This is a genomic window from Martelella endophytica, from assembly GCF_000960975.1.
In the GTDB taxonomy this organism is placed as follows: domain Bacteria; phylum Pseudomonadota; class Alphaproteobacteria; order Rhizobiales; family Rhizobiaceae; genus Martelella; species Martelella endophytica.
Map to the genome: position 1 here is coordinate 3,417,745 of NZ_CP010803.1, position 55,947 is coordinate 3,473,691.

General features: G+C 61.6%; 58 protein-coding genes and 1 tRNA gene (2 of these 59 cut by a window edge). 36 read left to right on the forward strand and 23 right to left on the reverse strand.

The window, feature by feature from the left end; genetic code table 11:
• Window positions 1-1,364, reverse strand: partial view of a nitrogen fixation negative regulator NifL gene (nifL, locus tag TM49_RS15680; protein ID WP_045682635.1) — the 5' portion only. It extends 277 nt beyond the left edge of the window; the window shows 1,364 of its 1,641 coding nt (coding positions 1-1,364); it begins with the start codon at window positions 1,362-1,364; its stop codon lies off the left edge, out of view.
• A gap of 377 nt (window positions 1,365-1,741) precedes the next feature.
• On the opposite strand from nifL, the gene rsxA reads away from it, so the two are divergent.
• From rsxA to TM49_RS15715, 7 genes are read left to right on the forward strand one after another with little or no spacing between them, the layout of a single operon-like run.
• Entirely contained in the window at window positions 1,742-2,335 is a 594-nt protein-coding gene (gene rsxA, locus TM49_RS15685; RefSeq protein WP_201777009.1) for an electron transport complex subunit RsxA, read from the forward strand.
• Between the two features lie 28 nt (window positions 2,336-2,363).
• Window positions 2,364-2,900, forward strand: coding sequence for an RnfABCDGE type electron transport complex subunit B (locus TM49_RS15690; protein ID WP_045682639.1), 537 nt, complete (start codon window positions 2,364-2,366; stop codon window positions 2,898-2,900).
• A 10-nt stretch (window positions 2,901-2,910) separates the two neighbouring features.
• Window positions 2,911-4,404 carry an electron transport complex subunit RsxC gene (rsxC, locus tag TM49_RS15695; protein ID WP_045682641.1) on the forward strand — a complete coding sequence of 498 codons (1,494 nt, stop codon included), beginning with the start codon at window positions 2,911-2,913 and terminating at the stop codon, window positions 4,402-4,404.
• Window positions 4,401-5,474 (forward strand): RnfABCDGE type electron transport complex subunit D, encoded by a 1,074-nt coding sequence (locus TM49_RS15700; RefSeq protein WP_045682643.1) that lies wholly within the window; start codon window positions 4,401-4,403, stop codon window positions 5,472-5,474. The genes rsxC and TM49_RS15700 overlap by 4 nt, the downstream gene beginning before the upstream one ends.
• 7 nt (window positions 5,475-5,481) lie before the next feature.
• Window positions 5,482-6,189: an electron transport complex subunit RsxG gene (gene rsxG / locus TM49_RS15705; RefSeq protein ID WP_045682646.1), complete on the forward strand. Its 708-nt coding sequence runs from the start codon at window positions 5,482-5,484 to the stop codon at window positions 6,187-6,189.
• A complete protein-coding gene (locus tag TM49_RS15710; protein WP_045682648.1) occupies window positions 6,186-6,881 on the forward strand; it encodes an electron transport complex subunit E in 696 nt (231 codons plus the stop codon). Before rsxG ends, TM49_RS15710 begins: the two co-directional genes overlap by 4 nt.
• A gap of 34 nt (window positions 6,882-6,915) precedes the next feature.
• Window positions 6,916-7,191 (forward strand): RnfH family protein, encoded by a 276-nt coding sequence (locus TM49_RS15715; protein WP_045685344.1) that lies wholly within the window; start codon window positions 6,916-6,918, stop codon window positions 7,189-7,191.
• A gap of 14 nt (window positions 7,192-7,205) precedes the next feature.
• Here TM49_RS15715 and TM49_RS15720 read toward each other — a convergent pair whose 3' ends face one another.
• From TM49_RS15720 to TM49_RS15755, 8 genes are all read right to left on the reverse strand, one after another.
• Window positions 7,206-7,976 (reverse strand): ABC transporter permease, encoded by a 771-nt coding sequence (locus tag TM49_RS15720; protein ID WP_045682650.1) that lies wholly within the window; start codon window positions 7,974-7,976, stop codon window positions 7,206-7,208.
• Window positions 7,973-8,761 (reverse strand): ABC transporter ATP-binding protein, encoded by a 789-nt coding sequence (locus tag TM49_RS15725; RefSeq protein WP_045682651.1) that lies wholly within the window; start codon window positions 8,759-8,761, stop codon window positions 7,973-7,975. Before TM49_RS15725 ends, TM49_RS15720 begins: the two co-directional genes overlap by 4 nt.
• A 7-nt stretch (window positions 8,762-8,768) precedes the next feature.
• Complete coding sequence (locus TM49_RS15730; RefSeq protein ID WP_045682653.1) at window positions 8,769-9,812, reverse strand: ABC transporter substrate-binding protein; 1,044 nt, start codon at window positions 9,810-9,812, stop codon at window positions 8,769-8,771.
• A gap of 44 nt (window positions 9,813-9,856) precedes the next feature.
• Window positions 9,857-10,288 (reverse strand): VOC family protein, encoded by a 432-nt coding sequence (locus TM49_RS15735; protein ID WP_045682655.1) that lies wholly within the window; start codon window positions 10,286-10,288, stop codon window positions 9,857-9,859.
• Between the two features lie 109 nt (window positions 10,289-10,397).
• Entirely contained in the window at window positions 10,398-11,450 is a 1,053-nt protein-coding gene (locus TM49_RS15740) for an AraC family transcriptional regulator (RefSeq protein ID WP_425283253.1), read from the reverse strand.
• A gap of 17 nt (window positions 11,451-11,467) precedes the next feature.
• Window positions 11,468-12,169, reverse strand: coding sequence for a pirin family protein (locus tag TM49_RS15745; protein WP_045682659.1), 702 nt, complete (start codon window positions 12,167-12,169; stop codon window positions 11,468-11,470).
• A 75-nt stretch (window positions 12,170-12,244) separates the two neighbouring features.
• Entirely contained in the window at window positions 12,245-12,850 is a 606-nt protein-coding gene (locus tag TM49_RS15750; RefSeq protein ID WP_045682661.1) for an alpha/beta hydrolase, read from the reverse strand.
• 53 nt (window positions 12,851-12,903) lie between these two features.
• Window positions 12,904-13,836 (reverse strand): ring-cleaving dioxygenase, encoded by a 933-nt coding sequence (locus TM49_RS15755; RefSeq protein ID WP_045685345.1) that lies wholly within the window; start codon window positions 13,834-13,836, stop codon window positions 12,904-12,906.
• Window positions 13,837-13,964: 128 nt separating this feature from the next.
• Between TM49_RS15755 and TM49_RS15760 the strand changes: the two genes are divergently transcribed.
• The gene (locus TM49_RS15760) at window positions 13,965-14,864 is read left to right on the forward strand and encodes a LysR family transcriptional regulator (RefSeq protein ID WP_045682663.1); all 900 of its coding nucleotides are present in this window, start codon (window positions 13,965-13,967) and stop codon (window positions 14,862-14,864) included.
• A 97-nt stretch (window positions 14,865-14,961) separates the two neighbouring features.
• Here TM49_RS15760 and TM49_RS15765 read toward each other — a convergent pair whose 3' ends face one another.
• The 5 genes from TM49_RS15765 to TM49_RS15785 all read right to left on the reverse strand — a co-directional run bounded on the left by TM49_RS15765 (window position 14,962) and on the right by TM49_RS15785 (window position 20,796).
• Complete coding sequence (locus TM49_RS15765) at window positions 14,962-16,065, reverse strand: ABC transporter ATP-binding protein (protein WP_045682665.1); 1,104 nt, start codon at window positions 16,063-16,065, stop codon at window positions 14,962-14,964.
• A gap of 10 nt (window positions 16,066-16,075) precedes the next feature.
• Complete coding sequence (locus TM49_RS15770) at window positions 16,076-17,563, reverse strand: sulfatase family protein (RefSeq protein WP_045682667.1); 1,488 nt, start codon at window positions 17,561-17,563, stop codon at window positions 16,076-16,078.
• A complete protein-coding gene (locus tag TM49_RS15775; protein WP_045682669.1) occupies window positions 17,560-18,396 on the reverse strand; it encodes a carbohydrate ABC transporter permease in 837 nt (278 codons plus the stop codon). The genes TM49_RS15770 and TM49_RS15775 overlap by 4 nt, the downstream gene beginning before the upstream one ends.
• Window positions 18,393-19,307 carry a carbohydrate ABC transporter permease gene (locus tag TM49_RS15780; protein WP_045682670.1) on the reverse strand — a complete coding sequence of 305 codons (915 nt, stop codon included), beginning with the start codon at window positions 19,305-19,307 and terminating at the stop codon, window positions 18,393-18,395. Before TM49_RS15780 ends, TM49_RS15775 begins: the two co-directional genes overlap by 4 nt.
• A gap of 70 nt (window positions 19,308-19,377) precedes the next feature.
• A complete protein-coding gene (locus TM49_RS15785) occupies window positions 19,378-20,796 on the reverse strand; it encodes an ABC transporter substrate-binding protein (protein ID WP_082074770.1) in 1,419 nt (472 codons plus the stop codon).
• 136 nt (window positions 20,797-20,932) lie between these two features.
• Between TM49_RS15785 and TM49_RS15790 the strand changes: the two genes are divergently transcribed.
• Together TM49_RS15790 and TM49_RS15795 are read left to right on the forward strand one after the other, a co-directional pair.
• A complete protein-coding gene (locus tag TM49_RS15790; protein WP_052699883.1) occupies window positions 20,933-21,979 on the forward strand; it encodes a LacI family DNA-binding transcriptional regulator in 1,047 nt (348 codons plus the stop codon).
• 18 nt (window positions 21,980-21,997) lie between these two features.
• Window positions 21,998-23,440, forward strand: a complete 1,443-nt coding sequence (locus TM49_RS15795; RefSeq protein WP_045682674.1) for a sulfatase family protein — start codon at window positions 21,998-22,000, stop codon at window positions 23,438-23,440.
• Window positions 23,441-23,601: 161 nt separating this feature from the next.
• On the opposite strand, the gene TM49_RS15800 is transcribed toward TM49_RS15795, so the two are convergent.
• The 8 genes from TM49_RS15800 to TM49_RS15835 form a co-directional block, all read right to left on the reverse strand.
• Window positions 23,602-24,210 (reverse strand): thiamine pyrophosphate-dependent enzyme, encoded by a 609-nt coding sequence (locus TM49_RS15800; RefSeq protein ID WP_045682676.1) that lies wholly within the window; start codon window positions 24,208-24,210, stop codon window positions 23,602-23,604.
• Complete coding sequence (locus tag TM49_RS15805) at window positions 24,207-24,707, reverse strand: thiamine pyrophosphate-binding protein (RefSeq protein WP_045682678.1); 501 nt, start codon at window positions 24,705-24,707, stop codon at window positions 24,207-24,209. Before TM49_RS15805 ends, TM49_RS15800 begins: the two co-directional genes overlap by 4 nt.
• An 81-nt stretch (window positions 24,708-24,788) precedes the next feature.
• Window positions 24,789-25,265, reverse strand: coding sequence for a nucleoside deaminase (locus TM49_RS15810; protein WP_158498649.1), 477 nt, complete (start codon window positions 25,263-25,265; stop codon window positions 24,789-24,791).
• 58 nt (window positions 25,266-25,323) lie between these two features.
• The gene (locus TM49_RS15815) at window positions 25,324-26,352 is read right to left on the reverse strand and encodes an ABC transporter substrate-binding protein (RefSeq protein WP_052699884.1); all 1,029 of its coding nucleotides are present in this window, start codon (window positions 26,350-26,352) and stop codon (window positions 25,324-25,326) included.
• A gap of 38 nt (window positions 26,353-26,390) precedes the next feature.
• Window positions 26,391-27,164 (reverse strand): ABC transporter permease, encoded by a 774-nt coding sequence (locus tag TM49_RS15820; protein WP_045682682.1) that lies wholly within the window; start codon window positions 27,162-27,164, stop codon window positions 26,391-26,393.
• A complete protein-coding gene (locus TM49_RS15825; RefSeq protein ID WP_045682684.1) occupies window positions 27,161-27,982 on the reverse strand; it encodes an ABC transporter ATP-binding protein in 822 nt (273 codons plus the stop codon). Before TM49_RS15825 ends, TM49_RS15820 begins: the two co-directional genes overlap by 4 nt.
• Before the next feature lie 132 nt (window positions 27,983-28,114).
• On the reverse strand, window positions 28,115-29,044 hold the full coding sequence (locus tag TM49_RS15830) for a LysR family transcriptional regulator (protein ID WP_045682686.1): 930 nt from the start codon (window positions 29,042-29,044) through the stop codon (window positions 28,115-28,117).
• A gap of 192 nt (window positions 29,045-29,236) precedes the next feature.
• Entirely contained in the window at window positions 29,237-30,151 is a 915-nt protein-coding gene (locus TM49_RS15835; RefSeq protein ID WP_045682688.1) for a LysR substrate-binding domain-containing protein, read from the reverse strand.
• Window positions 30,152-30,312: 161 nt separating this feature from the next.
• On the opposite strand from TM49_RS15835, the gene TM49_RS15840 reads away from it, so the two are divergent.
• The 9 genes from TM49_RS15840 (at window position 30,313) to TM49_RS15880 (ending at window position 39,279) form a co-directional block, all read left to right on the forward strand.
• Complete coding sequence (locus TM49_RS15840) at window positions 30,313-31,920, forward strand: ABC transporter substrate-binding protein (RefSeq protein WP_045682689.1); 1,608 nt, start codon at window positions 30,313-30,315, stop codon at window positions 31,918-31,920.
• Entirely contained in the window at window positions 31,917-33,020 is a 1,104-nt protein-coding gene (locus tag TM49_RS15845; RefSeq protein ID WP_045682691.1) for an NAD(P)/FAD-dependent oxidoreductase, read from the forward strand. The genes TM49_RS15840 and TM49_RS15845 overlap by 4 nt, the downstream gene beginning before the upstream one ends.
• A 31-nt stretch (window positions 33,021-33,051) precedes the next feature.
• Window positions 33,052-33,402, forward strand: a complete 351-nt coding sequence (locus TM49_RS15850) for a RidA family protein (RefSeq protein WP_045682693.1) — start codon at window positions 33,052-33,054, stop codon at window positions 33,400-33,402.
• A gap of 64 nt (window positions 33,403-33,466) precedes the next feature.
• A complete protein-coding gene (locus tag TM49_RS15855; RefSeq protein ID WP_045682695.1) occupies window positions 33,467-34,474 on the forward strand; it encodes an ABC transporter permease subunit in 1,008 nt (335 codons plus the stop codon).
• Entirely contained in the window at window positions 34,467-35,381 is a 915-nt protein-coding gene (locus TM49_RS15860) for an ABC transporter permease subunit (protein ID WP_045682697.1), read from the forward strand. Before TM49_RS15855 ends, TM49_RS15860 begins: the two co-directional genes overlap by 8 nt.
• A gap of 2 nt (window positions 35,382-35,383) precedes the next feature.
• Window positions 35,384-36,202, forward strand: coding sequence for an ATP-binding cassette domain-containing protein (locus TM49_RS15865; RefSeq protein WP_052699885.1), 819 nt, complete (start codon window positions 35,384-35,386; stop codon window positions 36,200-36,202).
• Window positions 36,202-37,086 carry an ATP-binding cassette domain-containing protein gene (locus TM49_RS15870; RefSeq protein WP_045682699.1) on the forward strand — a complete coding sequence of 295 codons (885 nt, stop codon included), beginning with the start codon at window positions 36,202-36,204 and terminating at the stop codon, window positions 37,084-37,086. The genes TM49_RS15865 and TM49_RS15870 overlap by 1 nt, the downstream gene beginning before the upstream one ends.
• Window positions 37,079-38,197: an alpha-hydroxy acid oxidase gene (locus tag TM49_RS15875; RefSeq protein ID WP_244464737.1), complete on the forward strand. Its 1,119-nt coding sequence runs from the start codon at window positions 37,079-37,081 to the stop codon at window positions 38,195-38,197. The genes TM49_RS15870 and TM49_RS15875 overlap by 8 nt, the downstream gene beginning before the upstream one ends.
• Window positions 38,194-39,279, forward strand: a complete 1,086-nt coding sequence (locus TM49_RS15880) for an NAD(P)/FAD-dependent oxidoreductase (RefSeq protein WP_045682702.1) — start codon at window positions 38,194-38,196, stop codon at window positions 39,277-39,279. Before TM49_RS15875 ends, TM49_RS15880 begins: the two co-directional genes overlap by 4 nt.
• A gap of 350 nt (window positions 39,280-39,629) precedes the next feature.
• On the opposite strand, the gene TM49_RS15885 is transcribed toward TM49_RS15880, so the two are convergent.
• Window positions 39,630-39,719, reverse strand: a tRNA-Ser gene (locus tag TM49_RS15885).
• 283 nt (window positions 39,720-40,002) lie between these two features.
• On the opposite strand from TM49_RS15885, the gene TM49_RS23995 reads away from it, so the two are divergent.
• From TM49_RS23995 to TM49_RS15970, 17 genes are all read left to right on the forward strand, one after another.
• Complete coding sequence (locus tag TM49_RS23995; protein ID WP_045682704.1) at window positions 40,003-40,935, forward strand: septal ring lytic transglycosylase RlpA family protein; 933 nt, start codon at window positions 40,003-40,005, stop codon at window positions 40,933-40,935.
• A gap of 58 nt (window positions 40,936-40,993) precedes the next feature.
• Window positions 40,994-41,677, forward strand: a complete 684-nt coding sequence (tmk, locus tag TM49_RS15895; protein ID WP_045682706.1) for a dTMP kinase — start codon at window positions 40,994-40,996, stop codon at window positions 41,675-41,677.
• Window positions 41,670-42,698 carry a DNA polymerase III subunit delta' gene (locus tag TM49_RS15900; protein ID WP_045682708.1) on the forward strand — a complete coding sequence of 343 codons (1,029 nt, stop codon included), beginning with the start codon at window positions 41,670-41,672 and terminating at the stop codon, window positions 42,696-42,698. The genes tmk and TM49_RS15900 overlap by 8 nt, the downstream gene beginning before the upstream one ends.
• Window positions 42,699-42,862: 164 nt before the next feature.
• Window positions 42,863-44,410: a methionine--tRNA ligase gene (gene metG, locus TM49_RS15905; RefSeq protein WP_045682709.1), complete on the forward strand. Its 1,548-nt coding sequence runs from the start codon at window positions 42,863-42,865 to the stop codon at window positions 44,408-44,410.
• A 6-nt stretch (window positions 44,411-44,416) separates the two neighbouring features.
• Window positions 44,417-45,196: a TatD family hydrolase gene (locus TM49_RS15910; RefSeq protein WP_045682711.1), complete on the forward strand. Its 780-nt coding sequence runs from the start codon at window positions 44,417-44,419 to the stop codon at window positions 45,194-45,196.
• Between the two features lie 4 nt (window positions 45,197-45,200).
• On the forward strand, window positions 45,201-46,022 hold the full coding sequence (locus tag TM49_RS15915) for an MBL fold metallo-hydrolase (protein ID WP_045682713.1): 822 nt from the start codon (window positions 45,201-45,203) through the stop codon (window positions 46,020-46,022).
• A gap of 340 nt (window positions 46,023-46,362) precedes the next feature.
• Window positions 46,363-47,457, forward strand: a complete 1,095-nt coding sequence (locus TM49_RS15920; protein WP_045682715.1) for an ABC transporter ATP-binding protein — start codon at window positions 46,363-46,365, stop codon at window positions 47,455-47,457.
• Between the two features lie 77 nt (window positions 47,458-47,534).
• Window positions 47,535-48,635 (forward strand): extracellular solute-binding protein, encoded by a 1,101-nt coding sequence (locus TM49_RS15925; RefSeq protein ID WP_045682717.1) that lies wholly within the window; start codon window positions 47,535-47,537, stop codon window positions 48,633-48,635.
• A 163-nt stretch (window positions 48,636-48,798) separates the two neighbouring features.
• Window positions 48,799-50,055, forward strand: coding sequence for an ABC transporter permease (locus TM49_RS15930; RefSeq protein ID WP_045682718.1), 1,257 nt, complete (start codon window positions 48,799-48,801; stop codon window positions 50,053-50,055).
• 11 nt (window positions 50,056-50,066) lie between these two features.
• Window positions 50,067-50,918: an ABC transporter permease gene (locus tag TM49_RS15935; RefSeq protein WP_045682720.1), complete on the forward strand. Its 852-nt coding sequence runs from the start codon at window positions 50,067-50,069 to the stop codon at window positions 50,916-50,918.
• 55 nt (window positions 50,919-50,973) lie between these two features.
• On the forward strand, window positions 50,974-51,579 hold the full coding sequence (locus TM49_RS15940; protein ID WP_045682722.1) for an IMPACT family protein: 606 nt from the start codon (window positions 50,974-50,976) through the stop codon (window positions 51,577-51,579).
• A gap of 73 nt (window positions 51,580-51,652) precedes the next feature.
• Window positions 51,653-51,997 carry a hypothetical protein gene (locus tag TM49_RS15945; RefSeq protein ID WP_144409581.1) on the forward strand — a complete coding sequence of 115 codons (345 nt, stop codon included), beginning with the start codon at window positions 51,653-51,655 and terminating at the stop codon, window positions 51,995-51,997.
• A gap of 256 nt (window positions 51,998-52,253) precedes the next feature.
• Window positions 52,254-53,315, forward strand: a complete 1,062-nt coding sequence (locus TM49_RS15950; RefSeq protein ID WP_169749070.1) for an AbrB family transcriptional regulator — start codon at window positions 52,254-52,256, stop codon at window positions 53,313-53,315.
• Between the two features lie 117 nt (window positions 53,316-53,432).
• A complete protein-coding gene (locus TM49_RS22690; protein WP_052699886.1) occupies window positions 53,433-54,704 on the forward strand; it encodes a caspase family protein in 1,272 nt (423 codons plus the stop codon).
• Between the two features lie 33 nt (window positions 54,705-54,737).
• Window positions 54,738-55,115, forward strand: coding sequence for a hypothetical protein (locus TM49_RS15960; RefSeq protein ID WP_045682726.1), 378 nt, complete (start codon window positions 54,738-54,740; stop codon window positions 55,113-55,115).
• 4 nt (window positions 55,116-55,119) lie between these two features.
• A complete protein-coding gene (locus TM49_RS15965) occupies window positions 55,120-55,668 on the forward strand; it encodes a DUF4760 domain-containing protein (protein WP_045682728.1) in 549 nt (182 codons plus the stop codon).
• Between the two features lie 134 nt (window positions 55,669-55,802).
• Window positions 55,803-55,947: the start of a hypothetical protein gene (locus TM49_RS15970; protein ID WP_045682731.1), read on the forward strand. The gene runs 197 nt beyond the window's last position; 145 of the gene's 342 nt are visible here — the first part of the coding sequence; the start codon lies at window positions 55,803-55,805; the stop codon falls past the right edge of the window.

Below are 55,947 nucleotides of genomic sequence, written 5' to 3' on the forward strand. Positions count from 1 at the left end.
TCGCGGGCATAGGCGCCCGGCTCGCCGACGGCGGTGATCGCATTGTCGAGCAGCAGCTTCATCAGTATGCGCAGCAGGTTTTCATGTCCGTAGATCGACGGCAGCTCTCGCTCGGGCCTCCAGTCGACGACGACGCCGCTCGCCGAAAGCCGGTTTGCCGAAAGCACCAGCACATCGCGCAGCACCTGATTGAGGTTGATCGGCGCAGGCGCAAGCTGCGGGAGCGGCGGCTGCGACAGTTTCAGCCGATCGATGGCGCGGTTTCCGGATGAAAGCGCTTCGTCAATCGCCATCCCCATATGGCTGTCTTCGCCCTCGCGCCGTTTCACCATGCCGCTCATGGCCTGCATGACGTTGAGCGGACCCTGAAGCTGATAGAGCGCGCCTTCGATGATCTCGTTCGTGCCGCGCCTCAAAGCCAGTTCGGCCATCTGCGCGCGCACGGCATTGAGCCGGACCTGCTCGTACTGCCATTTCAGACTGGTGATTTCGCTGCAGACCAGCAGGAGCGCATTCTTCACGTCGCTTTCGAAATAGCTTTCGGCCGTGATTTCCAGTTCGCGCACCCACAATGCAGAACAGGAGAACCAGCGCGAACCGTGCGAGCCCTTCGGCTTGTAGCAGACCTCGATCCCGGAAAGGGTTCGCTCCTCGGCGCATGCGCTGATGAGGTCCTCGCCGATCAGGGGTGCGAGCTCGCTGAGGAAAAACTGGATCGGGGATCCTTCCTCCATATCGGCTGCGAGCGCCTTGTAGGTCCGGTTCTCAAACAGGACCGCACCGCTGGTGTCGACCAGCGCCATCACGACCGGTGCGCTGTCGAGAATATTCTCGATCAGATTCTTCTGGTTTTCCGAACGCCGCTGCAGATGGTGCATCTCGGTGATGTCGCGGTGCATGCCGAGGAAGTAGCGGATCTCGCCGGCCTGCGACTTGACCGGAACGATCGTGACCTCCGCAAGGTAGCGTTCGCCGTCCTTCTTCCTGTTGATCAGGCGCCCGTTCCAGACATGGCCGTTGCTGATTGTGGTCCAGAGGTCGACGTAAACGGCCTTGGGCGTGCGCCTGTTGGACAGGATCGATTCATTGCGGCCACGCACTTCCTCGATCGTGTAGCCGGTCAGCGCCTCGAAGGCCGCGTTGACGTAAAGAATATCGGCATTGCAGTCGGTAATCGAGATTGCCACCGAAATCTGTTCAACGGCATCCTGATAGAGCCGCGGCGGCAGACCGTCCGCGAGCTGCATCTCGAGTTCGAACACGCGTCTGAGTTCCGGAGGAAGATCCTCCGGCAGTGATTTCAGGATTGCTGCCAGCCCGCTTGAGCCGGAAATGTATTCGTCTTTTGCGTCCGGTGTCGTCATAGGAACGCTTCCTCCTTGCGCCTACCGGTGCAGGCCGATGCCTTCATCGTCAGGTCCTTCTCGTTTTCAGTGCATCGGGCACCAGTTCCTGATTTCTTCCCTGCAAAATTCATGCCTGTTGGGGCCCATAGAGCGAAAAGCCAGGAATTCCGGGGCCTGCCGAAGGCTCATTGTTGCCTTTCCCACGGGGAAACGGTTTGAGACATCGCAATTGTCGCAAAACCGACAATCTTTCAGCCGCGATGAAATGCGCGAAATCATTGAAACCACCCGGAATTTTGTTGAGTAGCGGCTGCGACGGCGAACTGGCACGCTTGATGCAAGGTGAAAACCATCGACAACGCCGGTTGCTGGCCTTGGCCAAACCGGCAGCCGCAATGGTTCGACCGATGGAACATTATCTCGTTATTCTTTTGGGCACGGCGCTCGTCAACAATGTGGTGCTGGTCAAATTCCTGGGGCTTTGCCCCTTCATGGGCGTGTCGAACAAGATCACGGCCGCGGTGGGCATGGGACTCGCCACCACCTTCGTGCTGACGATCGCCGCCACGGCCGGCTGGCTGGTCGAGCATTTCCTGCTGGCGCCCTTCGGCCTGACCTATCTGCGCATCCTCACCTTCATTCTGGTGATCGCGGCCGTCGTGCAGTTTACCGAAATGGTGATGCGCAAGGTGTCGCCGATGCTGCATCAGGTGCTCGGCATCTACCTGCCGTTGATCACGACAAACTGCGCCGTGCTCGGCGTGGCGCTGCTCAATGTCCAGGAGAACCACAGTTTCGTCGAGAGCATGCTCTTCGGCTTCGGCTCGGCAGCGGGCTTTGCCATCGTGCTGGTGATCTTTGCGGGGTTGCGCGAGCGGCTTCGGCTTACCGCCGTGCCACCGTCCTTTTCCGGCGCGCCGATTGCATTTCTGACAGCGGGCTTCCTGTCGCTCGCCTTCATGGGCTTTGCCGGTCTGGTGAGCGGCTGATGACGAAAACACATTCAGGAGTTCCCTAATGATTGCAGCGATGCTCATTCTTCTGATGCTCGGGATCGCCCTTGGCGGCGGGCTCGGCGTGTCATCTCGATTGCTGAAGGTTGAAACCAGTTCGGTCGTTGCCGAGCTCGAGGAAATCCTGCCCGGCACCAATTGCGGCCAATGCGGCTATCCCGGCTGCTCCGCTGCAGCCCAGGCATTGAGCGAGGGCACGGTGCCAGCCAATTTCTGTCCGCCGGGCGGCCGGAGCGTTGCCAGGGAGGTGGCTGCCAGGCTTGGCATCGACCTCGACGTGTCAGCTGTGGCCGACAAGGGACCGGTGATCGCCTTCGTCATGGAAGACCTCTGCATCGGCTGCACCAAGTGCCTGAAGCGCTGCCCGACCGACGCGATCGTCGGCGCTTCAAGGCAGATGCATGGCGTTGTCGATGACGCCTGCACGGGCTGCGAAGTCTGCGCATCGATTTGCCCGACCGGCGCCATCGTGCTGAGGCCGGAAGCGGCAACGCTACAAACCTGGTACTGGCCGAAGCCGGTCGCGCCGCTGGCTGCCTAAGGGGAACATCATGAAGATTTTCCGCATATCAGGGGGCATCCACCCCAAGGGCAACAAGGAGCTGAGCGCCGAAAAGGCGATCGAACCCGTGCCGATGCCAAGCGTGCTGCGCATTCCCTTGCAGCAGCATATCGGTGCACCCGCCGTACCGATCGTGGCAAAGGGGGATGTGGTGAAGAAGGGCCAGCTTCTGGCCATCGCCCGTGGCGCTGTTTCCGCCCCCGTCCATGCGCCCACCTCGGGCCGCATTGTCGCGATCGGCCGGTTTGTCGCCCCGCATGCCTCCGGGCTGCCGGGCGCGACCATCACCATGCGGCCGGATAGGCGCGATGAATGGGGAGAGCGCCTGCCGGCACTTGATCCGGCGACGGCCGAACCCTCGGCGCTTGCTGAACGGGTGGGAAGCTGCGGCATTGTCGGCATGGGCGGCGCAACCTTCCCTTCGGCCGTCAAGCTCAACCTGCGCAGCCGCCACGCGCTGCACACGCTGGTCATCAATGCCGCCGAGTGCGAGCCGTACCTGACCTGCGACGATCGCCTGATGCGGGAACGGACGGATGACGTTTTCGATGGAATTCGCATCATGGCGAAGGCATTGGGCGTCGCCAAAGTGCTCATCGCGATCGAGGGCAACAAGCCCGAGGCGCTTGCCGCATTGACCGGGGCCGCTCGCGCGACGGGCGACAAGTCGGTCGCCGTCGTCAAGGTGCCGACCCGCTATCCGATGGGTTCTGAAAAGCATCTCGTCCAGACGCTGACCGGGCTTGAAACCCCGGCTCGCGCCCTGACGGCGGATATCGGCATCGTCGTCCACAACGTCGCCACCGCCTATGCCGTTTACAAGGCCGTACGCCTTGGTGAACCGTTGATTTCGCGCATCGTCACCGTCAGCGGCAAGGCGATGGTCCGTACCGGCAATTTCGAAGTGCTGATCGGCACGCCGATTCACCACCTGATCAGCCATTGCGGCGGCCATGTTGAAGAGCCCGCACGGCTGCTGCTGGGCGGCCCGATGATGGGCCAGCCGATTTCCAGCACCCGCGCTTCCATCGTCAAGGGCAGCAACGGGGTCCTGGCGCTCGCCGAAAGCGAAGTGCCATCGGGCAAGACCATGCCCTGCATTCGCTGCACCGCCTGTGTGGTGGCCTGTCCCTGCGGGCTGGCGCCGTTCGACATGGCGCAGCGCATTCGCAATGACGAACTGGACGGCGCGGTGAAGATCGGTCTGCTCGACTGTCTTTCCTGCGGCTCCTGCGCCTGGGTCTGTCCTTCGCACGTGCCGCTTGTCCAGTATTTCAACTACGCCAAGGGCAAGCTGACGGCCGAACAACGGGCCAAGCACAAGCAGGAGGAAACCAAACGCCTGTCGCAATTCCGCGACATGCGGATGGACAAGCTGAAGAAGGCCAAGCAGGAAGCCATGGCGAAGATGATGGCTGAACGCGAGGCGAAGAAGAAAGCCGAGTTGGCTGAGGCTGCTGATGAAGCGAAGGTCACCGAATGAGCATGGCGACACCGCTTGGCGGCCCCTTCACCCATTCCGGCGCCAGCATTTCGCGCACCATGACGCTGGTGATGGCCGCGCTTTTGCCCGCGACGATTTTCGGTCTGTATCAGTTCGGCTGGCCCGCGATTTTCCTGTTTCTGGTAACCGTCGTTTCGGCAGTACTTGCGGAATTTCTCGCGCTCAGAATGGCGGGAAAGCCGGTCATGCCGTTTATCAGCGATGGCTCGGCGATGCTGACGGGCTGGCTGATCGCCATGTCGCTGCCACCATGGGCGCCGTGGTGGGTTGGCGTGCTCGGCTCTTTCATCGCCATTCTCCTGGCAAAGCATCCCTTCGACGGCATCGGTCAGAACCTGTTCAACCCGGCCATGGTGGCGCGCACCGTGCTGCTGATCTCGTTTCCCGTCGAGATGACCCGCTTTGTCGCACCCATGCCACTCGGCTCTGCGGATGCGCCCGGCTTCATCAGCGCGCTGGAGATCACGTTCGGGCTCGGCTCGCATTTCGATGCCATGTCCAGCGCCTCGTTCCTGGGCTCGGTGAAAACCCAGCTCGGGCAGGCTGAACGCCTGCCGGATATCCTGGCAAGCGGGTATCATCCCTTCGCGCTGGCCTTTGGAACGGTGTCCGGGTCCACCGGGGAAACGTCTGCCCTGTTCCTGCTGGCCGGCGGCCTCTTCCTGCTCGCCACTCGGATCATCTCCTGGCATATCCCGATCGCGATGATCATCACGATGGTCGCGCTTTCCGGCATCTTCCACTTCATCGATCCCAACCATTTCCTCGGGCCGGTGATGGAGCTTTCCTCCGGCACCTTCATCTTCGCGACCTTCTTCATCGCGACCGATTACGTCACCGCGCCGTCGACCCCGTTGGGCAAGCTGATCTTTGGGGCAGGGGTGGCCGCACTCACCTTCCTGATCCGCACATTCGCCGCCTATCCGGAAGGGGTGGCCTTCTCCATCCTGCTGATGAATGCCACCGTGCCGATCATTGACCACACCATCCGCCCCCGCATCTATGGCCGCACCCGCAAGGGCGTGCCGATCCAGCACAAGCCGAAGTGAGGTCGCAATGTCAAAGACAGAGAGCACCAGCCGGCGCCTGCTGAAAAATCCCTTCAAAAGAGAGAGCGAAGCCTCGCAGCGGGCCGAACGTCAACCGCGCAAGGCGCGCTCGCCCTGGTACCTCGCGGGGCTTCTGGGCGCCTTTTCGGTTGTCGGAGCGGCGCTGCTCGGAAGCGGGTTCGCGGCCACCGAAGAGGCGGTGCAAAACCGCCAGCGCGAGGATCTTTTGTCCTCGCTTTCGCTCGTCATTCCGCCAGCCATGCACGACAACGACATCGTTGCCGACAGCTTTGTGCTGGCGCTCGGCGATGGCCGGACCCTGACGGTCTATCCGGCGCGCGAGAAGGCGGTCATTCAGGCGGTGGCCTATGAGGTGACGGGGCAAGGCTATGGCGGGGCCATCCGTATTCTGATGGGGATCGGCGCGGACGGCACCATTCTCGGCGTTCGGGTGCTGCAGCATGCCGAAACGCCCGGCCTTGGCGACAGGGTGGAGGCCGCCAAGAGCGACTGGATCGAGGCCTTTTCCGGAACCTCGCTCACCAATGTTTCGGCAAGTGGCTGGGCGGTAAGGAAGGACGGTGGCCGCTTCGACCAGTTTTCCGGCGCGACCATCACGCCGCGCGCCGTCGTCAAGGCGGTGCACGAGGGGCTCGAGTTCTTTCAGATCCACCGCGATGCGCTGACCGCAATGCCAATGGAGAACCAGTCATGACAACGCCCTATCGTCGCATCATCGCCGACGGCCTCTGGTCCAACAATGTCATCTTCTCGCAGATGCTGGCACTTTGTCCGCTGATGGCGGTGACGGGGACGGCGACCAACGGACTTGGCATGGGGCTCGCAACAACGGCGGTATTGATCGCGACCGGCAGCTCGGTGGCGGCACTGCGGAGGATCATCGAGCCGGAGATCCGCATTCCCGCCTTTGTGCTGATCATCGCCGTTATCGTTACGCTCGTCGAGATGGCGATGAACGCCTGGCTTCATGATCTCTACAAGGTGCTCGGCCTGTTCATTCCGCTGATCGTGACCAATTGCGCCATTTTCGGGCGGGCGGAGGCGTTTGCCTCCCGCGAAGGGGTGCTGGCATCTGCCGTAGACGGAATGATGATGGGCCTCGGCTTCACGCTGGCGCTTGTCGTGGTTGGCGCCGTTCGCGAAATCCTCGGCTCCGGCACGATCTTTGCCAATGCCTCGCTCCTGCTTGGCGCGCGTTTCGGCTTTCTGCAGACGACCGTCATTCCGGACTACAAGGGCTTCCTGCTGCTGGTGCTGCCGCCCGGCGGCTTCTTCGTGCTCGGTCTGCTGCTGGCGGCAAAGCGCGCGGTCGAGCGGCGGCGCGGGCAGGCGCGCGTGACTGGCGCCGAAGCGCCACAGGCCGAAATCCAGCAGATAACGCTTTGATCGAAGGCCCGCAGGCAAAGGGAGCGCAACGGTGATGAATATCGGAATTGCCTATGTCACGCCGCGCCACAAGGTCTGGCTGAAGATGGATATGCCGGACGTCTGCACCGTGCGCGAGGCGATCGAGCGGTCGGGCGTTCTGGAACAGTTTCCCGAGATCGTTCTTGAAAACCAGAAGGTCGGTGTCTTCGGTCGGGTCGTCAGGCTCGATGCGACACTTGAAGATGGCGACCGCGTGGAGATCTACCGCCCGATCACGGCGGACCCCGAACAGGTCGAACGGCGTGATCAGAAGAGTGACGATGATTGAGATTGGCTGCCCTGCTACTGGCGCTCGGGCTGCAGCCGGTGGAACAGGCGCTCGACCCGGGCGACGAGGGCGAAAAAGGCGATACCGGACAAGGACGCCACAATCACGGCGGCAAAGAGCCTGTCCGCCTGGTAGTTGAAGCTCGACTGGATGATGACGGCTCCCAAGCCGGCGTTGGAGCCGATCCATTCGCCGACGATCGCTCCGATCACCGAAGTGGTGGCAGCGATGCGCAGCGACGCGAACAGCATCGGTGCGGAGCGCGGCGCGCGCAGACGCCAGAAGGTCTCCCATCCGCTTGCCGAGAGCACGTGCATCAGTTCCAGCTCGTTCGGCGTGGCCAGATTGAGGCCGCGCGCGGTATTCACGAGCGTCGGAAAGAAGCAGAGAAGGGCGGCGATGATGACCTTCGGCAGTATGCCGAGGCCGAAGATGAGGATGATGATCGGTGCGAGCGCCAGCACCGGGATCGTGTTGAAGAGCAGCACAATCGGAAAATAGGCAGCCCTCAGGCGCGGATTGTAGGCAAAGGTCACGGCCATGACGATGGCCATCGCGTTGCCAAGCAGGAAGCCAAGCGCCGCTTCGCACAAGGTCGGCAGTGCGTTCTGAAACAGGAAATTCCGTTCGGTCGCGAGCGTCTGCATCACGGCAAGCGGCGTCGGAACGATGTAGGCGGGAACGCCAAGCGCCGGCACCAGCCATTGCCAGGCTGCGATCAGTGTCAGCGCCCCGATGACGGGAAGCGCGATGGTTTCTGTGGTCGTAAGATGGCCGCGTCTCATGCCTCACCGCTTCCTTCTTGCAACAATCGACGCAGTTGGGCTGCGGTTTCCTGAACGGCGGCGCTTTCGCGCCGACAGCCGCCATTTTCATCCTTGAGCGGGGCAAGATCGATCAAGGCCTGAACGCGCCCTGGATTGGCAGCCAGAACAAGCACGCGCCCGCCGAGATAGATCGCCTCGATAATGCTGTGGGTGACGAACAGGATGGTTGTGCCGGTCCTGCGCCAGATGGAAAGCAGTTCGTCGTTGAGGCGGTCGCGCGTGATCTCGTCAAGTGCGCCGAACGGTTCATCCATGAGCAATACCTCCGGCTCGCATTGAAGCGCGCGGGCGATCGAGACGCGCTGCCGCTGGCCGCCGGAAAGCTCGTGCGGATAGCGGTCGGCAAATCCCGAAAGGCCGACCAGTTCAAGCCAGTGCTCGGGTCTCGCCTCGACCGGTCGTGAAACGCTTCTCCGGCCGACCTGCAGCGGCAGGGCTACGTTTTCCTGGACGGTACGCCATGGCAGCAAGGTTGCTTCCTGAAACACGAAGCCCACTTCACGGCTTTTGCGGGCCTCTGTCGGCGTCCGGTCTAAGACGGACAGGCTACCGCCCGTGGCCGGCAGCAGGTCCGCCACCGCCCTGAGGAGGGTGGACTTGCCGCAGCCGGAAGGGCCGAGAATGGTCAGAAACTCACCTTTGCCAATCGTCAGATCAAGATCGTTGAGGACGCGGATCGGCCCGTTCTCTCCTTCATAACCGAGGGACAGGCCCGCCGCTTCAATTGCTACTGCTCCAGGCAACGGCCCCTCACGCGATCTTCGGGCGATCATCCGCCGTCATGTCCAGTATCGTCTCAGAATAGCAGTCCTCCAGCTTCGGCGCACCGGATTTGAACTGGCCGATCGTGTTGTAAATGGAAATCTGCTCGGCGATGGCGGCAGAGTCAAACGTACCCCAGCCGTTTTTGCCGGTTGCTTCGTCGAAGCTCAGCGACAGGACACGGGGAATGGTCTTGAGCTCAAGATCGAGGTCGAGCTGAGGGTAGGCCTCGACCGCCACCCGGACGGCCTCCTCGGGGTTGGCGTGCGTCCAGCCCCATCCCTTTGCGATGGCCCGCAAAGCCGCCGCAAGCATTTCGGCATTATCCTGCAGGGCGTCGTCGGTGGCGAAATAGACATTGGCGTAGGAAGGCAGGCCCGTATCCTTCATCATAAGGTCAATGCGATCGGGGCCGATGACGGAGAGTGCCTGGGTGTTGGTGATCCATCCGGTAACGGCATCGACCTGGCCCGTGGTGAGCGGCGTCATGTCGAAACCGATGTTGGTAATGGTCAGGCTGGACGGATCGATCTTGTTCTTGAGCAGAATGGCATCGAGCACAAAGCGCGCCGTTGGCTGGATGCCGATGCGTTTGCCGACCATGTCCTGAACGCTGCGGATCGGCGCCTTCGGCAGCGAGTAGAAGGCGAACGGTGCCATGCGGAACCCGCAGGCGAAGATCTTCACCGGCACGCCGGAAGCGCGGGCAAGAAGCAGCTGGGCGGAATCCGAGAACTGGCCGAACTGCGCCTGTCCGGTCACGACCGGCGGCACGGTCGCCGAATTCGGCCCGCCGGGCGAGAATTCGACCTCCAGACCTTCTTCCTCGAAGAAACCTTTCCTGGCCGCGACGATGTCGCCGATCTGGCCGTTGCTCATCAGCCAGTCATACTTGATGACGACCTTTGCGGCCGCGCTGGAATTGCGCGGGGTGAAAAGGCTGAAGCCCGCCGCCGTGGCGGCCAGTGTGAAGGCGCCGGCCTTCAGGACCGCCCGCCTTCCGGGCATTGTCGCATTCTTATTTTCTGTCATTGCGTTCCCCTATTTGTTTTTGAACGTATGCAGCAGATTGGTGGTCAGTCGATGTCGCCGACAGGGCCGCCATCGGCCCAGGCGTAGAGTTCCCAGAGATTGTCGTCCGGATCGGCGAAATAGCAGCAGCGGGCATTCCAGCCATAGTCCTGCGGCGGTCCCTGAAAGGCGACGCCGGCGGCCTTCAGCTCTTCATAGGCATGATCCACCGCCGCGGGCGAGGAAAGCTCGATGGCGGCGCAGGCCTTGTGGACGCCTGCAGGGGCTTTGCGGCCTGAAACGCCGGTATTCTCGGAGATATGCGCGATCTCCCACAGCGCCAGCGTCACGCCCGCGCCGCTGAAATCGGCGAAGCCCGGCGCCCGGCGCCGCGGCTTGAAACCCATGCATCCGACGTAGAAGGACGAGGCCTTTTCAATGTCTTCGACCAGAAAACAGATGTCGGTTATGGCGTGGCGCTGGGCAAATGCTGTCATGATGCGATCTCCTGATGCAGGGAGATTCGCACATCACTGAACCGCAGGCTTTCAGATTCCTGCTCGGCTCTTTCGCAAAACTGCTGTCCTGCACATTCTCAGTCTGCCGTCATGCCTGAAACGAGCGTCTGTATTCGCGCGGCGTGGTGCCGGTCAGGCGGCGGAAGACGCTCGAAAAGTGCGCCTGGCTCGAAAAGCCCGTGTTATAGGCAATATCGGCCATTGGCCTGCGGCGATCGGCCAGCTGGAGCTTGGCCCGTTCGACACGACGCATCACCACGAAGCTGTGCGGCGCGTGGCCGGTGGTTTTCTTGAATTCGCGGCTGAAATGGAACGGGCTCATATGGGCGACGCCAGCCAGTTCCTCGATGCTGAGATCGGATTTCCCGAGCATGCTTTCGATATAGTCGATAACCCGTCGGAGACTGTCCGATGTCAATGCGCTGCCCGCCGCTGCCGGTTTTGCGCCCAGAAGGCTGACGACGCAGCAGGCAAGGGAAATCCCCAGATGCTCCAGAAGCAGAGGATCGCTCCCGTCGGCCTCCACGGCGAGCGCCATCGCCTGGGCAACCTGCAGGGTGGTGGGGTCGGTGATCGCGCTCAGCTCGTCGCGCCGGTAGTCGGGACTGAAGCGGTCGCCGCCGACGCTTTGATAAAGGGCAGGGGGCTGGAAGATCGAAATGTAGTCAGCAGCGTCACCGTCAACCTCGAGCGCCATGCCCGCCGGCTGGAACCCCAGCGTGAAGGCCGGCCGTTCAACCCTTCGGAACGCGCCGTCGCCCAGTCGGTAGGCATATTGGTCGTGCGGTGTGCGATTGATCGAGATGCGATGCAACGCCCCCTTCGAAACCATCTGGCCGGCATCGCTGTGATAGCTCTCGACGATCATATCGTGGCGGACGAACGACCGGTAGCGGGCGAGGAAAGGGCGGCTTATCGAGAAAATCTGCGGATCGATGTCTGACATGGCGGTTCTCCTGCGGAAAACAGAAGCAATTTTCACGCCAAACCATTGTCGCCAATACCGATCTTTCCGGGAGTCCTTCCGCAGGCTCGCCACATCGCACAGCGGTGTGACGAGCCAGGTCAGCTTGCCACTGGCAGACCGATGAGCGGAACACCGCTCATCGTGGCAATGGTTTGCCCTGTCACGCAGTGACATCGACCAACGGTCGGTTTCTAGCGTTGCAGGTCAAAAAGGAGGGCCTGTCCCTGCGTGATCCATTCGAGCGGCGGGATTTCCTCGCCGGCGATCTGCAGTCCTGTACCGGGGCCGAGTCGTTCCCCGTCGACCATGGCGAGCCCGCTGACGATCTGCACGAAGGTCAGCCGGTCTGGATGATGCGGGATGGCAAGCGTGTCGTCTTCATGCGGATTGGCGATGTAGACGCGCGTATCCGAAATCAGCTTCAGCATATCGTCACCGGCATTGTTGCTGGCGATCAGCGTCCAGTCGCGGGCGGTTTGCGGCGCGGGCAGCGGTTTTTGCTGATAGGTCGGATCGCCGCCGACAGTGTCGGGAATGATCCAGATCTGCAGGAAATGTGCCGTGTCTTCGTCCGAGGCGTTCATTTCCTCGTGACGAAGGCCGCTCCCGGCCGACATGAGCTGCGCGTCGCCGGCGCTGATGATCGACGTATTGCCGAGCGTATCGCGATGGCGCAGTTTGCCGGACAGAACAATGGTCAGGATGTCCATGTTGTCATGAGCGTGTTCGGAGAAACCCGCACCCGGAATCACCCGGTCTTCATTAATGACGCGGAGTGCGCCGAAGCCCATCCTGGTCGGGTCCTGGAAGCCGCCGAAGGAGAAGGTGTGATGGCTATCGAGCCAGCCTTGTCTTGTATGGCCGCGATGGGCGGTGTCGTGGATCAGGATCATGGTATCAGTCTCCAGCCGTCTCCAGAGTCTTGATGTCAGCTGGAGACGGCCTGTTGGAATGACAGGGCTCTGTCATCAGCCATTGAGAAACCGGGTGATGGCAGAAATTTCATCGGGGCGGAGTTCGTGGCCGCCGCCATGCATTACGGACTGTACGTCGGCATTCTGTGCCTTGAGGTAGGCGATCAGCGAGGCCGAGAGTTCTGGCGGGCAGATCGGATCACGTTCGCCGCCTGTCACCAGTATCTTGCGGCCGGAAAGTCCGGCGTTGTTATCCGGCTTCCACGGGATCAGCGGATGCAGCAGTACGACGCGGTCAAAGAGTTCCGGTCGCTGGAACAGCACCGAAGCCAGGATGTTGGCGCCGTTGGAATAGCCAAGCGCATAGACATCACGACCAGGATTGGCCGCCTCCTGCGCGGCAATGAAGCGGGCCATGTTTTCCGTGCGGCGGGCAAGGTCATCCATGTCATAGACGCCTTCGCCGGTGCGTCGGAAGAAACGCAGCGCGCCATATTCGGACACATCGCCGCGCGGCGAGACGATGGCAGCGCCCGGCAGAAGCTCGTCCACCAGTGGCACGAACTGGTTCTCGTTTCCGCCCGTCCCGTGGAAGGTAAACACCAGCGGCTTTCCGCTCTCGCCTTTTCTGACATAGGCTTGATAGAGATCTTCGGTCATCGTTCTAAACCTCCGGCGGGCGGACCACCCGGTCCGCCGCCTTGAATGTCGTTTCAGTCTTCGATCGGTGTGAGGATTTCCTCGATCTTGGCGCGGTAGCTCTCATACTGCGGGGGCAGCTTGAGTGCTTCGCCGAGATGGGCCGTATCTTCGTCGGCATCGAAGCCGGGCTCGTTCGTGGCGATTTCGAACAGCACACCGCCCGGCGTGCGGAAGTAGATCGCCCAGAAGTAATTGCGGTCGATGACCGGCGTGACGTTGTAGCCGGTATCCATCAGCGCCTTGCGGACTTCGAGTTGAGCGGCACGGTCTTCAACGGCAAAGGCGATGTGATGGACCGAGCCGGCCCCCTGACGGGCCGCATCGACGGAGGGCAGCGTCTGGATGTCGATGAAATCGGCACCGTTACCGTCCTTGATCGCGTACCGGCTCCAGTCATCCTTGCTGTCGACCTTCTCGTAACCCATGAAGCCGAGCAGTTCGGAGGTCGCGCCGCTGTCTCTCAGGCGCAGGCTTGCGCCATGAAAACCGCGGATTGCTTCCGCCTCGGCCACACTGCCCTTCAGCCAGCCGGCGCGGTCGTCATTGTCGACCTCGACCAGTGCGAAAGCATCGTGGTCGGGACCGACGAAGTGCAGCCGCTTTTCACCGAAAACGTCGCTTTCGCTTATCTCGCCGACGTTCAGCGCAGAAAGCCGTTCCCTCCAGAAGGGGAGCGAACCTTTCGGTACCGCGAAAAGTGTCTCGCCGACTTCACCCGTGCCAGGCCTGCCCTTGGCAATGTGGGGGAAGGGGAAATAGGTCAGCACCGAGCCGGGGGTTCCGACCTCATCACCGTAATAGAGGTGATAGACATCGGGTGCATCGAAGTTGACCGTCTTCTTGACGCGGCGTAGGCCAAGCGTCTTGGTAAAGAAGTCGCTGTTCTTCTGGGCGTCGCCCGCCATCGAGGTGATGTGATGCAGGCCTTTGATTTGCTGTAACATCATACTGTTCCTTCATTCCTGCGAGGCCTACGGACCTCGTTTCTGGGCAGTAAGATGATGGCGACACCGCCAAACGTGAATAGGAATAAAATTGACGATATTATTGCAATTGTCGTAATAATGATCCGATGAAGGATCTGAATGACATTCGCGTCTTCCTAAACGTTGCGGAACTGGGCAGCTTTGCCGCAGCCGCCCGCATCCTGTCGATGACCGCCCCCAGCGTGACACGCGCTGTCGGCGCGCTGGAGGAACGCCTCGGCGTACAACTTTTCGTGCGCACCACGCGGCAGGTTTCGTTGACGTCGGCAGGCGCTGTCTATGCCGCTCGGATGCGGCCGCTGCTGCAGGCATTCGACGACGCCGCCGAGGAGGTGCGAGAGCAGGAAGCCGCCGTGAGTGGGCACATACGGCTGAACGCGCCGCTGTCGCTCGGCCAGCAGGTTCTGCCGGATGTCGTGTCCGGCTTCCGAGCGGAAAACCCGGCGATCAGCCTGTCGGTGACGTTGACGGACAGCTTCGTCGACATTGTCACTGCACCCTATGATCTTGCGATCCGCATTTCCGGGCCACCTGATGACAAATCGACGATCTGGCGCAAGCTTTGCCCGATCAGGCGGGTTCTGGTTGCCTCTCCCGGCTATCTTGCCGCCAATGGGACGCCGGAGGATCCGGACGCGCTTGAGGCAACGGCCTGCCTTGCCTTTGATGCGGGAGCGGCTTCCGAAAACTGGGAATTGACCAATGCCGGCCGGCGGCGACGCCTGCGGGCGGGATCGGTCATTGCCGGCAACAATGGCGAGCTGTTGGCGCGGCTCGCTGAAAACGGGGAAGGGGTGGCGCTTCTGCCCTATTTCATTGTCGAGACGGCGCTTGAGGAAGGGCGGCTGGTTCAGGTTCTGGAGGCGTGGACGCCGAGCGAGCTCTGGCTGACGCTTTACTATCCGCCCTATGAACGCCTGCCGATGCGCATTGCCCGCTTCTCCGATTTCTTCGAAGCCTATGTGACGCGTGTCAGATTGCTCTAGGCAGACGGACAGGGGCTCAGTCGACTATGCGTCATCCACCCAAGCCGGCTGCTCAGCCCAGTCTTTTCGACAGGCCGGCGAAGGTGACATTCGACGCCTAACCGATAGCGCTTGAGCTTTCCAGGCGCCTTTGCCGTGGCACTGCCAGCCCGTCCGCATCGAAGAGATGCATCGCTTCCGGGCTGAACGTGAGCGCCGCGACATCGCCGACGCTGTATCTTCTGTGATTCGGCGCCTTTGCAATGATGATATCGCCGTCGGGGCGGCGAACATGAAGAAGGGTTGTTTCGCCGATATATTCCACGAGGTCGATCTCGCCAGAGATCTGGTGAGCCTCCTCGCCAGTTGCAAGCCGCATATCCTCCGGCCGGACGCCGATCGTGCCGGTACCCGCCGGCAGGCGGGCCTGACCCGTGACAACTTCGAGGCCGTCGCCGAGCACTGCGCGGCCATCCTCCAGGAACTCCCCCTTCAGGAAATTCATCTTCGGCGAACCAATGAAGCTTGCGACAAACAGGTTGCGCGGTTGCTCATAGAGCTCCTCGGGTGTGCCGATCTGCTCGACCCGTCCCTTGTTCAGCACGGTAATTCGGTCGGCGAGCGTCATGGCCTCGATCTGGTCATGGGTGACGTAGACCATGGTCGTCTCCGGTAGGGCAACCTTCAGCTTGGCGATCTCGGCGCGGGTTGAGACCCGGAGCGCGGCGTCGAGGTTCGACAGTGGTTCGTCGAACAGAAAGATATCGGCATCGCGGGTGATGGCCCTTCCGATCGCGACGCGCTGGCGCTGGCCGCCAGAGAGCTGGCGCGGCCGGCGTTTCAGGTAGTCGGTGAGCTGCAGCATATCGGCGGCCTTGCGGATGCGTTCCTCGCGCTCCTTTTTCGGGACGCCGGCGATCTTGAGGCTGAACGCCATGTTGTCGGCGACTGTCATGTGCGGATAAAGCGCGTAGGACTGGAACACCATGGCCACACCCCGGCGCGACGCACGCACCTCGTTGACCACCTTGCCCTCGATCTCGATGGTGCCGTCGGTGATATCCTCAAGGCCGGCGATCATCCGGAGCAGCGTCGACTTCCCGCAGCCGGACGGGCCAACGAAGACCATGAGTTCGCCACGGGCGATTTCCATGGCGATGTCGTGCATCACCTCCAGCGCACCGTAGGATTTGCAGACATTCTTGAGTGTGATGGCTGACATGGAGCTCTCCTTACCAGTCGGCGCGGCGGCGCGGGCGCGGATCGATCGTGCCGGCCATGCGGTTGCTGAGGCGAACGAGCATGGCTGTCTTCAGGGCGGCAGCCTCCGGTGCGTCCCAGAGATTGCGATGCTCACCCGGGTCGGCGTCAAGATCGTAGAGCTCGCCGCCGCCATGGCCGTGATCGACCACGATCTTGGCGTTCTGGCTGCGCACCATGGTCGCCCACGCGCCGCCATCCCGGTCGTGCCAGGGCATGGCATTGTAGTATTCGCAGTAGATGTCCTGGCGCGGCGTGATGGCGTCCGTTCCGGAGAGCAATGGCCAGAGCGATCGCCCCTGAATGCCGTATTCGATCTCGATGCCGGCCGCATCGAGCAGCGTTGGGACGAGATCGGTAAGCTCGACGAGTTCGCTGACCGTCTGCGCCGCGATCTGGCCGGGCCAGTTGAAGGCAAGCGGAACGTGAACGCTGGGCTCGTAGAAGAACGGGCCCTTCAGGTAGATGCCATGGTCGCCGAGAAGTTCGCCATGGTCGGACATGAACACGACCAGCGTGTCCTGGCGCTGCCCCGTCGCATCGAGTGCGGCGACCATCCGTCCGACCTGATCCGAAATCAGGTCGCACATGGCGAAATAGGCCGCGCGGACATAGCGGTGGTCGCGTTCGCTCATGCCGTCATAGGCAAAGCCCGCGCCGCCGCCATAGGCGCCATTGTGGTCAACCTTCTGGGCGCGTGGCTTGTCGTCGAGTTCGCCGGGCGCGTAGTCGGGGAGGGGGATGTCATCGAGGCGATCGAGGTAGCGGTCGAGATATTCGGCAGGCGGATCGAAAGGATGATGCGGATCGAAGATGTTCACCTGAAACATCCACGGCGCCTTCGAGCCCTGATGGGCCTCGATGAAGCTGATAGCGCGCTCCGCGCAAAAAGTCGTCTGGTGAAATCTTGCCTCCGGCCCGATCTGGATGTGAGCGCAATCGGGGTGCGGGACGGTGTCATAGTGTCCATCCCGTTCGGCGAGCCACAGATTGTAGTCATTCAGCGGCCAGTTTGGTGCATGGTTCCTGACCGTGCCCGCGGCTTGGTCGGCGCAGGAGGAGGCCGGCTGATGAGACCAGTTGAACACTCTGAACCCATCATCGATCCGGCGCTCCTGAATGGGTTCCGCCGAGGGATTACATGCCGAAAGATGCAGCTTGCCGGACAACCCGCAGGTATAACCGTGATCCGCGAGGATGCGGCTCAGCAGTCGCTCGCGGTCGTCGATGTCCTGGCCGTTCTGATAGGCCCCGGTGATGCTTGGATAGCGACCGGTCATGAAGCCCGACCGGCTCGGGGTGCAGACGGGGCTCTGGCAATAGGCCTGTTCGACTACGGCGCCGGTGTCGTATAGCGCATCGATATCGGGCGTGTTGACGAAGGGATTGCCGGTTGCCCCCAGCGTGTCCCAACGCTGCTGGTCGGTACAAATGATGAGAATATTGGGACGGTCGGTCATTGCTTGACGGCTCCTGCGATGCCTTCAACGAAGTAACGTTGCATGATGAAAAAGAAGATCACCACCGGCAGCAGTGAAATGGTCGCCGCCGCCGCCATACCGGGCCAGTCGGTTTCGTTGGAACCGACGAAAGCCAGCATGCCGACCGGCAGCGTGCGCATGGAGGGCGTGCCGAAGGTGAAGACGAGAGGTATGAGGAATGTGTTCCAGGCGTAGAGGAAGGTGAGCACGCTGACGGTCGCCGTAACCGGCCCGGCCAGAGGAAGCATCACGGAAAAGAAGGTCCGGAAGAAGCCGGCACCATCGAGCTCGGCGCTCTCCTCAAGCTCCTTCGGAATACCCGCGAAATAGCCCGCATAGAGAAGGATGGCGGCGGCCTGGCCGGAACCCGCGAGCGCGAGGATGATGCCCCAGCGGCTGGAAATGAGGCCGAGGTTGCTGGCGATATCGACGATCGGGATGACCGTGACGCCTGCAGGCACCACCATGGTCGCGACAAGAACGCCGATGACGATGCGTTTTCCTGGAAAGGCATAACGTCCGAGAACATATCCGGTCAGGGCCGTGTGGAAGATCACGACGACGAGCGTGCCAAGCGTGATCAGCACCGTGTTCATCATGTAATGGCTGAAGCCCCCCTGTATCCAGGCGCGGGCATAATTTCCCCAGAGGAACGTGTCGGGAACGAGGTCGAGGCCCTTGGAGAAAATCTCCATCTGGCCTTTCAGCGATGCCGAAACCAGCCATGCGAACGGGTAGCACCATACGATCACCAGCACGAACAGCGCGACAAAGCGGATGATTGACCAAGGATTCTTGAACATGCGGCTCATGATGCCGGCCTCCGGTCTGCGAGATGACGGACGACGAGAAGCTGGAGCACGGCGGCGATGGCAACGGCGACACCGAAGAAGATTGCCGCCGCCGAAGCATAGCCGAGGCGTGGCATCGAGGACGTGAAGGCATTGCGGTACACGAAGATGTCGATGACCTCGGTTCCGTAGAACGGTCCGCCATTGGTCAGCGTCAGCATCAGGTCGAAGACATTGGTGGCGTCGATGACTGTTATCAGGGTGATGATGATGGTGAAGGGCGTCAGCATCGGCAACGTTATGCTGACGAACTTCCTGAGTGCGCCGGCGCCATCGATTTCCGCGGCCTCGTAGAGATCATTCGGAATGGTCTGTAGCGCGGCCAGCCAATAGATCACCGTAATGCCGAGCCATTTCCAGACCCAGACGCCGATTGCGCTCGAGAGGGCAAGTTTGGCATTGCCGAGGAAATTGATCGGGTTGGAGATCGCACCGGTATCGAGCAGGAAGGTGTTGATCGGCCCACCCGTCGGATCGAGAATATAGCGCATCACGACGCCGACGATGGCCGCCGTTGTCACCACCGGAAGGAAAATGCCGGTGCGGAACACCCGTACAAACGGAAAGCGTCCGTTGAGAATGACGGCCAGAAGCAGGCCAAGGCCCACGCGCAAGGGCACTGCGACCACAAGGAAAATCAGCGTGTTCGAGAAAGCGTTCCAGAACAGTCGGTCGCCCCAGAGTTCACGGAAATTGGCGAAGCCGATGAAACGGCCCGCCGCCGAAAAACCGTTCCAGTCCAGCATTGCGTACCAAAGCGAGGCGAGGACCGGATAGACGGTGAACATGCCGAGCAGGATCGTCGTCGGCGCTAGAAACGCGTAGATGGCGCGGTGCGCCCATATCCGATGTGCGAGCGAGCGGGAAGCCATAGGGATTCCAGTGCGGATGGGCCGCCGTCAAAGGCGGCCCGGGTTGAATGTGAAGGGATGAAACCGGCCGTCAGCCAGTGTAGTTTTCGCCGCGGACCCAGTTCGGGAATACCCAGTCATCCGCAGAAACGTCGAAGCCGTCAGCCTTGGCTGCGCTGATGGCACGTTCGCGCTCGGCGGTCATGGCATCGTTATATTGCTGGAGATACGGCTTGACGTCCGAAAACGCGCCGGCAAATGCGCCCTGGATAATCTCGCCCAGGCCGGGCTCGATGGTGCGCATGCGGGAGAATACCTGTGCGGTGCTGGGATTGGCGACGAGTGGGTCGGGCAGGCGCACCATTGTGGTCGAGAAGTTGTTCACCACGGTCTTGTAGGTCGGGTGGACATTGGCGCGCTCGACCGCGGAAAGATCGAGTGGCGGCTGATCCATGCCCTCGGCGATCGCGACATAGTAATCGTCGGTGGTCAGGTTCTGCAGCAATTCGACCACGAGCTCCGGATGTTCGGACTGGCCGGACATGTAGAAACTGCCTGGTTGCACGCCACGGCCGATAATGGGCGGCACGCCGCCCGGTGTCGGCACATTCGAGACGCCAGAGGAATCGAGCACCTCGGGCGCGCTGCTGGCAAGGACGCCGCTGTTCCATGGGCCATCGAAGAAGAACAGCGCTTCGCCGGCCGCCCAGCGCGAACGGCCCTGACGGGCGTCGAGCGAGGATGAGGCAGGGTGCAGCGAGCCGTCCTTCTGGAACGACATGAGAAAGGCGATGGTTTCAACGAATGGCTCCGATGCGTAGGCATACTCGCCCGTCTTCGGGTCAAAGATGCCCGGCGCGCCGGCGGCCATCGCCATGTCGATAACCATGTCGGCCATTCGGGTCGTGAATTGCAGCGGCAGCAGAAGGCCGTATTTCCCGCCGGTCGTTGCCTTGGCGGCAATCGCGCGCATGTCCTCCCAGCTGGCGACACCGGCCTCGACGTCGCCGCCGGCGGCCGACATGGCCTCTGCGTGATACCAGAGATTGTCGTTGTGCCAGAGGTTTGAGAAGATCGGCAGGCTGCATTGCTTGCCGTCGAAAACGGTTTGCCCCTCGACCAAGGTGTCCTTCTGGAACGGCTTGTCGAAAACCAGCCCGTCCATGGGCGCAAACCAACCGGCTTCATAGAGCGCAGCCAGCTGGGCCGGGTCTCCACCCATGTCATAGACGTCCGGCAGTTCACCGCTGCGGAAGGCGAGCTGAAGCGATTGCATCGCGCTCGCCGGATTGGTGTGGGTGTAGACCACCCGCGCCTTGCCTTCGGCTGCGAAGGCATCCCAGATTTCCTGGTGGACGTCGGTCAGCGTGCCGAACACATCCCACCAGTCGAGCACCGGAAGGTCATCGGCGAAGGCACGCAACGGCAGGGCTGTCGCCGCCGCCGCGGCTGTCCCGGCGATAAGCAATTGTCTGCGGCTGATGCCGCCTGGGTGAATGGAAAATGTCATCTGAGCTCCTCCTCGGCGGCGAGTATAGGTTATTTATAACTTCGGTCAACGATGAATTATAAATAACCAGATCGCGTTGACCGTGAGCTCTGCAACGGCTATGCCGTAGGGCAAAGCGACGAAACCGGAAGAGACGATGCTGGACGAGCAGAAGAAGAACGGGCCGCGCAAGAAGCGACAGAGGCGGCCGACCATGGGGGATGTCGCGCAGCTTGCCGGTGTCAGCCAGGCGACCGTGTCGCTCGTCCTCAACGACGTCGGCGGTTCGCGTGTTCAGGCCAGCACGGTGGAAGCCGTGCGCAAGGCCGCCCGCGATGTCGGCTATTCGCTGACCCGACGCTCGCGTGTCGGCCGCGGCACCACCCAGACGATCGGCTATGTGATCGAGGACACGTTCACCAACCCGATGGTCAACATCGCCATCGAGGCCGCGCGTCAGGCCGCATGGGAAGCAGATGCCGTGCTGTTCGTTCTGCCGACACTCGGCGACTCGCAACTTCGCTCGGCTGCCCTCGACGTCCTGCTCGAGCAGCGGCTGGTTGGCGTTATCCTGTCGTCCTTCTTCACCAACCGCATTCGTCCGCCTTCGGCATTGCGCAATATCGCCTCTGTGCTCGTCAATTGTTATGACGAAAGGGGCCAGCTCCCGGCGCTGCTTCCCGCCCATGCAGATGGCGCGCGGCGCGGTGTCGCCCATCTTGTCTCCCGCGGACACCGTCGCATAGCCATGATCAACGGCGATCGCGCGCTGGATGCCTTTCGCGACCGCGTGGCGGGCTATAAGGGCGCGTTGAAAAGCGCCGGCCTGAGTTTTGACAATGGTCTCTTCATTCAGGATTGCTCCGATGTCACCGGCGGCCGAGAGGCGACCGCGCGACTGATGGATTTGCCGGACCCGCCGAGCGCGATTTTCTGCGCCACCGACACGATCGCGATCGGAGCCTATGAGGAGCTTCAGCGTCGGGGCATCGTCGTCGGGCGCGATGTCGCGATCCTTGGCTTCGACAATGACCCCAAGGCGCGCTGGCTCGATCCCGGCCTCTCGACCGTCGAGGTGCCGCACGCCGAAATGGGGCGACGGGCCGTGCAGCATCTGCTGGCCGTCCGCGATCATGAGGAGGAGATCTGCGTTTCGGGAAATCTGCGGGTTGCGACACCGCTGATCCTCAGGGGATCGACATGAAACGGGAGGAAAACAGTCATGGGCAATCGCCCGAACCTTATCTACGTCTTTGCCGATCAGCTCCGTTATGATGCCCTCGGCTGCACTGGTTTCGATCGCGCCGCCACCCCCAATATCGATCGGTTTCGGCAACAGGCCGTTTCGCTTTCCAACGCCGTTTCCAACACGCCCGTCTGCACCGCCTACCGTGCCTCGCTGATGACCGGCAAGCATCAGACCTCGACAGGGATGGTGATCAACGAGCTCCGCATCCATCCGGGTCAGCGCTGCCTTGGCCACGTGCTGACGGATGCGGGTTATGAGACGGCCTATATTGGCAAGTGGCATCTCTTCGCCAACGCTTTCGGCAATCATACCGATCCGCGGAACTCCTTCGTCCCCTGCGGACCGCATCGGCTGGGCTTTGACGGTGAGTGGGCAGCCTATAATTTCCACCACGAGAACTATTCCCCGGCCGCCTACTATCATACGGAATCGCCCGAGAAGATTTTCTACGGAGACGGCGTCTACGAGCCGACTGCGCAGACCGACCTCGCGATCGATTTTCTGCGGCGCAAGGCAGACGCCCCTTTTGCAATAGTGCTTTCCTGGGGGCCGCCGCATCTTCCGTGGCGACCGGACAACGTGCCGGAGCAATTCTATCGGCTCTTCCGTGATGCGGAATTTGCCCACCCGCCCAATTACCGTGATCGCGACGATGGTCACGCCGACGACTGGCAACGTTTTCGCTCGAGCGAAGAACGTGCCGCGCTCACGGCCTGGCAGCGCGGCTATCACGCGCAGGTCGCTTCGCTGGATGTCGAGTTCGGCCGTCTCATGGCTGCACTGCAGGCCAGCGGCGCGGCAGACAACACCATCGTGGTGTTCACCTCCGACCATGGCGAGATGTTCGGGGCGCAGGGCCGGCACGCGAAGCTCACCTTCTACGAGGAGGCTGCACGGGTTCCCTTCTTCCTGCGCTGGCCCGCCGGCCTCGACGCGGGAACCGATGTCGATGTGCCATTCGGCGCGGTCGATATCCTGCCAACGCTTTGCGGGCTGATGGGGCTTGATGCGCCCGAAAGCGCGGATGGTCTTGATCTGGCCGCAGCGCTTCGTGGCCAAGCCGGCGCCGAACCGGAGGCAAGCCTGTTGATGTGCTGCGGCGCGACAGCCGCCTGGGGCGACGGATACGAATGGCGCGCCGCGCGCAGCCGGCGCTACACTTATGCCATCTACCGGTCAGACGGCAGCGAGCACTTTTACGATCGGGGTACCGATCCGTTCCAGACTGTCAACCTCGCCGACGATCCCGCGCATTCCGACGAAAAGCAACGGCTTCGCGCATGGATGCTCGCCGAGATGCTTCGGATCGGCGATGACTTCCGGCCCAACAGTTGGTATGAAGCCAACTGGACCGACGGGAACCGCAACGTGATCCGCTCCGCGATCGCCGAATTTGGCATGCCGGTACCACCATGATGTGTTACGGTGAGTGCTTGCGGCGGAACAGCGATTTTACGAGCACCGTCGAAATCGCAACTCCGGCCATGTTTGCTGCGCCAATGCGCTCCGATTGTCCGGATGGCTTCGCCCAGGCGCCCGCTTTCTATGATCTGTGCCGCAGCTTGCCGCAGAGGTTATCAATTGTGCTCGCTCGGCCCCATGATGACGATGTTTTCCGTTTTTTCGACATGGCGCACGAAGATGTATTTGTCCTCGCGTCCGTCGGAATGCTTGCGACGGATATCCGGGGCGACGTCGCCGGAGACCTTGGCGATGATCACGAACGGTTCCTTTGCCACCAGACCTTCCCGGCAGAGACGCCCGAAACTCTCCAGATCGCGCGCCGTATGTGCCTGACTGATACCTGCCCCGCGGGCGATGGCGGCAAGGTCGACGGTCCCTGAAGCCGTGTGCGTCGGCGGGCCGCCGATCGACTGGTAGCATTCATTGTCCCAGACGATCACAAGCAGGTTCTCGGGTTTCTCGTTGCCGAGCGTCGCCAGAATGCCGAGGTTGAACATCATGCCGCCGTCGGTGTCGAGCGAGACGATACGACGATGCGGCAACCCGACGGCAAGCCCGAAGGCCTCGGGTGTGACGCAGCCGAGCTGCTGCTGGAACAGGCTGCCCTCGCGCATATGTGGCGCTGCATTGTACCATTCATCGACCGAGGCGCCGAGCGAAAGGATGACAAGCTCGTCGCTGAGCTTTTCGGCGAGCGTTTTCATGCAGTCAAAACGTTTCATCGGACAATGCTTCCCGATAGGGCCACAGCGGTGTGGTAGTAGCTGGAATAGGCGAGTTCGTAAGCGTCGGTGATGGCGCGCTCGATGTCGTCTTCGTGGCGCTGGACGCTGTAGGGGATCCTGAGCGCCTGGAGCACCGGCTCCATGGTGATGCCATGTGGTACGGCCCACCAGTTGTTCTCGCCGATATCGCCACGATAACTCATGATCATGACAACCGGGATGCCGGCGCCGAGCCCCATGCGGGCAAGCGGCTCGACGGAGGCCCTGAGGCCGGAATTCTCCATGATCAGCGCCGCGCGCTTGCCTGAAAGGAACAGGCCGCCGCAGATCGCAGCACCTTCTCCCTCGTTGGTAACTCTTATGGTCCGGATGTCGGGGTCATTGTCCAGCGCCGGATAGAGCTCCTTGAACAGCGAGTCCGGAAGATAGCAGACAACGCTCACCCCGGCGGCCTTCAGACCCCGGATGACGGCATCGACAGCCGTGGATTTCATGTGATCAACCTCTCTGATGAAGCAGATGGCTGCAGACCAAAGCCAGAGAAAAGGGGCTTCGCAGCGGAACGAGAATGTGGGTCAGCGGGTCAGCTCGACGGCAGCCGTGCGATAGAGATCGACACATTCCTCATGCATCACGCCGGTCACCACCGCCAGGTCCCAGCCAACCATCTTCGCGAAACTCTCTGCGCTGTAGTCGCCGAAATTGAAAGCCAGCGTCGCAAGCTGCTTGATGTCCTCGTTGCGGGCGCCGAGCACCAGCGTCTTGATACCGGAATTCAGGATGGCGCCAAGGCACATCGGGCAAGGCTCGCAAGTCGCGTAGAACACAGCTTCGGGAATATGTCGGCGGCCAAGCTTCTGCGTTGCCATGCCGACGGCGAGTGTTTCCGAGTGGGCCGTGCAATCGCAGCGGCTGACCTTGAGCGACGGCGTGCTGACCACCACCTCGCCGTCGATGACGACAGCGGCGCCAAACGGCTGTTCGCCCATCGCCCGGCCTTTCTCGGCTTCTTCGATGGCGATGCACATGAATTTGTCGTGTTCGCTTTCCATAGTCTTGCTCCGGAGGGCACCGGCTCTGGCCGGTCCCTCTTCTTGTTTTCTTCGGTAATCAGTTGGTGGTCGGAAGCATGCGTTCCGCCTTTTCCGGCAGGAAGCTTGCGTCGAAGATGGCGCTGGCTTCCGGAACCGTATCGAAGGTCTCCAGGCTCGCATTCATCTCGATCGAGTTTTCCAGACGCTCCATGTCGAGATCGCCAAGCCCGATTTCAGCCGTTTCGGTGGTCTCGAGCTGGTTGTCGATCGTGTACTGCAGACGCTCGGTTTCCAGCTTGGTATCGGTCAGCGGTTCGACCTTCACCAGCGCGTCGATGCCTTCCTGCGGATCGGCTACGACATCCATGATAGCCCTGTTGATCGCGGCGACGAGACCTTTCACCGCCTCGGGATGATCCTCGATCAGCTCACGAGAAACGATCACGCCGTTCGAATAGAGGTCGAGGCCGTGGTCGGAATAGTAGAACCAGTTGAAGTCCTCGTTCGGATCGAGGCCCATGGCGATGAAGTTCATGTAGCTGGTCTGGCCGAACTGGGCGATGGCATCGGCCTGGCCGCGCACAAGCATCTGCTCGATCAGGTTCTGCGAGGCGTTCAGAAGCTCGACCTTGCTGGCATCGAAGCCGTTGGCTTCCGCAAGCGCGGGAAACAGCTGGAATGTCGCAGATCCGGTTGGGGCGGCAACGGTCTTGCCCTCAAGATCCGTCAGCGACTGCACGTCGCCATCCTTTTCGGAGATGATGGCGAATGGGGCGCCGTTATAGACGAGGTAAACCATGACCGGTGCCTCGTCCGGCGCCTTGGCAGCGGCGCGGATCACGGCGTTGATATCGCCGAAGCCGGCATCATAGGCGCCAGACATCACCCGCGTGACGGCAGCTGACGAGCCTTCGCCCTGATCGATGGTGACGTCGAGCCCTTCATCGGCGAAATAGCCCTTCTCCTTGGCGAGATAGAACCAGGAATGCGGTCCCTGAGCCTTCCAGTCGAGGGTGAACTTGATCGGCAGGTTTTCGGCAAAGGCCGAGCCGGCCGTAAAGCTTAAGGATGCTGCGAGCAGCAGAGATTTGATCAGCGTTTTCATTGCAGGTTCCCTTTCTGTTGTGAGGTTTTTAGGCGCGTTTATCTGGTCTTCTTGTTGCGTTGCGCCCAGCCGGTCATGCGGTTTTCGAGCATGACAAAGAGGAAGTAGAAAATGACCCCCGTGATCGAGATCAGCATCAGGGCCGCGAATGCGAGCGGCATGTCGAAATTCGTGGTCGCGATCAGCATGGCATTGCCGATGCCACGGTTGGAGGCGATCGTCTCCGAGGTGATCGAGCCAATGAAGGCGATCGAGATCGCCACTTTCATTGCGGCGAAAAGGTAAGGCATGGTGCGTGGCAGGCCGACGTTCCAGAAGATGTCGAGTTTCGAGGCGTTCAGCGACTGCAGGATGTCCTCGAGTTCCGGCTCCGTGGTGGCAAGCCCGGTCGCGACATTGACGACGATGGGAAAGAACGAAATCACGCAGGCGGTCAGAATGGCCGGGCCCGTGCCGGCTCCGAGCCAGACCACGAAAATCGGGATCAACGCCACTTTCGGGATTGAAGAGATACCGACAAGGATCGGGTAGAGCGCATCATAGGCAAGCCGCGACATTCCGATCAGAGCACCGAAGAAGATGCCGATGGCAAGGCTGAGCGCGAAGCCGATCGTGGTGGTGACGATCGTCTGCCAAAGGTTGGGCCAGAGCGCCGGGAAACGCTCGACCATGGTGACGAAGATCGCGCTCGGTTTCGGCAGAATGAAGCTCGATATGTCGAAGACGCGGCAGGATGCTTCCCAGACCACAAACAGCGCGACGACGATGAGAAGCGGCGCGGCCACTCGCCGCCAGTACACGTTGTCCGTCATCGGTCTGCCCCCTTTTCAGGATCGGAAATGAGATGCCGAAGCTGGCGGCAGAATTCGATCGCCTCTGCAGAATAGCTCTGCTCGTTGGTGCGCGGCCGTGAAAGCGGCACCTCCATATCGGAGATGATCCGTCCGGGCCTGGGGCTCATGACGATTGTCCGGCTCGCGAGGAAGGCGGCCTCTCTCAGATCATGGGTCACGAGCAGGACTGTCGGGTGCCGGGTCTGCCAGATGTTCTGCATGATTTCCCAGAGCTCTTCGCGGGTGAACTGGTCGAGTGCGCCGAAGGGCTCATCGAGCAACAGCAGTTCCGGCTCATGGATCAGCGCACGACAGAGATTGGCGCGCTGCAGCATGCCGCCCGAAAGCTGCCACGGATAATGCTGCGAAAACTGCTCAAGCCCGACCAGCTTCAAGAGATCGTTGACCTTGTCGCGAAAGGCACCGTTGCGTTCCTTGCGATAGGAATGGCGGAACGGTGGCACGACCTTGAGCGGCAGCATGATATTGCGTTCGATGGTCAGCCAGGGAAGCATGGTCGGGTTCTGGAAGGCCAGCCCCACAGAAACCGCATTGGCCGCGCGTTCGCGCCCACCAATGAACAGGTGGCCGCAGGTCGGCGTCTGCAGCCCGGCCACAAGCCGCAAGATGGACGACTTGCCGCAGCCTGACGGGCCGATGAGCGCAACGAAGTCACCTTTCCCGACCTTGAGCGAGATATCCTCGAGGGCCGTGACCGGATGGCTGTCGGCGCTGAAGGTAAGGCCGAGGTTCTCCAGTTCTAGAACGCTCTGTCGGGATGGAGATTGCTGCTGCATGAAGATGTTGCTGTACCCTGAAACCGCGTTTCATCCATCGGACGAACGACCTTGAAGAAGACGCTAGCATGTGGGTTATGTTCGGAATAGAAGGCAAATTTCGAACCGAGTGTTGTGCTCAACGCAACAAAATCACGCTTTTCCCTCGTCCAGACCGTCGAACCGTGCTGAAAGCTGCTGGGCGAGTGCGGAGGGGCCATGCGGCAACTGCTGTTCCGAACGGCAGATCATCACCAGTTCGCGCGGTTTCAGTCCCGGCTCGGCGAGAGGTATGAAGCAAAGGCGGCCGGTGGCGATCTCGGTCTCGGCGCCAAGTCTCGTCTGTAAAGTGACGCCGTGCCCCATCTCTGTCAGACGCAGCAGCGTGTCGATCGAGTTCGAGACGGCCCTTATTCTCAGCTCGAAGCCCAATTTCGACAAGGCCTGATTGAGCACCTGTCCGAGCGTCAGGCTGGCGTTGGCCATCAGAAGGTTCTCGCCCTGCAGATCGCGCAGCCTGAGTGACTTTCGACCGGCAAGCGGATGTTCCGGCGGCAACAGGATGCCGAGGTTGAGAAACGCGCCGGCAATCTTGCGCGCCTTGACCGGAACCGGGGTATCGAAGGCGATGGCGAGATCGTAATGGCCATCGGCGACGCCGTCGAAGGCGTCCTGAGAGCCGGAGACGAAGCTTTCGACCCTGATACCCGGCTGATACTCCCAGAACCGATCGAGTTCCTGCAGCATGAGATTGCGCATGACGCTTTCGATAACCGCGATCTTGACCTCGCCACGCTTCAGCCCCTGGAGATCCTCGATAAAGGAAATGCCCGACGAGAGCTGACGTTGGCTGAGGCGCGCGTGATGCAGCAGCATCTCGCCGGCACTGCTGAGCCGCATCCGCCGTCCCACCCGCTCAAACAGCAAGGCACCCAGCTCCGCCTCCAGATCAGAAATGCTGCGACTGATCGAAGATGGGGCGACATTCAGCTCCAGCGCGGCCCGGCGGATCGACCCTTTCTCGGCGACGGCCTGAAAATAGATCAGCCGGTTGGAAAAAAGTCCAAGACGTCTCAGTTCCATCGCAATCCGCCACCGCAGTTAGGCACCATATCGCTTAACCTTACCTTATGCGTCTGTACATCTTGCAAGGAAGAAACGCGTTATTTGAAGTATATGAACAGGACGCCAGCCGGAGCATGGCCGAAGCAGCGTTCGCATTTGCTCAACGCGCGGAAACGCGGTCGCATCGTCATTCGCTTTGTCGCCCAAAGCCTAATCAACGCTGGGCTCGGAGCCATCGACGTCGTAGCGCTGGAGCTCCGTCCGCAGCACCTCCACAATCCGTTCTGTTGCAAGTGAAGGTGGACGCAACGCCGGCAGCATGATCCAGACGCTCATCGTTGTAAGTGGGACGATGGGCCGTCGGACAAGCTTGTCTTCGGAATACCCCAACCCCACGAAAGGCGGCACGATCGACACGCCGGCGCCGCCGGCGACGAAATCGCAGACGGTTTCGGACATCGGCACTTCGACGATCGCCCGTTTCTGGACGCCGCGCAGCTGGAAGGCCCTGTCGATCGTCATGATCGAGCAATCGTCACGCATCAGACCGATAAAAGGCTCGTTCTTGAGGTCTTCCACCCGGATAAGGCGCTGCGAAGCGAGGCGGTGGTTTGCAGGCAGAACACAGATCATCGCGAAACGCATCACCAGTTCGGAGCGGACATTGGCATGTTCGAACGGCTGGACGGAAAGGCCGATATCGATCTGCTGGCCTTCCACCAGCTCGGCGACCCGCGGACTTGGCTGGCTTGAAATCGCGATATGCATCTTGTTCTGCCCGGCCATCATCGGACCCAGGGCCAGTGCCAGAAAGCGTGCGGAAAGGGCAGGCGGTGCGGCAATTGTCACTTCACCCCATTCCCGGTCGCGCACCGCATGGGCAAGCTTCTGGATCCGGTCCGTTCCCGAGAAAAGCCTTGAGACTTCCGACGCCAGCAGTTGTGCATCGGATGTCGGCAGCATGCGTCCGCCACTGCGGGTGAAAAGCTGGAAGCCGCAACTTTCGCCAAAGGCCTTCAGCAGTTTACTGACGGCCGGCTGGGAAATGCCCAGCCTCTCACCGGCCAGAGTGACCGAGCCGGTCTCCATCACCGCGTGAAAAGCCTCAAGCTGGCGAATGTTCATATCAGTGGCCCTGTTTCGCGTTGCAACATGAGTTTTGGTTATGTTGATCGGATAAATACTGATTTGACAATCATACTAGGTTTGCTCTCTCTTACAATCATCAAAAAAACGGCCGGGAAAACGGCTTTGCGGTTTTCCAAACCAAGCAAGAAGGGAACGAAATGAATAAGCTGAAATATCTTTGCGGAGCAGCAATGCTGATGCTGGCTCCGGCTGCTCATGCCGCCGTTCTGACCGTGTGCATCGAAGGTGCTCCCGAAACTTTCAATCCGGAACTGACCAGCAACGGCACGACCGCCTATGTGCTTGGCCAGATCTACGACGGCCTGGTGTCGGTTGAGCGCGGCGGATCGGAAATCGAGCCGGCGCTGGCAGAGAGCTGGGACATTTCCGACGACGGCAAGACCTACACGTTTCATCTGCGTCATGACGTCGCCTGGCAGTCAAACGACAGTTTCACGCCGACACGGCCGATGGATGCCGACGATGTGATCTTCACCTTTGACCGGATGATGAACAAAGACGCCCCGTATCACGATGTCTCCGGCGGCACCTATGTGACGTTCAACGCCAAGCTCGCTGACAATATCGACTCTATCGAGAAGATTGACGACTACACTGTTGCCTTCAAGCTGAAACAGCCGCTGGCCGCCTTCCTTGGCACCATGGCCCATGGTTCGATCGTCATCACTTCGGCCGAATATGCCGATGCAATGATGGACGCGGGTACGCCTGAGCAGTTTGACCTCGATCCGATCGGAACGGGTCCCTTCGGGCTGCAGGCCTACCAGACGGATGCGGTGGTGCGTCTTACGCCGTTTGCCGATACCTGGGGCGCCAAGATCGGCGACGACGCGCGTACGCCGATGGTCGACGCCGTCGTCATGGCGATCTCGGGTGATGCTACGGTGCGTCTACAGCGGGCTGAGGCGAATGAGTGCCTGATCAGCCTTTATCCGAACCTTGCTGATCGCGCCGAGATCGAGGAGGCGGATAATCTCGATGCCGTGCAGACGCCGGTCGCCTCTACAGGAATGCTGCATTTCAATTTCCGGGATGAGCGTCTGAAGAAGCAGGAGGTCCGTCAGGCGCTTGCCGAGGCGATCGACATGGATAATCTCGTCGACGTCGTCTACAGCGGCATGGGTCACGTCACCGGCGCAGTCGTACCGCCGGCGCTGTGGGGTTCCGCCACGGACATCAAGCCGTGGTCTCATGATCCCGAGGACGCGAAGAAGCTTTTGGCCGATGCCGGTTACCCGGATGGTTTTGAGATTGATCTCTGGGCCGTTCCGGTGTCGCGTCCCTACATGCCGAATGGTCGCCGTGCCGCCGAAATGATCCAGGCAGACTGGGCCGAGATTGGCGTCAAGGCGAACATCATGACCTATGAATGGGCCGAGTACATCCAGCGCGCCCGCAATGGCGAAGCTCAAGTCGGCATGTTCGGTGGCATCTACGATTTTCCCGATCCGAGCCAGATCCCCAACAACTACCTGACCTGCAATGCCGACGGAACGCCGGCCCCCTCCAATATCGGCGCATGGTGTGATTCTGACTTCAATGAAGTGATGCAGGAAGCGGGCTCGATCTCCGATCAGGATGAGCGCATCAAGCTTTATCATCAGGCGCAGCAGATCGCGCACGATGAAGTGCCGGTCGTTGTTCTCGGCGGCGCCGACACGATCACTGCCGTCAACAGGAAGGTGCATGGCTACGTGCCGGCTATCTTCGGCTCGTCCCGTCTTTCGGGAGTGACGGTCGAATGAAAGTAACAGTCATTGGCGCCGGGATCCTCGGCGCCAGCACCGCCTATCATCTGGCGCTTGCCGGCCATGATGTGACGATCGTTGATCAGGAACATCAGGGCAAGGCGACGCTTGCGGGGGCAGGCATTGTTTGCCCCTGGGCGACCAAGGTCGATGAACCTGAATGGTACAGGATGTATGCCGCAGGCGCCCGCTACTACGAAGAGCTTGTCTCCGGTCTTGCGGGCAGGGGCGAAACCAATGTCGGCTACCGCAAGGTCGGTGCTCTGGTGACGGCGGAAGATCCGGTCGAATACGATGCTGCCGGTGAGCGTCTCGCGCTGCGCACGGCGGATGCCCCGGAATCCGGTGGTTTCGAGGAGATCACGCCGGCACAGGCGCAGACGCACTTCCCGCCGATCAACAAGGCCTATAAGGCCTTCTACGTTCCGGGTGGTGCGCGGGTGAATGCCCGCCAGTTGGCCCCAGCCATGGTGCGGGCGGCCGTCAAGCTTGGCGCAACCTTCGTAAGCGATCTGGCAACGCTGCAGCTCGACGGCAGCAAGGCACTGGTGCTCGACGGGCGCGGGCAGTCGATACCGTCAGATCAGGTCATCGTCACGGCCGGTGCCTGGGCTTCGCAGATCCTCGCGCCGCTCGGTCTTCTCCATCCGGTGAAGCCGCAGCGCGGGCAGATCCTTCACTTCGGCATGAAGGGGGCGGATACGTCCCGCTGGTCAGTTCTGCTGCCCATGGCAAGCCATTATCTGCTCGCCTTTGACGACAGCCGCGTCGTGGTCGGTGCAACGCGCGAAGATGGCAAGGGCTTCGATTATCGCACGACCTGCGAGGGTCAGCACGAGGTTCTGACCGCAGCGCTGCGCTATGCTCCGGGCCTCGCCGATGCAACGCTCATTGAAACGCGGATCGGCTTCCGCCCGGCGCCGCCGGGACTCCGGCCGATCCTCGGCCCGGTACCCGGCATTGAAGGGCTTGTTATCGGCAATGGTCTGGGCGCCGCCGGCCTGACGATCGGTCCTTACGCGGGCCGCCAACTGGCCCGTATTGCGACAGGGGAGGCGGCGGAAGTGCCGATTGAGCCCTACAAACCCGCCGCCTGACAGCGGCTGCGGCAACTACCAAGGAAAAACAATGATCAAACGCCTGAATTCCCGTCCCCACCTGCATGGCGGGGTCGTCCACAATGGTGTGCTCTACGCATCCGGCCATGCGGCCACCGATCTGAGCCTCGACATGAAGGGCCAGACTGCCGAGATCTGCGCCAAGCTCGACGCGCTGCTTGCCCAGGCCGGCAGCGACAAGTCCCGGCTTCTGCATGCCCGCGTGTATCTCACCGACATGTCCGGCAAGGCCGCGATGACGGAAGCCTGGACCGAATGGCTGGATGCTGCCGATCTGCCGTCGCGTGCTGCCATCGGCGTCGCGGATCTCGGCGACCCACGGCGCCTCGTTGAGATCGTGATTACGGCTGCGGCCGACTGATCGCATCGATCGCGGTTTCCGGGTGGCGGTTCTCCGTCATCCGGCTCTTTGAAAGGAGTGTCGCTTGCTTCGCTATCTCGTCGGAAAGCTTCTGGTACTGATCCCGACCTTCTTCGGTATCACTATCGTCGCGTTTGGCTTCGTTCGGGTGCTGCCCGGCGATCCGATCATGCTGATGGCAGGCGAGCGCGGCATGACGCCGGAACGCCACGCCGAACTGATGCACGAGTTCGGCTTCGACCGCCCGCTTTGGCAGCAATATCTCTCCTATCTGAACGACCTCTTTCACGGCAATCTTGGAACATCGCTGGTCACCCACCGTCCCGTGGTTGGCGATTTTCTGACCTTCTTCCCCGCCACGGTGGAGCTTGGCCTGTGTGCCATGTTTCTCGCCATCGTCATCGGCCTGCCGCTCGGCGTTTTCGCCGCGGTGAAACGTGGGAGTTGGTTCGAGCAGATTTCGATGACCTCAGCGCTGATCGGCTATTCGATGCCGATCTTCTGGTGGGGCCTTCTGATGATCATCTTCTTTTCCGGCACGCTCGGCTGGACGCCGGTTTCGGGCCGGATCGGGCTTGAATACTATTTCCCGCAGCCGACCGGCTTCATGCTGATCGATAGCCTTCTCTCCGGTCAGACGGGAGCTTTCCGTTCGGCCGTCTCGCATCTGATCCTGCCGACGATCGTGCTCGCAACGATCCCGATGGCGGTGATCGCCCGCCAGTCGCGCTCGGCAATGCTCGAGGTCCTGAGCGAAGACTATGTGCGAACTGCCCGCGCGAAAGGGCTCGGTCCCGCGCTGATCGTGGGGCGCCATGCCTTGCGCAATGCTCTGATTCCGGTGGTGACCGTCATCGGCCTTCAGGTCGGCTCGCTGATGGCGGGGGCCATCCTGACCGAAACCATCTTTTCGTGGCCCGGCATCGGCAAGTGGATCGTCGATTCCATTTCCAAGCGCGATTACCCGGTGGTTCAGGGCGGGCTGCTGGTCATCGCTGTCGTCGTCATGGTCGTGAACCTGATCGTCGATCTTCTCTATGCCGTCATCAACCCGAGGATCCGTCATGGCTGAGCCGCTCGCACCGACCACACCTGAAAGGGCTGAGGCAGGAACCACCCGCGCGGCATTCCGTGCCTTCTGGCAAGACTTCCGGCGCAACCGCGGAGCCCTGATCGGCCTCGTCGTGATCTTTGTCCTCGTTGTCCTGGCGGTTCTGGCGCCGGTGCTTGCACCTTACGATCCGACACATCAGTTCCGCGAGAGCCGGCTTCTGCCGCCGTTCTGGGAGCATGGCGGAGAACTGGCCTTCCCGCTTGGCACGGATGCTGTCGGCCGCGACATGCTCTCCCGGCTGATCTTCGGGGCCCGCTATTCGCTGCTCATCGGCGCGATGGTGGTCACCATTGCGCTGATCGGGGGGATCATCATCGGGCTTGTCTCCGGCTATTTCGGTGGCTGGATCGACAACACCATCATGCGGGTGATGGACATCATCCTCGCTTTTCCCTCGCTGCTGCTGGCGCTCGTTCTGGTGGCGGTCCTTGGTCCCGGTCTCGTCAATGCGATGATCGCCATTGCGCTGGTCCTGCAGCCGCATTTCGCCCGGCTTGCCCGCGCCAGCGTGATGAACGAGAAGGCGCGGGAGTATGTGGTGGCCGACCGGATCGCCGGGGCTTCCGCCCTGAGACTGATGTTCGCAACCATCCTGCCCAATTGTCTGGCACCGCTGATCGTGCAGGCGACGCTGTCGTTTTCGACGGCGATCCTTGATGCCGCAGCCCTCGGCTTCCTCGGTCTCGGCGCGCAGCCGCCGACACCGGAATGGGGCACGATGCTGGCCGAGGCGCGCGAGTTCATTCTGCGCGCATGGTGGGTGGTCACCTTTCCCGGCATTGCCATTCTCGTCACCGTCGTGGCGATCAACCTTTGCGGCGATGGGCTGCGCGACGCCCTCGATCCACGTCTTAAGAGGAGTTGAGCATGGGACACCTCCTTGAAATCCGTAATCTCACTGTCAGTTTCGAGACCGAAGACGGGCCGCTGCTGGCGGTCAGAGGAATCGATCTTCACGTCGATGCGGGGGAGGTTCTGGCCGTTGTCGGCGAGAGTGGCTCGGGAAAATCCGTCTCCATGCTGGCCGTCATGGGGCTTCTACCCGATACCGCAACCGTCAAGGCCGATGCGATCCTGTTTGACGGCATGGATATCGCTGGTCTGTCGCCGCGTGAGCGCCGAAAGATTATCGGTCGTGATATCGCGATGATCTTTCAGGAGCCGGTCGCTTCGCTGAACCCGGCCTATACTGTCGGCCTCCAGATCGGCGAGGTACTGAAAAAACATCGCGAGCTTGATCGTGCCGCGTGCCGGGAAAAGACGCTTGAGCTACTGCGCGCCGTCGGCATGCCGGAGCCCGAACAGAAGATCAGGGCCTTTCCGCATCAGATGTCCGGCGGCCAGTGCCAGCGCGTGATGATCGCCATGGCAATCGCCTGCCAGCCGAAACTGCTGATCGCCGATGAGCCGACAACGGCGCTGGACGTCACCATCCAGAAGCAGATCCTCGACCTTCTTATAGACCTGCAGGAGCAAAGCGGCATGGGCCTGATCATCATCACCCACGATATGGGCGTGGTGGCCGAAACCGCCGACCGGGTGATCGTGCAATATCAGGGCCAGAAACGGGAAGAGACAGATGTGCTTTCGCTCTTCGTCTCGCCGCAGGATGCCTACACCAGGGCGCTGCTTTCAGCCTTGCCGGAGCGTAGCACTGGCGGGCCTTTGACGGGAGTGGATTTCTGATGGCCGGCGAAAAACCACCTGTTATCCTCGAAGGCATTGGCCTGGTACGGGAATACCCCGGCCGGGCAGGGCTGTTGCGCAGGGCGCAGCCCAACAGGGCGCTCAAGGGCGTTGATTTGCAGCTCAGAAGGGGCAGTACGCTTTCTGTCGTTGGCGAAACCGGCTGCGGCAAGTCGACTCTTGGGCGCATCCTGACGCTGATCGATCCGATGACCGATGGCGAACTGATCGTCGACGGCGAGCAGGTGGATATCCGGCGTCATCACCTTTCACGCGAACTCCGCCGAAAAGTCCGGATCGTCTTCCAGAGCCCTTATGGATCGCTGAACCCGCGCAAGAAGATCGGCGATGCGCTCGGCCAGGAGCTGCTGCTGAACACCTCGCTTGATGCGACCGAACGGCGCGTCCGGGTTGGCGATATGCTTGAGCGTGTCGGCCTTCAGCGCGATCATGCCGGGCGCTATCCGCATATGTTTTCCGGCGGCCAGCGCCAGCGTATCGCCATTGCCCGGGCGCTGATGGTCAATCCGAAAATTCTGATACTCGATGAACCGGTGAGTGCGCTTGACCTTTCCGTGCAGGCGAAGGTGCTGAACCTGCTTGCCGACCTTCAGCGCGAATTTGGCCTTTCCTATGTCTTCATCAGCCACGATCTCAGCGTCGTTCGCCGGATTTCCGATGAGGTGATGGTGATGAATAGCGGAGAGGTGGTCGAGCGCGGCACGTGCGAGGACATCTTCGCAAACCCCAGCCATCCCTACACACGGCAATTGCTGGCCTCCACACCTTCCACCGATCCCGACGCCATCGCTGCACGTCTTGCCCGTCATGCCGAGCGAAGGGCGAGGGCGGCTTCCCAAACGACAGGAGATGAACGTGACTGACAAGGACACGAACAGGGACGAAGAGGTCCGCCGCGACGACCGCTATGCAACGCGGGAAAAATACGCGTCCTTGCGCGGTATTCACGCGGCCGCGCGCGGCAATCTCTCGGACATGGTCTGGAACTACATGCATTGCGGCACGGGCGATGAGGTGACGGCGCGGGCGAATGTCTCGGCCTTCGACACCTATCTCTTCGATGCACCGCTCTTTGCCGGCATTTCCAATCCGGACACGAGCACGAACGTGCTGGGATACGATCTTGCCTTTCCGGCTTTCACTGCGCCCTTCGGTGGTGGCGAGACGCTGTTTCATGCCGATGGCATGCTGGCGGTCGGTCGCGCCGCCCATGCCGCCGGTATTCGCCAGATGGTTCCGGTCGCGGCCGGGCATTCGCTGGAAGAAGTTCGCGCGGCATCGCCCGCGGCGGTGATCTTCCAGATGACGTTTTGTGGCGAGGAGAGCCATGTCATCGACATGATGCACCGCGCCAAGGATGCCGGTTATGACCGTATCTGCGTGACCTATTCTCCGATCCGCCAGTGGCGTGAGCGGATGATGGAAGACCGGTTTTCGATGCCCGGGGCGGGCAAGCCTTCGAACTTCGGTCCGGGCAAGTCGGATCAGGCGATGATGCGCGAACTTCTGGATTTCACCAGGCCGCGCTGGGACTGGGCCAAGGCCGCGCGTGTTATCGCCGAGGCGCCGCTGCCCTGTATCGTCAAGGGTGTTTCCAGCAAAGCTGATGCACGGGCGGCGCTTTCGGCTGGTGCCGAAGGGCTCTACGTCTCGAATTACGGTGGACGCACGATCGATCGGGAGCCGGCGTCGATCGATACACTGGCAGAGGTCCGGGCGGAGGCCGGTCCGGATGTGCCGATCGTCTTCGACAGCGGCATTCGGCGGGGCAGCGACATCGCCACTGCAATTGCGCTTGGCGCAAATGCTGTCGCGCTCGGGCGCAGCTGCGCGCTCGGCCTTGCAGCGGACGGCGATGCCGGCGTGAAGCGCGTTCTGGATCTGCTGCAGGACGAGTTCTGGACCACGCTCGGCCATCTCGGCTGCTCGTCGGTCAGCGATCTTTCACCCGAAATCTTTCGGTCACGCCCATGAAGATAGCTGTTATTGGCGCTGGCGCGATCGGTGCCAACATCGCCTACCGCCTCAGGACGCAGGGTGCGGATGTCGTTCTGATCGACAAGGCCAGTCCAGGCGCAGGCACAAGCGGTGCTTCGTTTTCGTGGCTTTCCTCGTTTCCGCAACTGAGCTGGCCGGAAACGCCCGGCCGCCGGCAGCTTCGCCTTTCCGTCAATGGCCGCTTTGACCGGCTGGCAGAAGAACTGGGCGGGGACTGGCTGGACTGGTCCGGGACGCTGACCGTCGAGAGTGCCGTGCCAGATTTCGAGAGGGCGGTTGCGCTCAGCCGAGAGGCCGGTGCGCAGATCGAGGTGCTTTCACCCGAAGAACTGCGGAAGATCGAGCCCCAATTGCGTCTGCCAGAAAATGAGCGTGTCGCCTTCGAACTGCGCTCGGGCTGGGTCGATGCGCCGGCGATGATCGAGCAACTGGTCCGCGTTTTTGCACTGAGTGGCGGCGCATTGCTCGTCGGAAGCGGCGTTTCCGCGATCGAGCAGGGCGTCTCGGGCGTTACCGGCCTCATTTTGGAAGATGGTTCGCGGATCGTGGCAGATGTTGTCGTCAACGCTGCCGGCAGCCAAGCGACGCATGTCGCCGCCATGGCCGGGCTTGCCATGCCGCTTGAGCTGGTGCCCGGCGTCATGCTCTATGCCGGGGCAGGGCGCGCGTCATTGCCGCAGCACGTCATCAACGGCGCTAACTGGCTGGTGCGCCCCGACCGTGACCATGGCACGGCCATCCACTGGCGCGGCGAGGGCCTGACGGCGAGCCACGGGAGGAACGGCATTTCAGGATCGGACATGCTGGCCGATGTTGCCAGCGCCATTCCGGCGCTCGATGGGCTGGAGCCTTCGGCGATGCGGGTCGGAATTCGCGCGATACCGCCCGGCGGGCCGGTGATCGGCTTCCTGCCATGGCTCAACAGCTTCTATTTCGCCGTTTCTCATGGAGGTATCGGCTGGGGACCGGTCTGGGCCGATCTCGCCGTGCAGGAAATTCTGGAGGGCAAGGCGGTGGCTGAGCTGGAAGGGCTGCGGCCCGGCCGCTTCTACTTTTGATCGCGAACCCTGATCTTCGTTCGCGGAGCATGAGTTTGTTGGCCGGGCTTAGTCAGAGCCAGTCGATCGCACCGACAGGTCAAAGGCGACCGTGCGATGGTAGCTATCTGGACAGAAAGTCTGAGTCGTTGTGTGTTCGATGAACTCACATGTGGCCCGAGGTGCGCACGGGAGAAACCGCAAGAGCAGAGTAAGCGCCAAACACAAGTTCCCGGGCAGTTCTGGGTCGGTTTGGCCGATAGTCCCTCAGTCTCACGGAAGTGAGGTCTCTATTTCCGGTTCGCGAGCAGCGGGTCGGGAGTTCAAATCCGCTGCCTCAGCGATAAATTAAAACTGTGCGGGAAGCATCGTGGCGGAGGAGGTGGGATTCGAACCCACGGTACGCTTTCACGCACGCCGGTTTTCAAGACCGGTGCCTTAAACCGCTCGGCCACTCCTCCGGAGACGGCGCGTGTTGGGGCGCCGGGCGAAACGGGCTTTACCACCGGCTTCTGGCAATGGTCAATGGCGCTTGGGCGCGGTTGTGGTAAATTCCGGATGCACGCGGCAGCGGTCGGAAATCAGCCCTTGGCAATTGCGGGTTGCGCACCCGCTTCGATTTTGATATCCGCCACAAAGACGCCATTAAGGCTCTGCATAGGTCACGGTGACAGAAATTCAAGTCCCTCAGCAGCCGGGAAGGAACTTCCACCGGCCACGAAAGTAGATGGAAGAACTGTTGGCATGAAGGAATTCCGGTTTTCCGCCTCGGTCGCGATGCTGACCGTTACTGCATTGTTAACCGCGTGCGCGACGACTGGCGATGCTTCCGACAAGACGGAAGAAGACGCCAAGGAGATTGCCGCCGTCAAGCCTGTTTCTGACCCGCTTGCCTATCAGAAGATCGGCAAGCCCTACGAGGTCAAGGGCAAGTGGTATACGCCGAAGGCGGTGGACAGCTATAGCAAGACCGGACAGGCCTCCTGGTACGGACCGCGCTTCAATGGCGGCAGCACGGCAAGCGGCGAAACCTACGACATGAACCACCTCTCGGCCGCGCACAAGACGCTGCCGCTGCCGAGCTATGTCAGGGTCACCAATCTCGACAACGACAGCTCCGTCATTGTCCGCGTCAACGATCGCGGTCCCTTCGTTTCGGGACGGATCATCGATCTCTCGAAGAAGGCTGCGGAAATGCTGGACATGACCGGCGCCGGTGTTGCCAATGTCCGCGTCGACTATGTCGGTCCGGCGCCCCAGAAGGCCAATGACATGGATTACCTTCTCGCATCCTACGAGAAGGACACGCCAGCCGTGCCGGATGGCGTCGATCCTGGCCGCTTCGGCGAGGGCGCCATCCAGGTGGCCAGTGCCGCGCCGGCCGAAAAGCCGGTCCAGGCAACAGAGACTGCAGCTCCTGTGGAAGTCGCCGCTACCGAGGTCAAGGTGCCGATCCCGGTCAAGGCGCCGGGTGGCATGACCACGGCGACGGAAACCATCGAGGTCGCGAGCGCCGAAATCAAGACGGAATTGCCGGTTGCCAGCGACGTGCCGCTTGCGATGGTCGAAAGCCGGAACGCGGTTGAGAACAGCGCGGCCATCAAGGCGGCGAACGCCATCATCGCCAGCAATGACAGCCTGTTTCCGACAAACGCCCCGATTCCGCTGAAGCGTTAAGCCTGCTGAGGGCTTTTTCAGCGCTTTGAATTGCTCTACACCCGAAGCGTCCGGCGAAATGCGCCGGCCATGCGGGAAAGGCTTCGGGTTGCACAGCGGCATTTTCATCAGTTTCGAAGGCGGCGAGGGGGCAGGCAAGTCCACCCAGATCCGCCGCCTCGCGCACCGTCTTGAGGCAGACGGCCACGCTGTCGTCGTCACCCGCGAACCGGGGGGCTCCCCGGGCGCGGAAGCGGTGCGCCATTTGCTTCTGTCAGGGGCGGCCGAACCCTTCGGTGTCGGCATGGAAGTGCTGCTCTTCGCCGCCGCCCGCAATGATCACGTCGAGGAGATCATCCGTCCGGCGCTCGCCGCTGGTGCGGTCGTGCTCTGCGACCGGTTCATGGATTCCTCCCGCGTCTACCAGGGTGCCTCCGGCGGTCTTGCGCCGGAGTTCGTATCAACGGTCGAGCGGATCGCCGTCGATTCCGTGGTTCCAGATCTCACCGTGATGTTCGATCTCGATGCGCTGACCGGATTGCAGCGTGTCGCCGCGCGGTCTTCGGAGGGGCCGGACCGGTTCGAGAGGGACGATATCGCCATTCACGAGGCGCGCCGCGCCGCCTATCTCGACATTGCCCGGCGCGAGCCGGAGCGTTGCCGTGTCGTCGACGCAAGCGGCGATGCGGATACGGTGGAGCGACTGGTCTGGGATGCTGTGGCGCCGGCGATCGGTCGCCTCGGGAGCGTTGCTCATGGCTGACGAACAACTGCTCGAAGGCGCGGTTCCACCCGCTGCCAACCGCCATCTTTTCGGGCATGAGCAGGCCGAGCACTATCTCGCCGAGGCCTACCGCAGCGGCAAGGGCCATCATGCCATCCTGCTTGAAGGCGCTGAGGGGATCGGCAAGGCGACACTCGCCTTCCGCTTTGCCAACCATGTGCTGCACTTTCCGCATCCCCCCGATGCACCGGAAAAGCTCATCGTGCCCGACCATACCTCGACCATCACCCGGCAGGTGATTGCCGGGGCCTCGCACGATCTCATGCACCTGAAGCGGCCTGTGGACGCCAAGAGCGGCCGGTTGCGCACAGCGATCACGGTGGAGGAGGTGCGCCGCGCCGGCCACTTCCTGACACAGACCTCGGGTACCGGCAACTGGCGCATCGTCGTTGTCGATGCGGCCGACGACCTCAATCGCAATGCCGCAAATGCAATCCTGAAGATCCTCGAGGAGCCGCCAAAGAACGCGATGTTCCTGCTGATCTCGCATGCTCCCGGCCGACTGCTGCCGACCATCCGGTCGCGCTGCCTGCCGCTGGCGCTGCGGCCCCTCGGCCCCCACGACCTCTCCGCGGCACTTTCGGCGCTCGGCATCGACACCGGTGGCGAGGATGCCGGAAAGCTTGCCGATCTTGCCGGCGGCAGCGTCTCCGAGGCGCTGAAGCTCATCAATTACGGCGGTGGCGAGATCATTGAGGCTTATCACGAGACGCTCGCCGGCGGTGATGCCGAGGCGAGGGCGATCATGCACCGCCTGGCCGACACGCTCGCCAAGCGGGACAACGAGACCGTGCTCGCCTTTTTGCTTGGTCATATCGACGAGGACATCAAGGCGCGTGCCCGCGAGGCTGCGATGTCTGGCGCGATTGCGCGCGCCGAGCGGCTGGCGGTGCTGTCGTCGGAAATCGGCAAAGACGTGGCGACGGCCGATGCATTCAACCTCGATCAGAAGCAATTGGTGCTCGATCTGCTTTCCAGGGTGCGCGCAGCGGTAAATTGACGGCGACGGCTGGTCGCCGGTCGGTTTGACTTGATGCGGTCCGGCACTGGCGCTAAGACCGGCCTTGATTTCGATGCCGGCGCGGAAATCGCGCGCCCGGCCAGCAGCAGACAGGTACGCGCACCCGGCCGGAAGGCGAGGGGCACGGCAGACGGACAGCGGACATGAGCGAGACAGGCAACAACTTCTACATCACGACGCCGATCTTCTATCCAAACGGCACGCCCCATATCGGCCATGCCTACACGATGATCGCGACCGACGCCCTGGCACGGTTCCGCCGTCTGGACGGCATGAATGTCCGCTTCCTGTCCGGGACCGACGAACACGGCCAGAAGATGCAGCAGACTGCGGAGAAGGAAGGCATTACGCCCATCGAACTCGCGAACCGGAATTCGGCAGTGTTTCGCGACCTTCTGGAGCGGCTCAACTGCTCGAACGACGACTACATCCGCACGACCGAGGAGCGCCACCGCATTTCGGTTCAGGCCCTCTGGCGCCGGATGAAAGAGAACGGCGACATCTATCTCGGCAAATACGGCGGCTGGTATTCCGTCCGCCAGGAAGCGTATTTCGACGAGGGCGAAACCGTCGTCGGCGAAGATGGCGTGCGCCGCGAACCGCTCGGCTCGCCGGTCGAATGGGTCGAGGAGGAAAGCTATTTCTTCAAGCTGTCGGCCTATGGGGACAAGTTGCTTGAATACTATGAAGCCCATCCCGATTTCATCGGCCCGGCGGAACGGCGAAACGAAGTCGTGTCCTTTGTGAAATCCGGATTGCGCGACCTTTCGATCTCGCGCACGACCTTTGACTGGGGCATCCCGGTTCCCGACGACCCGGATCACGTCATGTATGTCTGGGTCGACGCGCTGACCAACTATATCACCGCACTCGGCTTTCCTGACGAGAACGGGGCGCTCTGGGACTTCTGGCCGGGCATTCACATCATCGGCAAGGATATCATCCGTTTCCACGCCGTCTATTGGCCGGCTTTCCTGATGTCCGCCGGCGTTCAGCTGCCCGAACGCGTCTATGCGCACGGCTTCCTGCTCAACAAGGGCGAGAAGATGTCGAAGTCGGTCGGCAATGTCGTCGATCCCTTCAACCTCGTCGAGCATTTCGGTCTCGATCCGATCCGCTATTTCTTCCTCCGCGAGGTCTCGTTCGGCCAGGACGGAAGCTACAGCGACGAGGGAATCGGCACCCGGATCAACTCGGATCTCGCCAACGGCATCGGCAATCTCGCGAGCCGCTCGCTGTCGATGATCGTCAAGAACTGCGATGGCGCCATTCCCGAATGCGGTCCACTCTCCGACGCTGACAAGGCGATGCTGGCGACGGTTGACGGCGTGATCGCCACCGTGCGCGAGGAGATGGATCGTCTCGCCATCCATCGCGCGCTTGCCGCCATCATTGGCGTCGTGTCCGAAGGCGACCGTTACTTTGCCTCGCAGGAGCCATGGGCGCTGAAGAAGACGGATCCGGATCGCATGGCGACGGTTCTTTATGTCACGGCGGAAGTGGTGCGCCAGATCGCGATCCTTCTGCAGCCTGTCATGCCGCAGTCTGCGGCCAAACTGCTCGATCTCGTCGCCGTTCCCGAAACCGAACGCGACTTCGCGCATTTGGGTGAAAAGGGCCGGCTGAAGGCCGGAACGCCGCTTGAAAAGCCGGCGCCGGTGTTCCCGCGCTATGTGGCACCCGAGGAATAGGATTTCATGCTGATCGATACCCACTGCCATCTGGATTTCCCGGATTTCGACGCGGAGCGCGACGAGCTCGTTGCGCGCGCGAAGGATGTCGGCGTTGCACAGATGGTGACGATTTCAACGCGTGTGAAGAAATTTTCACAGATAATTGAAATCACAGAGAAATACGAGAATGTCTTCTGCTCGGTAGGCACCCATCCGGCCAATGCCGATGAAGAACTTGACATTACTGCCGACGACCTCGTCGAACTGACGCAGCACCCGAAGGTGGTGGCGATCGGAGAGGCGGGGCTCGACTATCACTACGAGCCCGAAAAGGCCGAGGCCCAGAAGATCGGCTTGCGCCGGCACATCGAGGCCGCCCGCAGGACCGGCCTGCCGCTCGTCATCCACAGCCGCGAGGCGGATGACGACATGGCCGCAATCCTGAGGGAAGAAACGGAGAAGGGCGCGTTTCCCTTCATCCTGCATTGTTTCTCTTCCGGCCGCGGGCTTGCCGAGACTGGCGTTGCGCTTGGCGGTTTCGTCTCGTTCTCCGGCATTCTCACCTTCAAGAACTCGCCCGAAATCCGGGAGATCGCCGCCGACGTGCCGATGGATCGCCTGCTGGTCGAGACCGACGCGCCCTATCTTGCGCCGACGCCGCTGCGCGGCAAGCGCAACGAGCCGTCCTTCGTCGTCAACACGGCGCGGGTTCTGGCCGAGGTGAGAGGCGTCAGCGAGGATGAGATCGCCGCGGTGACCACCGAAAATGCGTTCCGGTGCTTCTCGAAGATGACACGGGTCTGAAGCCTTGGACTATCGCCGCCGCTTCACCATACTCGGCTGCTCGTCTTCGCCCGGAGTGCCCCGGATCACCGGGGACTGGGGTGCGTGCGATCCGGAAAACCCGAAGAACCGGCGAACCCGTTCCTCGCTTCTCGTCGAGCAGTTCGCGCCGGACGGCGGCGTGACGACCGTGGTGATCGACACCGGCCCGGATTTCCGCGAGCAGATGGTGCGCGCGGGCGTCACTCACCTTGATGCCGTGCTCTTCACCCACGCCCATGCCGACCATATCCACGGCATTGACGACATCCGCGGCTATTTCCACGCGCAGCGACAGCGCATTCCCGTCTTCGCCGAACTGGTGACGATGGAGCGCATCCTCGAAGGCTTCGGCTATTGCCTGGAAACCCCGAAGGGCAGCGCCTATCCGCCGATCGCCAAGGCGCATGTGATCGAAGATCTCGACAAGCCGGTGATCATCGATGGTGCCGGCGGCCCGATCGCCTTCCATCCCCATCGCCAGCACCATGGCGATATCATTTCGCTTGGCTTCCGCGTCGGCGATGTCGCCTATTGCACCGATGTCAGCGATTTTCCGGCAGACGCCATCGCCAGGCTTCAGGGGCTCGACCTCATCATCATCGATGCCCTGCAGTATCACCCGCATCCGAGCCACCTGTCGCTTTCGCAGGCGCTCGGCTGGATCGAACGGCTTGGCGCGCGCCAGGCGATCCTCACCCATATGCATATTCCGCTCGACTATGAGACGGTGAAGGCCGAAACGCCGGAACATGTGACGCCGGCCTATGACGGCATGCGCATCGAGGTTGCGGCGAGCGACATCTGACGATTCGCCTCCTCCGAGCAGCCTGTTGACGTAAAAGACGATTTTGACGGCGCAAAAAGGCGCGTCCACAATTCCCTTCTCGATATTCTGTGAGCATGCAATCCGCCGGTCCGGCGCGTTCCGCAGGCCTTGTGCGGCCAGGGTGTCGCGCCAAACTGACGATTGCCAGGGTTCTCTGCCCCGGCATTCGCCTTTAGTCGTATGAATCGCCGCTTCTTTGTCCAGTCGGTAAATTTGAGGTTGATTTCGCAGACACGAATTGCAGTATTGAGTCCGGATTGCCCGAATAGCCGTGCAAAAAGAATGCGGCAGGCAAGACCGACAAACAGATGGGGACAATATGGCTGATAACCGGGGCGCATCGGTTAAGTATGAAAACGTGCAGAAGAGCTATGACGGCGAAACTCTTGTCGTCAAAAAACTGAATCTTGACATTCCGCCGGGCGAATTCCTGACAATGCTCGGCCCATCCGGCTCCGGCAAGACGACTTGCCTGATGATGCTTGCCGGCTTCGAGCCCGCCACCGGCGGCGAAATCTATCTCAACCAGCGTCCGATCAACAACGTGCCACCGCACAAGCGCGGCATCGGCATGGTGTTCCAGAACTACGCTCTGTTTCCGCACATGACGGTTGCCGAGAACCTCGCCTTTCCGCTGCAGCTCAGGAAGATGGGCAAGGCCGAGCAGGAGGAGAAGGTCAAGCGGGCGCTGGACATGGTACAGCTCGGCCGCTTCGGCAATCGCCGCCCGGCGCAGCTTTCCGGCGGCCAGCAGCAGCGCGTGGCAGTGGCCCGCGCTCTGGTGTTCGATCCCGAGCTGGTGCTGATGGATGAGCCGCTCGGCGCGCTCGACAAGCAGCTGCGCGAGCAGATGCAGTATGAAATCAAGCACATCCACGACAATCTCGGCGTCACCTTCGTTTACGTCACCCATGACCAGACCGAAGCGCTGACGATGTCCGACCGCGTCGCCGTGTTCAACGATGGCATCGTCCAGCAGCTCTCCGAGCCCTCCGTGCTCTACGAATCGCCGGATAATTCCTTCGTCGCCCAGTTCATTGGCGAGAACAACACGCTGAGCGGCACGGTCGCCTCGATCGACGGCAACCAGTGCTCGGTGCGCCTCGACGACGGCACGACGCTGATCGCCGACAAGGTCAATGTCGCCAAAGAGGGCGATCGCACCACGATTTCGCTCAGGCCGGAGCGTGTGGAACTGGTCCCGGCCGAAACGGTCGAGAACAAGGTGACCGGGCGTATCGAGGAACTCATCTATCTTGGCGACCACATCCGCGTGCGCATGAGCGTGTGCGGCAATGATGAATTCGTCGTCAAGGTCAGAAATCGCGGCGAGCGCTGGGACCTTCAGGTCGGCGCGATGCAGACGGTCGGCTTTGCCGCCCGCGATTGCAAGGCGCTCGATTACGCCGCTTGAATTCCGGTCTGACCGGATGGGCCGCGCTGAGCGGCCCGCTGAAAACGCAAAACGACTTTCACAGAAGGGGAACTGACATGAAACTTCGTACCGTTATTATGGCTTCCGCCGCCACCGTGGCGATGGCGGGCTCGGCCCTGGCCGAAGACCTGACCATCGTGTCATGGGGCGGAGCGTACTCGGCCTCGCAGGACAATGCCTATCATCAGCCGTTCATGGCTGATCATCCCGACGTCACGATCATCAACGACGAATCCTCGAACGAAGCCGTTGCCAAGCTGCGCGCCATGGACGAGACCGGCAACGTTACCTGGGATCTCGTCGACGTCGAAGGCCCCGACAGCCAGCGTCTTTGCGACGAGGGTCTCGCCATGGAGATCGACCTCAACGAATGGACCAAGGCGGCCCCCGACGGCACGCCCGCCGTCGAGGATTTCGGCGATGCCGTGATCAACGACTGCTTCATTCCGCAGATCGTGTTCTCCACCACCTTCGGCTACCGCACCGACGTTGCCGAGTGGAACGGCGAGGAGCCGACCGAACTCTGCGACATCTTCGATACCGAGACCTTCCCCGGCAAGCGTGCGCTTGAAAAGCGCCCGAAGAAGAACCTCGAATGGGCGCTGATCTGCGACGGCGTCGCCAAGGAAGACCTTTACGACGTTCTGTCCACGCCGGAAGGCGTTGAGCAGGCGCTTGCGAAGCTCGACACCATCAAGGATGACGTGATCTGGTGGTCGGCTGGTGCGGAAACGCCGCAGCTTCTGGCCGACGGCGAAATCGTCATGGGTTCGACCTATAATGGCCGCCTGTTCAGCGTCATTGCCGAACAGAACCAGCCGGTGAAGATGCTCTGGGACTGGCAGGTCTTCGACTATGACGGCTGGATCGTTCCCGCCGGTCTGCCGGAAGAGGATCTCGATCTGGTAAAGGAGTATATCTCCTTCGCGACTGACACACAGCGCCTTGCCGACCAGGCCAAGTATATCTCCTACGGCCCGGCCCGTGCTTCCTCGCAGCCGCTCGTCGGCGACCATGCCGAACTCGGCATCCCGATGGGGCCGCACATGCCGACCAACCCGGACAACATGGGCAACTACCTGGTCAACAACATCCTGTGGTGGGCTGACCACCAGGACGATGTTGAGCAGAGGTTCCAGGCCTGGCTCGCTCAGTAAGTCAGACAATAATTTACGTCAGAAAATAGACGTAACTCTCTGATGAAAAAGAATCTCTGCCCCGTTTGAGCGGGGCAGGGAGCTGCTTTCCGAAACCGGCCATTCGGACCGGCTCCGGCAAACCGCTGAACAAAAACCGACAAATCATGGGGAAAATCGCGGCGTGGCGCAGGAACAGATACTGACCCAGGAAGGCAAGCCGCTGAAGCAGGCACTGCGGCGTGCGCTCAGACGCGAGAAGATGCGCTCCATCCTGCTGATTGCGCCGCTGCTCGCCTTCGTTCTCGTCGCCTTCATCGCGCCGATCGCCGATATGCTGTTCCGCTCGGTGGAAAACGGCATTGTGGCCGATACGCTGCCGGAGACGGTGGTGGCGCTGCAGGACTGGGATCCGTCGACCGGCGAACTGCCCGACGAGGCGGCCTATGTCGCGCTCTACGACGACCTGACGGTGGCGGTGGAGAAGAAGATCCATACCCGCCTCGGCTCGCGTCTCAACTACGAACAATCCGGCATGTCGAGCCTGTTCCGCAAGGCTGGCCGCACGGTGCGCAGCATCGAGCCGGGTTCGCCCGACATGAAGCAGCAACTCATCGATTCCGATGCGGCCTGGGGCAATCTCGACACCTGGGCGCTACTGAAGCGCTATTCCGGCCGCTACACACCCGGCTATTTTCTCAATGCCGTCGATGCAGAGATGAATGCTGACGGTATCGAGATGAAACCCGACAACGAACGGATCTATCTCTACCTGTTCGTCCGCACGCTGATGCTGAGCCTGATCATCACCTTCTCCTGTTTGGTGCTCGGCTACCCGATTTCGTATCTGCTCGCGCATCTGCCGCTGCGCAAGGCCAACCTGTTGATGGTACTGGTGCTCCTGCCGTTCTGGACCTCGCTTCTGGTGCGCACCTCGGCCTGGAAGGTGTTGCTGCAGCAGCAGGGGGTCATCAACGACCTTCTGGTCTGGGCCGGTATCGTCGACAACACGCACCGGCTGGTGATGATCAACAATGCCACCGGCACGATCATCGCCATGACCCACATCCTGCTACCGTTCATGATCCTGCCGCTCTATTCGGTGATGAAGACGATTTCGCCGACCTATGTGCGCGCCGCCCGTAGCCTCGGCGCGACGAGCTGGACATCGTTCTGGCGGGTTTATTTCCCGCAATCCGTGCCCGGCATCGGCGCCGGCGCCGTTCTCGTCTTCATCCTGTCGATCGGCTACTATATCACGCCGGAACTCGTCGGCGGCACGTCCGGCATCTTCATTTCGAACCGCATCGCCTACCACATCTCGAGTTCGCTCAACTGGGGGCTCGCAGCCGCGCTCGGCACATTGCTGCTGGTGGTCGTGCTGTTCATGTTCGTGCTTTACGACCGCATCGTCGGCATCGACAACGTCAAGCTGGGCTAAGGAGACACACCATGGAACTGCAGCCCTACGACAGCACGCTGGAAAAGATCTGGCACTATGCCTTCATGGTCATCTGCGGCCTGATCTTCTTCTTCCTGATCTTCCCGATCCTGGTGATCATTCCGCTCAGCTTCAACGCCACGGACTTCTTCACCTTCACGCCCGAAATGCTGTCGCTTGATCCGGCCGGCTACTCCTTCAAGCACTACATGGATTTCTTCACCAATCCCGACTGGCAGCAGGCCCTGTGGAATTCGGTGATCATCGCGCCGATGGCGACGCTGCTTGCGACCTCGTTCGGGACGCTCGCGGCCATCGGCCTTGCGCGCAGCCATGTGCCGTTTCGCGGCGCGATCATGGCGATCCTGATCTCGCCGATGATCGTGCCACTGATCATCTCGGCCGCCGGCATGTACTTTTTCTACTCGCGCGTCGGCCTTCAGGGCACTTATTGGGGCGTCGTGCTGGCCCATGCCGTGCTCGGCACGCCCTTCGTCATCATCACCGTCACGGCGACGCTCGTTGGATTCGACCGCTCGCTGGAGCGCGCCGCCGCGAGCCTTGGCGCCAATCCGGTGATCACCTTCTTCAAGGTGCAGATGCCGCTGATCCTGCCCGGCGTGATTTCCGGCGCGCTGTTCGCCTTCATCACCTCGTTTGATGAGGTCGTGGTGGTGCTCTTCCTTGGCTCCGCCTCGCAGAAGACGCTGCCCTGGCAGATGTTCACCGGCCTGCGCGAACAGATTTCGCCGACCATCCTTGCCGTTGCTTCCATCCTCGTGACGCTTTCGGTCATCCTGCTGACCTTCCTGGAAATCATGCGCCGCCGGTCGGAGAGGCAGCGCGGCATGTCGCCGAGCTGAGCCCCTTGACTTCACCGCCCCTGCCTCTGCAAAAGGGCGGGGAGGGAAGGCCGCCATGTTCATGCTCAAAAGTCCCGCCACCCACGAGCGGGAGATCCGGAAAAGCCGTTTTGCCGCCATCGCCGCGCCGATCGCGGACGAGGAAGCGGCGCGCGCCTTCATCGTCGCCGAAAGCTTTGCCGATGCCAGCCACAATTGCTGGGCCTGGCGCATCGGCACGCAGTATCGCTTCTCCGACGATGGCGAGCCCGGCGGCACGGCCGGCAAGCCAATCCTACAGGCGATCGAAGGCCAGGAGGTCGATCGATGCGCCGTGCTCGTGTCGCGCTGGTTCGGCGGCATCAAGCTGGGCACCGGCGGTCTTGTCCGCGCCTATGGCGGCACGGCGGCGGAATGCCTGCGGCTTGCCGAGAAGGCGCCGGTGATCGCCATGGCGCGGATCACCGCGACGATCGGCTTCTCCGACCTTGCGCTCGTCGAATCACGGCTCGAAGGTGCTGCCGCGCTCACCATCGCAGCGCGCGATTTCACCCAGGCTGGTGCCATCTTCACGCTGTCTCTGCCCGAAAGCGAGGCCGAGGCGACTGCCGCTCTGCTGGGCGACCTGACTCATGGACGGGCCGAACTTACCGTCGATGATACTGTCGGCGATGCTGCATGAGCCGCATTCGCTGGAACTGTTCGCCATTTCGTACGTTTCATCCTCATCCCGCCAACCGACCCCCGAGGTTCTCATGCGCACCGCCGTTCTTCTCGCCTGTCTCGGCCTCGCCGCCACATCGTGCAGCACCCAGCGTTCCGCCGAAATCGGCGCCATGGCCGTTCCGCCGTCGAACTACGCCAACTTGAGCTGCGAAAGCATGACCAGCCAGATGGCCGAGGAGAAGGCCCACCTCACAACGCTCTCGCGCGAACAGGATGGCGAGATCGTAGCCGATATCCGGGCCTTCGGAGCAAGCCTCGGCAGCGTCGAGCAGCAGGGCGCCAAGAACCAGGAAGCGGCGATCGCCTATCAGAAGGGCAAGATCAACGCCATCGACATCGCCATGCGCCGCAAGGGTTGCCCGATGCCCTCATAGGCATGCTGCGCCGCCCATAGCTGGTGACGGCGGCAGATGGGATTTCATTGGTGTCATAAGGTTTCGGAGCGCTTGTCGGTAAGGCGCTTCGCCTTGCCAAATCCCATCGCTTGCACGATGGCGCGTTCCTCTTCGCGTGGAAGGCCAGACGGAAGCGCTTCCATTTCTGCAGGAACGGCTCTAGAACGGCGGGACCACACATTGCGAGATGAATTTCATGCCGCCCGGAAATCCACCGGAACGGCCGGATGACGATATGCCGGCCGAAATGACCCGCCATTGGCCGCCCGTCCTGTTCTGGACTGCCCTGATTGTCGCTTCCGGCGCCGTGACACTGGCGCTCGAGGTTGCAGGCCTGCCGGCCGCATTGCTGCTTGGGCCGATGCTTTCGGCCATCGTGTTCTCCTTCTTCGGATTTCGCATCGCGGTGCCAAAGCTGCCATTCAACCTGGCGCAGGGCGTCGTCGGTTGCCTCATCGCGCGGTCGATCTCCTGGCCGATCCTGCAGGAAATCTCCTCTGACTGGATGCTGTTCGTCGCCGGCGTGCTGTCGGTGGTGATCGCCAGCATCCTGCTCGGCTGGCTTCTGGCGCGCTTCCAGGTGCTGCCGGGAACGACGGCGATCTGGGGTGCCTTCCCGGGCGCGGCAACAGTGATGACGCTGATGTCGGGCTCCTTCGGCGCAGACATGCGGCTTGTCGCCTTCATGCAATATACCCGCGTTGTGATCGTCACCATCGTCGCCGCCACCATCGCGCGGCTCTGGACCGGGGGCGGGGGCAGCGCCGCGGCCGTCGAATGGTTTGCCGAACCGCGGCTCTGGCCGCTTGCGCAGACGTTGCTGATGGTCATCGCCGGCGTTGCCATCGGCCGCCGCTCGCCGATCCCCGCCGGCGCGATGATCGTACCGGTGATCCTCGGCTCGGCGCTCAACGTCGCCGGGCTCATCGATATCGAGTTGCCGCAGATCCTGCTGGCGCTCTGCTATGCGCTGGTTGGCTGGGGCATCGGCTCGCGCTTCGACCGGGAAGTGATCCGCCATGCCAGCAAGGCGCTGCCGCGCGTGCTCGCCTCGATCTTCGCGCTCGTCGCGATCTGCGCGTTTTTTGCGGCACTGCTCGTCTGGTTCGCCGGTATCGACCCGCTGTCGGCTTATCTCGCCACCAGTCCCGGCGGCGCCGATGCCGTCGCCATCATTTCCGCCTCCACCAATGTCGACATCGCCTTCGTCATGGCCATGCAGATCGCGCGCTTCTTCTTCGTGATGGCGCTCGGGCCGATGCTGGCGCGGTTCGTGGCGGGACGAAGCCGGCTCTAGCCGAGAAACACAAGGCGGTAAACCGGCCTGTGAAGGCGCTTTTCTGCGATCCTGAAGATTGAATGCAACCCGCGTTCATGCAAACTTGCCTTAACAGCGGCCCGCAAGTTGGTGTTCATGAACATTGGTCTTCACTCCACTCGGCTGATCGGCCTCCTGATCTTCCTTGTTTCGGCCCCAGCCGCAATGGCAGCCGAGCGGCTGGCGCTCGTCATCGGCAACTCCAGCTATCTTAACGCCTCCCATCTCCCGAACGCCGCGCAGGATGCAAGCGATATGTCCGACGCTCTGCGCGGTCTCGGTTTCGAGGTCTATGACGGCTACAATCTCACCCGGATCGAGACGCTGAAGCTAACGGCTGAGATGGCCGACCGCCTTGGTCCCGATGACATCGCGCTCTTCTATTTCTCCGGTCACGGCATTCAGCTGGGCGCGGAGAACTTCGTCTTGCCGGTCGATGCCGGCGGAGACGATGAGGGCGCGCTGAAGCGCACCTCGGTGAGCCTTCAGGCGGTCTTGCGCGAAATGGAGCTCCGGGCCGACCGGACCGTCATCATCCTCGATGCCTGCCGCAACAACCCCTTCCAGGCCGAGATCACGGGCCGGTCCGTCGGCTCCGGCGTGCGCGGACTCGCGCGCGTCGATGCGGGCGTAGGCTCCTACATCGCCTTTTCGACCCAGCCGGGAAATGTCGCTCTGGATGGCAGCGGGCGCAACAGCCCCTTCACCGATGCACTGCTGAGGCATATCGGCAATGCAAACGACGACTTGCACGAGCTGATGCGCAAGGTGCGTGCCGAGGTCGTGGAGACGACCGGCGGGACGCAGGTGCCATGGGAGAATTCGTCGCTCATCGAGAAAGTCTTCCTCACAGGCGAGACACTGCCCGTCACGTTGGATGCGCCGCAGCCGGCGAGCTTGCCGCCGAGCGTGGCGCAGCCGGCTGACACTAGCCAATTTCCGTATGCAGTGGCCGGGCTCGATCCGAACGGCGACGGCTTTCTCTCGCTTCGCGCAGGCGATGCCGCCTCGGCAGCGCAGATTGCCCGAATGCCGGAGGGTACGCGTCTTGCCGTTCTGGAGCAGAGAGGCGTCTGGTTCCATATCCGCACCGAGACCGGGCTTGAAGGTTGGGCCCACTCGAACTGGGTCCGCTTCACCGGTGCGCGCTCCGCCGCGGCCGGTGATCAGTGCGAAACGCTCTGGTATCAGCGCAACGCGTATTTCGACAAATACGGCTATTGTTTTTCAAGCGCGCGCGGCAAGGCGGCGTTTTCGAATGTCGGCTGTGTGGCGGGGGTGACGGCGGCGAACGCGCCGCTCACCACGACAGAACGCGCCGAGGTTTCGCGATTGCAGGCTCAGGAAAAGGCGCTCGGCTGCAACTGATGCAGTCGGTGGCTTCAATGCAGGGGACTTGACATGCGGTTGATCACGTTTCTGGCGCTCAGCCTTGCCGCACCAGGCATGGCATTGGCGCAATGCTTCATCTGCGATACGGTGGTAGAGCTGAACGATGCCTCCGCCGCCTGCTTTCTCGAAAACGCCGACGGTTTCATAGCGGCCGCCGACAAGGATCCGGGGCGGCGCACCGAGGTCAATCTGAAAATCTGCGGCGGCGGACGGGGGCTCGAAGCCTTTCCTTCCCTGAACAGTCTCGCGCCACAGGCGGATGCGGCCGACAATGACCAACTTGTCTATTTCCTCGATGTGGAGCGGATCGAGTGTCTTCAGCGCCTCCTGGATGGCGCGGAAATCAAGGGCTCCGTGCGCATCGACCTTGAGACGGAGTGCCGTTAGCTGCATGGAGAACAACGAACGTCTGCTGGGCATCGCGCACTGGCGCTGGTCGCTTTTGAGCAATGTCATCACCGTGCTCGGCGCTCTCAGCGTCGTATTCGCGGTCTATCAATACAGTGCCACGATCGAGGCGAACCGCGCCGAAAAGACGCTGGAGATGATCGTCGAATGGCGCGATGCCGGTTACCGCGCGGATTTCCTTAGTCTGCGCCAGTCGCTGATGACGACGATCGAAGAGATGTCCGCAGACGGGCGTTCCGCCGAACGCAGACGCGACGATATCGTGAGCCGTTCGCTTGCGCGAGACGGCGTGGATTCCGCGTTCGACAATGTGATCTACTATTTCAACCTGCTCGGCCTCTGCGTCGAGGCAAACCTCTGTTCCGACGAAACCGCGCGGGTATTCTTCGACGACACGCTGGAAAATTTCCTCCAGTTCTTCGGTCCCGAGATCATCGCCCGCCGGGACGCTCTTCCCGGCTACGGCGAGGGTGTCGACTGCCTTGCCAGGGCCTTCCGGCTGGAGGGTTTCCGGCGGGCGAGTTGCGGCTGAGGGAGGCACGGCAATAGATCATGATGACCACTTCGACGCGTATCGCGCCTGACCTCGGTCAAAGACTCATCCATCGGATCGGCTAATTTACGTCACGGGGAAGATACCGTCTTCCCGATCTCAGGTGAGGTTTGATGCTCGGACGGCTTCGCATCAGGATGGTGGCATTTGTTGTTCTGCTCGGCTTTCTGGCCGGTGCGGCGGCAGGCCATGCGTTCGAATTCCCGGCCGAGGATACCTGCGTCATCGTCGCCATGTCGCATCATATGGCCGGAGAAA

Excerpts from the sequence above, each read along its gene's own strand:
- rsxA (WP_201777009.1), top strand. The coding sequence starts at position 1,742 with ATGGTTCGACCGATGGAACATTATCTCGTTATTCTTTTGGGCACGGCG.
- TM49_RS15690 (WP_045682639.1), top strand. The coding sequence starts at position 2,364 with ATGATTGCAGCGATGCTCATTCTTCTGATGCTCGGGATCGCCCTTGGC.
- rsxC (WP_045682641.1), top strand. The coding sequence starts at position 2,911 with ATGAAGATTTTCCGCATATCAGGGGGCATCCACCCCAAGGGCAACAAG.
- TM49_RS15700 (WP_045682643.1), top strand. The coding sequence starts at position 4,401 with ATGAGCATGGCGACACCGCTTGGCGGCCCCTTCACCCATTCCGGCGCC.
- rsxG (WP_045682646.1), top strand. The coding sequence starts at position 5,482 with ATGTCAAAGACAGAGAGCACCAGCCGGCGCCTGCTGAAAAATCCCTTC.
- TM49_RS15710 (WP_045682648.1), top strand. The coding sequence starts at position 6,186 with ATGACAACGCCCTATCGTCGCATCATCGCCGACGGCCTCTGGTCCAAC.
- TM49_RS15715 (WP_045685344.1), top strand. The coding sequence starts at position 6,916 with ATGAATATCGGAATTGCCTATGTCACGCCGCGCCACAAGGTCTGGCTG.
- TM49_RS15720 (WP_045682650.1), bottom strand. The coding sequence starts at position 7,976 with ATGAGACGCGGCCATCTTACGACCACAGAAACCATCGCGCTTCCCGTC.
- TM49_RS15730 (WP_045682653.1), bottom strand. The coding sequence starts at position 9,812 with ATGACAGAAAATAAGAATGCGACAATGCCCGGAAGGCGGGCGGTCCTG.
- TM49_RS15735 (WP_045682655.1), bottom strand. The coding sequence starts at position 10,288 with ATGACAGCATTTGCCCAGCGCCACGCCATAACCGACATCTGTTTTCTG.
- TM49_RS15740 (WP_425283253.1), bottom strand. The coding sequence starts at position 11,450 with ATGTCACTGCGTGACAGGGCAAACCATTGCCACGATGAGCGGTGTTCC.
- TM49_RS15745 (WP_045682659.1), bottom strand. The coding sequence starts at position 12,169 with ATGATCCTGATCCACGACACCGCCCATCGCGGCCATACAAGACAAGGC.
- TM49_RS15750 (WP_045682661.1), bottom strand. The coding sequence starts at position 12,850 with ATGACCGAAGATCTCTATCAAGCCTATGTCAGAAAAGGCGAGAGCGGA.
- TM49_RS15755 (WP_045685345.1), bottom strand. The coding sequence starts at position 13,836 with ATGTTACAGCAAATCAAAGGCCTGCATCACATCACCTCGATGGCGGGC.
- TM49_RS15760 (WP_045682663.1), top strand. The coding sequence starts at position 13,965 with ATGAAGGATCTGAATGACATTCGCGTCTTCCTAAACGTTGCGGAACTG.
- TM49_RS15765 (WP_045682665.1), bottom strand. The coding sequence starts at position 16,065 with ATGTCAGCCATCACACTCAAGAATGTCTGCAAATCCTACGGTGCGCTG.
- TM49_RS15770 (WP_045682667.1), bottom strand. The coding sequence starts at position 17,563 with ATGACCGACCGTCCCAATATTCTCATCATTTGTACCGACCAGCAGCGT.
- TM49_RS15775 (WP_045682669.1), bottom strand. The coding sequence starts at position 18,396 with ATGAGCCGCATGTTCAAGAATCCTTGGTCAATCATCCGCTTTGTCGCG.
- TM49_RS15780 (WP_045682670.1), bottom strand. The coding sequence starts at position 19,307 with ATGGCTTCCCGCTCGCTCGCACATCGGATATGGGCGCACCGCGCCATC.
- TM49_RS15785 (WP_082074770.1), bottom strand. The coding sequence starts at position 20,796 with ATGACATTTTCCATTCACCCAGGCGGCATCAGCCGCAGACAATTGCTT.
- TM49_RS15790 (WP_052699883.1), top strand. The coding sequence starts at position 20,933 with ATGCTGGACGAGCAGAAGAAGAACGGGCCGCGCAAGAAGCGACAGAGG.
- TM49_RS15795 (WP_045682674.1), top strand. The coding sequence starts at position 21,998 with ATGGGCAATCGCCCGAACCTTATCTACGTCTTTGCCGATCAGCTCCGT.
- TM49_RS15800 (WP_045682676.1), bottom strand. The coding sequence starts at position 24,210 with ATGAAACGTTTTGACTGCATGAAAACGCTCGCCGAAAAGCTCAGCGAC.
- TM49_RS15805 (WP_045682678.1), bottom strand. The coding sequence starts at position 24,707 with ATGAAATCCACGGCTGTCGATGCCGTCATCCGGGGTCTGAAGGCCGCC.
- TM49_RS15810 (WP_158498649.1), bottom strand. The coding sequence starts at position 25,265 with ATGGAAAGCGAACACGACAAATTCATGTGCATCGCCATCGAAGAAGCC.
- TM49_RS15815 (WP_052699884.1), bottom strand. The coding sequence starts at position 26,352 with ATGAAAACGCTGATCAAATCTCTGCTGCTCGCAGCATCCTTAAGCTTT.
- TM49_RS15820 (WP_045682682.1), bottom strand. The coding sequence starts at position 27,164 with ATGACGGACAACGTGTACTGGCGGCGAGTGGCCGCGCCGCTTCTCATC.
- TM49_RS15825 (WP_045682684.1), bottom strand. The coding sequence starts at position 27,982 with ATGCAGCAGCAATCTCCATCCCGACAGAGCGTTCTAGAACTGGAGAAC.
- TM49_RS15830 (WP_045682686.1), bottom strand. The coding sequence starts at position 29,044 with ATGGAACTGAGACGTCTTGGACTTTTTTCCAACCGGCTGATCTATTTT.
- TM49_RS15835 (WP_045682688.1), bottom strand. The coding sequence starts at position 30,151 with ATGAACATTCGCCAGCTTGAGGCTTTTCACGCGGTGATGGAGACCGGC.
- TM49_RS15840 (WP_045682689.1), top strand. The coding sequence starts at position 30,313 with ATGAATAAGCTGAAATATCTTTGCGGAGCAGCAATGCTGATGCTGGCT.
- TM49_RS15845 (WP_045682691.1), top strand. The coding sequence starts at position 31,917 with ATGAAAGTAACAGTCATTGGCGCCGGGATCCTCGGCGCCAGCACCGCC.
- TM49_RS15850 (WP_045682693.1), top strand. The coding sequence starts at position 33,052 with ATGATCAAACGCCTGAATTCCCGTCCCCACCTGCATGGCGGGGTCGTC.
- TM49_RS15860 (WP_045682697.1), top strand. The coding sequence starts at position 34,467 with ATGGCTGAGCCGCTCGCACCGACCACACCTGAAAGGGCTGAGGCAGGA.
- TM49_RS15865 (WP_052699885.1), top strand. The coding sequence starts at position 35,384 with ATGGGACACCTCCTTGAAATCCGTAATCTCACTGTCAGTTTCGAGACC.
- TM49_RS15870 (WP_045682699.1), top strand. The coding sequence starts at position 36,202 with ATGGCCGGCGAAAAACCACCTGTTATCCTCGAAGGCATTGGCCTGGTA.
- TM49_RS15880 (WP_045682702.1), top strand. The coding sequence starts at position 38,194 with ATGAAGATAGCTGTTATTGGCGCTGGCGCGATCGGTGCCAACATCGCC.
- TM49_RS23995 (WP_045682704.1), top strand. The coding sequence starts at position 40,003 with ATGAAGGAATTCCGGTTTTCCGCCTCGGTCGCGATGCTGACCGTTACT.
- tmk (WP_045682706.1), top strand. The coding sequence starts at position 40,994 with ATGCGCCGGCCATGCGGGAAAGGCTTCGGGTTGCACAGCGGCATTTTC.
- TM49_RS15900 (WP_045682708.1), top strand. The coding sequence starts at position 41,670 with ATGGCTGACGAACAACTGCTCGAAGGCGCGGTTCCACCCGCTGCCAAC.
- metG (WP_045682709.1), top strand. The coding sequence starts at position 42,863 with ATGAGCGAGACAGGCAACAACTTCTACATCACGACGCCGATCTTCTAT.
- TM49_RS15910 (WP_045682711.1), top strand. The coding sequence starts at position 44,417 with ATGCTGATCGATACCCACTGCCATCTGGATTTCCCGGATTTCGACGCG.
- TM49_RS15920 (WP_045682715.1), top strand. The coding sequence starts at position 46,363 with ATGGCTGATAACCGGGGCGCATCGGTTAAGTATGAAAACGTGCAGAAG.
- TM49_RS15925 (WP_045682717.1), top strand. The coding sequence starts at position 47,535 with ATGAAACTTCGTACCGTTATTATGGCTTCCGCCGCCACCGTGGCGATG.
- TM49_RS15935 (WP_045682720.1), top strand. The coding sequence starts at position 50,067 with ATGGAACTGCAGCCCTACGACAGCACGCTGGAAAAGATCTGGCACTAT.
- TM49_RS15940 (WP_045682722.1), top strand. The coding sequence starts at position 50,974 with ATGTTCATGCTCAAAAGTCCCGCCACCCACGAGCGGGAGATCCGGAAA.
- TM49_RS15945 (WP_144409581.1), top strand. The coding sequence starts at position 51,653 with ATGCGCACCGCCGTTCTTCTCGCCTGTCTCGGCCTCGCCGCCACATCG.
- TM49_RS15950 (WP_169749070.1), top strand. The coding sequence starts at position 52,254 with ATGCCGGCCGAAATGACCCGCCATTGGCCGCCCGTCCTGTTCTGGACT.
- TM49_RS22690 (WP_052699886.1), top strand. The coding sequence starts at position 53,433 with ATGAACATTGGTCTTCACTCCACTCGGCTGATCGGCCTCCTGATCTTC.
- TM49_RS15960 (WP_045682726.1), top strand. The coding sequence starts at position 54,738 with ATGCGGTTGATCACGTTTCTGGCGCTCAGCCTTGCCGCACCAGGCATG.
- TM49_RS15965 (WP_045682728.1), top strand. The coding sequence starts at position 55,120 with ATGGAGAACAACGAACGTCTGCTGGGCATCGCGCACTGGCGCTGGTCG.